Here is a 57671-nt window from a genome sequence, read left to right on the forward strand (position 1 = left end):
GGCTGGTCCGGAGGCAGGCCCGGGCCGGAGGTGGCCGAAGGCCAGGGCGAAGCCCCTTGCCTCCGGGGTGGGCCTGCCGCAGGGCCTGCAGGCCATACCGGGTCAAGCGCCGAGGGGACCCACACACCACGGGACCCACCCCCGAAGCGAGCAAGCCCCGACACCGGGCACCACGCTCAGAGCGGGCCCGACCCCCGGCCCCCCAGCCCGAGCACTCGGTCCCCAGCCCTCAACTCTCAACCCCCACCCCTACCGCAGCGTGCGCTTGTCCGTCCGGTGGGTCATGACCAGCCACAGGCACAGCCCCGCGATGGCGACGCGGCCGGAGGCCTGCAGGAGGGGGCCGCGGAGCAGGATGAAGGAGTAGCCCGCCACCAGGGGGACCACCACCGAGATCAGGCTGCCGGGCGGGGCGCGGCGGGTGGCGCGGCGGGCGTAGCGGCGGTCCACGCGGGCCGCCGCGTAGCCCATGCCGAGCAGGCCCGCACCCATGCCGACCGGGCCGAAGTCCAGCCAGAGCTCGGCCCAGATGGGGGAGGAGAGGTTGGTGTTGACCGCGCCCATCCACTGGCCGACCATCACGCCGGTGTCGCGCGGCTTGCCCGGCCACACCGAGCGCGGCACCGCGAAGAAGACCGATCCGGCGAGCTGGCGGCCGTAGAAGAAGCCGGGGCCGGACCGCGAGAAGGTGATGGTGTTGGCGAACATGCCGACCTGGTCGTAGTCCTTGAGCGCCATGGGCTCCAGGAACGAGGTCGTCTCGACGGGTTTGTAGTTCTTCTCGTCGTACCGGAAGCGGTCGGCGAACGGGAAGATCAGCAGCGCCGCGATGACGCCCATGCTGAGCGCCACCCGGTACATCGCCGCGCTCACCGGGAAGACGGTGAACAGCAGCGAGAACATGACCGTCATGAACCAGTAGCGCGGGTTCGAGATCGGGTTGTTGACGACCAGGTTGAGCGCGGCCAGCGCGGCCGTGGTGGCGATCACCGAGGGCATCCGGCGGGCCCGGGTCGAGGTGACCAGCCAGCGGACGTACATCAGCAGGGCGAGCAGCGCGGGCACGGTGCCGAAGCCGCGCAGGAACGCCTGGCCGGCCTGGCCGTCGTTGGCGGAGACGCCCGCCTCCTCGATGCCGGCGATGATCTCCTGGCGGCTGCTGAAGAAGACGGCCGGGCCGCCGAGTTTGAGGACGAAGACCCCGGAGAAGCCGAAGGCGAGGACGGTCAGGAGTTGCAGCCGCCGCCGGTGCACCATCACCGGCTCCGGCGGGTCCTCCTGCGCCCGCCGGTCGGGCCGGTGCCGGGCCAGCAGGGCGCCCACGTCGAAGGCGATGCAGCCCAGCAGGATGAGCGAGATGGCCGCGGACAGGTCCGAGCGGGGGCCCACCACGGGGGTCGGTACCTGGCCGAGGACCGCCTGGGCCAGCGGGGCCACGCCCAGGGCCATGTAGACGAACAGCCAGAAGGAGCCCTGCAGCAGCTTGCGCCGGCTGGTGAGGATCATGGCCGAGAGCCGGGCGCCCGCGTACATGCAGAGCGCGAGCTGGAGGTAGAAGGCCGCGTCGCGGACGCCGGCGCCGTGCTGGGAGGCGACGACGAGCGGCAGGAAGACGGTGAAGCCCAGCGCGAGCGGGACCGACAGGGCGCGCGAGAGCAGTGTCCGCGGGGTGGTGACCCGGCCCCACTGCGCGTCGTCCGGGACCTCGCGGCTGCGGGGCGGTACGGGCGGCCGCGGACCGGAGCCCCAAGGGGTGCCCGACGTGGGCCCCTGAATGTCCGTCGCCACCGTGCCCCCGCCCCGCCCGTCGTGCAATTGCGCAGAGTCTAGCCAGCCCGGTGCACAGCGGCGATGGGCGGGCCGATGAACCGATAATGTGAACGCCCGGTGCCTGGGGAGGTACCAGTGGGGGGACGAACTCGATGCGCAATCTTCCGGCCTTCACGCTGGCCGGCTACGACAAGGGCCGCGGCAAGCTCACGCAGGCCCTGTGGTTCGCCGTGATGAACACCGTCTTCATGGCCTGGTTCACCCCTGCCCGGCTGCGCGTGGCGCTGCTGCGCGCCTTCGGGGCGGACATCGGCACCGGTGTGCTGATCCGGCACCGCGTCCGCGTCCTGTGGCCGTGGAAGCTCACCGTCGGCGACCACACCTGGATCGGCGAGGGCGCCTGGCTGCTCAACCTGGAGCCCATCACCATCGGGGCGAACGTCTGCGTCTCCCAGGAGGCGCTGCTGTGCACCGGCAGCCACGACCACCGGGCCGCCGACTTCCGCTACGGCAACGCCCCCATCGCCGTCGAGGACGGCGCCTGGGTCGCGGCCCGCGCCACGGTCCTGGCCGGCGTCACGGTCGGCCGGCACGCGGTGGCCGCGGCCGGCTCCGTGGTCCACAAGGACCTGCCCGAACTGACCCTGCAGACCATGGACGGGCGGCGCCGCCCCGTCGACGAGCCCAAGTGAGGCCGCCCCAGTGAGAGTTCTGCACGCCGTCACGCTGCACTCGCCGACCCACGCCTTCGGCGGCCCCGTCCGGGTCGCGCTGAACCTGTCCAAGGGGCTGCGGGCCCGCGGCCACGAGGCCGCGCTCGTCGCCCTCGGCGAGGGTTTCGACGAGCCCTGGCCCACCGACGTCGAGGGGGTCCCGGCCCGCCTCTACCCGGCCCGCCGGCTGCTGCCGCTGGGCTTCTCCGGCATGACCTCGCCCGCGCTGCTGGCCCGCGCCGGCCGGCTGGTGCGCGACGCCGACGTGGTCCACGTGCACCTCGCGCGCGACCTGGTGACCCTGCCGGTCGCGCTGGCCGCGCTGCGGGCCGGCAAGCCGCTCGTGCTCCAGACCCACGGCATGGTCGACCCGAGCGGCAAGCTGCTGGCGAAGGTGCTCGACGCGGTGGCGGTACGCCGCGTCCTGCGCGGCGCCGGCGCGGTGCTCCACCTGACCCCGCACGAGCGCGAGGCCCTCGACGCGGTGGTGGGCGGCGCGGGGCTGACGAACACGGTCCGCCTCGTCAACGGCGTACCGGCGCAGGAGGAGCGGCCCGCCCTGCAGGGCCCGCCGCGCGTGCTCTACTCGGCGCGCCTCCAGGCCCGCAAGCGGCCGGTGGACTTCGTCCGGGCCGCCGCCCTGGTCCGCGAGCGGCACCCGGACGCCGAGTACGTGGTGGCCGGGCCCGACGAGGGCGAGGCGGGGGCGGTGCGGCACGAGGTCGACACGCTGCGGCTGGCCGACCGGACGACCGTGCCCGGGGCGCTGACCAGCGCGCAGGTGCTGGAGGAGCTGCGCCGGGCGCACGTGTACGTGCTGCCGTCGGTCGAGGAGCCGTTCCCGATGTCCGTGCTGGAGGCGATGGCGGTGGGCGTGCCGGTGGTGGTCACCCACTCCAACGGGCTGGCCCGGGACATCGCGGCCGCCGGCGCGGGCCGGGCCGTCGAGCCGGGCCCGGAGGGCGTGGCCGCGGCGGTGCTGGAACTGCTGGACGAGAAGGCGAACCAGGAGGCCTCCGCGGCCGCCCGCGAGCTGGCCGCCGGGTCGTACTCGATGGACGCGGTGCTGGACACCCTGCTCGACGTCTACGGACGCATCACGGGCGCCTGAGGGAGCACCACGAGCAGGAGGGGGCGGGGCCGTCACGGCCCCGCCCCCTCCTTTTCACGCGAGCGAACCGGTCGGTCAGGCCGGGATCCAGGCGTAGCAGCCGGTCGAGACGAACTCGACCGTGCCGGCCGGGATTTTGGCCGTGACCTTGTCCCCGGCCTTGAAGCCGAGGGCCGGGCCGGCGGCCAGGCTCTTGCCGCCGCGGCCCTTGGCCTGCCAGACGCAGGACGGCGTCGGGCTGGGCGCGCGGTACGTGCCGGGCGTCGGGTTCTTGAGCGTGCCGTCACCGAAGCCGTTCTCGGCCGCGGCCAGGACGGGCTTCTGCTCCGGGCACAGGTACGGGATGGCTTCCTTGGCGTTCGGGATCTCGCCCGCGACGAGGGCCGCGACCGCCGCGTCCTTGTCGTGCTTGGCGGTCCGGGCGACCCGCTGGCAGGCCTCCTGGCCGGTCTGCAGGACGGCCGCCGGGTCCGTCTTCTCCGGCACCCGGCCGCTCAGGTACTTCTTCTCCTGCTTGGTGAAGGACCCGGTGGCCGGCTTGAGCGCGTCGTCGGAGACCACCGGACCGGTCGGCTTGGCGGCCGGCGGGGCGGTGGTCGGGTCGAGGGTCGGCTCCGGGGCGGAGGAGGAGGCCGGCGGCTTGGGCTCGGCTTCGGTCGTGTCGCCGCCCGAGCTGCAGGCGGTGAGCGTGAGGGCGGCGGACAGCAGGACCGCGGCCGCGGCGCGTCGGTTCAGGGGACGCATGGTGTGGCTCCAGAGGGTGTCGATGCAGGCGCGGGGCCCGGCCGGTGCGGCCGGACCCCGCTGCCCTTGGTGCGTACGGCCGCACGGGGCGGCGTACCCGCTCGGCCGTTACGGCTGGCCGAAGGTGAGGACCAGCTGCGGCGTGCCCTCGCTCGCGGTGGACTCGGACGACCAGAGCCACAGCGGGTCGCTGCCGTTGCTGGTCAGCGCCAGGCTGTACGAGCCGCCGAGCACGGCCGTGACGGCCGACTTGTCCAGGTCGATGCTGTGCAGCGCCGACCCGTCCGGGACGCCCTCGAGGGTGCCGAGGACCGTGGCGCCCAGCGCCGGCTTGGTGGTGAACGAGGTGCTCGCCCCGCTCCAGGTGCCGGTGACCGGGACGACGGAGACCTTGTCGGCGGTGCCGGCGCCGGTCTGCGTGCTGGTCTTGATCTGCAGCGACGCGGCCTTCAGGACCTGGCCGGCCGGGGCGGCCGGCAGGTTGAAGCGCAGGTACGTCTCGTACAGCGAGCCGCTGCCGCGGACGGCGAGCGAGGTGGCGGAGCCGTACGAGGCGCTCGGCGCGCCCTGGTTGATGTAGGTGTCCTCGGTCGCGGAGACCTCGGTGACCGTGTCGGAAGCGGCCTTGGCCAGGTTGTAGTGGTTCGTGACCTGGGCCTGGGACAGGACCGTCGGGTAGACGGCGGTCTCGTCGATCTGGCCGGCGAAGAAGTTGCTCGTCGGGCGGTTCGGCCAGCTGGACAGGTTGTCGCCGCCGACGTGCCAGAAGCCCTCGTAGGCCTGGTTCGTGGTGACGTTCAGGGTGTCCTTGAGCTTGCCGTCCACGTACATCGCCATGCCCGACGGGCCCTGGGTGGCGACCACGTGGTGCCACTTGTTGTCGTTGAACGTGTCGAACAGACCGGTGGTGATCGTCCGGGTCGAGCCGGCGTAGACACCGAAGACCAGGCGACCGGTGTTGGTCATGTAGATCTGCTTGTCGTAGCTGCCGCTGCTGCGGGTCGTGTTGTTGCCGAACCCGATCAGCTTGCCGCCGCGCGTGGTGCCCGTCTTGAACCACGTCTCCAGCGAGTAGGAGCTGCCCACCGTCTGGCGGTGGTCGCTGTAGACCTGCTGGTCGGTGCCGTTGAACGCGATCGCGGTGCTCGGGCCGGTGAGGGCACCGGGCGCCTGGCGCAGGGTCGGGCCGTTGAGGTGCAGACCGCTGGTGTTGCCGCCGTCCGAGGAGTCGGCGGCGTACGGGGTGACGGTGTCGTCGTAGCGCCAGTACAGGTTGGCGCCGTCGGCGCGGACCTGGTTCGGGTACGCCTGGACCGAGGCCGGGACGGTCACGCTGGAGGTGGCGGACAGGGCGCTGGTGTTGCCCGCGGCGTCGGTCGCGGTCACGCGGTAGGTGTACGACTGACCGGCCTTGACCGTGCTGTCGGTCCAGGAGGCCTGCGGGCGCTCCCACTCCAGGGACTCCGCGTTCACCGTGGCGATCGGGGTGCCCGAGCCGTTGCGGTAGATGCGGTACGTCAGCTTGCTGTCGTCCTGGTCGTAGCTGGTGCGCCAGCGGACCTGGACCTCACCGGGCTTGACGGACGAGGCGCTGGCGACCGGGGTGGTGGGCGCGCCGACGTCACCGGTGGAGGCGAAGCGGGTCAGGCCCATCTGCGGCTTGCCGTTGATCTGGGTGAACTCACCGCCCACCCACATGTACTTGACGTCGTCCTTCTCGGCGATGGTCATCACGCGCGGGCCGATGCCCTCGCCGATGCCGTCGTTCGAGGTGGGGTGCCAGCCGAGCTTGCGCGGGCTGCGCACGTACCCGCCCACGGGCGCGGGGGCGGCGCCCTCGTGGTTGGTCAGCTGGGCGTTGAAGAAGTTGCGCTTGCCGTCGGGGAACTGGCCCTCGAGCGAGCAGTCGTGCGCGTGCGAGGAGCTGTAGAGCACGCCCTGGTACGGCAGCACGTACTGGGTCGCGCCCAGGCAGCGGTCGCGCCACTTCTCGGTGAAGTCGCTCAGCCGCAGGCCGATGCGGCCGTCGAAGACGCCACCGCCGGAGCCCTCGTTGCCGGTGTAGAAGCCGCCCTCGTCGTCGGTGGCGATGTCCTTCACGACCGAGGTCGTGGGGATGTACCCGCTGGGGTACGTCTTGGTGTTCGCACCGGAGGTGGCGTCGACCACGGCCAGCGCGTGGCTGTTGGCGCCGTTGACGTAGAAGAAGTCGCCGCCGAGGATCACGTTCTTGCCGTCGGGGGTGACCTCGACGGCGCGGCCCGGCTCGTCGGCGTTGGCCGTGAAGGGCTTCAGGGCGCCGGAGGAGGCGTCGACCGCGGCGAACCGCTCGCGGGTCTGGCCCTCGACGGTGCCGAAGTCGCCACCGGCGTACAGGGTGTCGTCGGTGACGGCGAGCGCGCGCACGGTCGCCGGGAACGACGGGTGGAACGACGCCTTGGGGGTGCAGCTCGCGATGTCGATCGCGGCGACGCTGGCGACCGGGACGCCGTTGACGGCGCCGAAGTAGCCGGCGGCGTAGAGGGTCTTCTCGTCCTTGGAGACGGTCAGCGCCCGGACGGTGGCCGAGCCCTCGCCGACGGTGAAGGACAGCTTGCAGTCGGTCGGCGCGCCCGTGGCGGCGTCGAACGCCGCGAAGTTCACGGCCTCCTGCTCGGTGCCGGCGGCGCCCTCGGGCGGTGCGACCGCGGAGAACGTGCCGCCCGCGAAGACGGTGCCGTTGGCCTGCGCCATCGCGAAGACGATGCCGTTGGTCTGCCAGGTCGGCAGGTCGTCGGCCGTGAAGGCGACCGGCGACGTGATGGCCGACGCCGACGGCATCATCACGAATCCGACGCCGGCACCGGCGCCGACGATGGACAGGACGAGGGCTGTGGTCAGCCCTCTTGATCTACGCATGAGCCCCCCAGGGCGATTGCCCGGTCTTGAATGGCTGGATTTATCCGAACAGCCATATGTACTGGCGCAGATTAGGGCTTAAGTGGAGGCCCGGTCACCCCACTTGACCCATTGGATACCAATCGATATCAACGGGCGCAGGCGAAACGGTGCACTGCGGACATACGGCATCAGGTCCCGGTCGGCGCCGGTGGGCGCCGACCGGGGCGTGCGAACGCTCAGTGACGGGCGGCGCTCAGCGGTCGATGCGGACCGTGGCCCCGGCGAGCTGGTCCTCGACCTGGCGGAGGTCGGCGTCCACCATGATCTGCGCGAGTTCCTCGACCAGGACCGTCGGCTTCCAGCCAAGCAGTTCCTCGGCCTTGCTCGCGTCGCCGATCAGGGCGTCGACCTCGCTGGGGCGCTCGTACTTGGGGTCGTAGCGCACGTGCTCGTTCCAGTCGAGGCCGGCGTGCGCGAAGGAGGACTCCACGAACTGACGGACCGTCGCCGCCACCCCGGTGGCCACCACGTAGTCGGTGGCCTCGTCCTGCTGGAGCATGCGCCACATGGCCTCGACGTACTCGGGCGCGTAGCCCCAGTCACGGACCGCGTCGAGGTTGCCGAGGTAGAGCTTGTCCTGCAGGCCGTGCTTGATGCGGGCCACCGCACGGGTGATCTTGCGGGTCACGAACGTCTCGCCGCGGCGCGGGGACTCGTGGTTGAACAGGATGCCGTTGACCGCGAACATGTCGTACGCCTCGCGGTAGTTCACCGTGGCCCAGTACGCGAAGACCTTGGCGGCACCGTACGGGCTGCGCGGGTGGAACGGGGTCTGCTCGTTCTGCGGCGGCGGGGTGGAGCCGAACATCTCCGAGGACGAGGCCTGGTAGATGCGGGTGTCCACGCCCGACGCCCGGATGGCCTCCAGCAGGCGCAGCGCGCCCAGGCCGGTCACGTCGCCGGTGTAGAGCGGGGCGTCGAAGGAGACGCGGACGTGCGACTGCGCACCGAGGTTGTAGACCTCGTCGGGCTGGATGTCGCGCAGCAGGTTCACCAGGGCGACGCCGTCCGAGAGGTCGGCGTGGTGCAGCACCAGGGACCGGTTGGCCGTCTGCGGGTCCTGGTAGATGTGGTCGATGCGCTCCGTGTTGAAGCTGGACGAGCGCCGCACGAGCCCGTGCACCGTGTAGCCCTTGGAGAGCAGGAGCTCGGCCAGGTAGGAGCCGTCCTGGCCGGTGACTCCGGTGATCAGTGCTGTCTTGCTCATGCGGGATCCCCCAGGGTGAGAGTGTCGTTCGTGGTTCGTACTGAAATGCGGGGTTGGTCCCCTGCGGGTGAACCGGGTTTGGCATTATCCGATGCATGACTGCATCGCCGTACCTGCCCGACCGTGCCCGTGTCTTCGTCGCGGGCCACCGCGGCCTCGTGGGATCCGCCGTGGCCCGGCGGCTGACCGCCGACGGCCACGAGGTGATCACCCGTGGCCGTGGAGACCTCGACCTCCGCGACGCGGCGGCGACCGAGGCCTTCCTCAAGGACGTCCGCCCCGACGCGGTCGTCCTGGCCGCCGCCAAGGTGGGCGGCATCATGGCCAACAGCACCTATCCGGTGCAGTTCCTGGAGGACAACCTCAGGATCCAGCTCAGCGTGATCGCCGGGGCGCACGCGGCCGGCACGGGCCGGCTGCTGTTCCTGGGCTCCTCCTGCATCTACCCGAAGCTGGCGCCGCAGCCGATCACCGAGGACGCCCTGCTGACCGGCCCGCTGGAGCCGACGAACGAGGCGTACGCGCTGGCCAAGATCGCCGGCATCGTGCAGGTTCAGTCGTACCGGAAGCAGTACGGGGCCTCGTTCGTCTCGGCGATGCCGACGAACCTCTACGGTCCGGGCGACAACTTCGACCTGGAGACCTCGCACGTGCTGCCGGCCCTGATCCGCCGCTTCCACGAGGCGGCCGAGCAGGGGCGCGACGAGGTCGTGCTGTGGGGCTCGGGCACGCCGCGCCGCGAGTTCCTGCACGTGGACGACCTCGCCGCGGCCTGCGCGGTGCTGCTGTCCTCGTACGACGGGGACGAGCCGGTCAACATCGGGTGCGGCGAGGACCTGACCATCAAGGAGCTGGCCGAGACCGTCGCCGACGTGACCGGCTTCACCGGGCGCCTGGTGTGGGACACGGCGAAGCCGGACGGCACGCCCCGCAAGCTGCTGGACGTGAGCCGGCTGACCTCCCTGGGCTGGAAGCCGCAGATCGCGCTGCGCGACGGCATCGCGAGCACCTACCGCTGGTGGCGCGAGCAGGGCTGACGCGGTGCGGGGGGCCGGTCCCGGGTGCGGGGCCGGCCCCTTCTGCGCGGCGGGCCGGGTCGCCGTCCGCGCGAACGGGGTGGAACGGGTCACGTACGGGCCTCTCAGTACGCCCCGCGGCCGTCGACGACGGCCCGGAAGGTCCGGGCGACCAGATCGACGTCGCTGGTGAAGGACCAGTTGTCCACGTACTGCAGGTCCAGGGCGATCGTCTCGTCCCAGGACAGGTCGGAACGGCCGCTGATCTGCCACAGTCCGGTCATGCCCGGGCGCACGGTCAGCCGGCGCAGCTCGACCTCGTCGTACTCGGCCACCTCCTCGGGCAGCGGCGGCCGCGGTCCGACCAGCGACATCTGCCCGGTGAGGACGTTGAACAGCTGCGGCAGTTCGTCGAGCGAGGTGCGGCGCAGCAGCCGGCCGACCCGGGTGACCCGGGGGTCGCGGCGCATCTTGAACATGTGGCCGTCGTTCTCGTTGGAGCCGCTGAGCTCCGCCTTGAGCCGGTCGGCGTCGACCACCATGGTGCGGAACTTCCACATCGTGAACGGCTCGCCGTCACGGCCGATCCGGCGCTGCGTGTAGAAGGCCGGACCGGCCGAACCCAGCCGGATCGCGGCGACCAGGCCGAGGAAGACGGGAGCCAGGACCAGCAGGCCCAGGCCCGCGCCGGCACGGTCGAGCGCCGACTTCAGGACGGGCTGGACGCCGCGGCGCACCGGGGGCGCGACGCGGAGCACGGCCAGACCGCCCGCGGAGAGGGTCTCCAGGCGCTTGGGGGAGATCTCGACCAGGCCCGGGAAGACCGCGAGTTCGAGGCCGGCGTCGTGCAGGGCCCAGGCGATGCGGCGCAGCCGCTCGCCGGCGAGCCGGGCTCCCGGGGCGACGAGCACGAGGTCGGCGTGCTGGTCGCGCACCGCGGCGAGCACCGCGTCGGCCTCGGACAGGCCCTCCGCCGGCTCCGGACCGAGCCGGGCCGGCTCGGGTACGCCGCTGGTCAGGCGGCCGGTGCCGACGGGGACGACGCCCACGACGACGTACGGGTGGTCGGTGCGGCCGGCGAGGTGGCCGATGACGGACTCGGCGGCCTCGGGCTCGCCGATGACGAGGACCCGGCTGACCGCCTGCGCCTCGCGGCGGGCGGCGGCGAGGTGGCGGTACGTCAGCTTGTGGCAGGCGATGGTGAACAGCAAGGCCGGCACGAGGGCGCACAGGGAGGTCAGCGGGTCGCTGGACTCGCCGGTCGCGGCCCGGGCCACGGCCAGGACGCCGATCAGAATCAGCCAGTCGTGCAGTACGGGCAGGACGCCCCGCGATTCGCCGAGGGCGCGCCCGGTGTAACGGCGGCGAAGGGCCTGGACCCCGGTCCAGACGACGGCGGCACCGATCGCGCAGCCCACCGGGTACGGTTGGTCGGCCTGGGTGAAGACGAGGCCGACCGGAACGCCCGCTCCGAGCAGGTCCGTGGCCAGCGCGGCCGGCAGGTACCAGCGTGCTTTGACGCCGAAACTGCGGGACGAATGCCCGTACGCGGGCGCTGATCTGGCCACACCCGCAGCGGGAACGTGAACATGCCTCATGGGCCCCCCTGGCACGTCGGTCATGGTTTTCGCACGCCCGCTCGTCGCTTCCCCTTGCGACGAACGACTGACGCACCGGGAAACAGTACGACAAACGCCCGTACGGAAGGCGCCGTTTACGTGAACGAGGCGGCTCGTTGCACGTTCGTTAACAGGCGGTATCCGTCATTCCACATGACTCTCGCGCACGTGGACGCTCTGTTGTCACACAAAGATGAATAGTTCGTATACCGGACGCGCCTCTTCGGACAACGAACGATTTCCGGCCAACCTTTTGACGCGACCCTGACATTCATACGCGTGCGGTGGCACTCTTCACTCCGTTCTGCGCACAAGCCTGCTCTGCCCGGTGGCCCACCCAGCCCTCCGGAACCCCCCTGCAGAAGGAGTCTGCGTTGAGTCCGACCCCCCACAGGCGTGCCACCGCCGCCGGCGCACTCGTCGCCGCCGCGGCCATGCTCGCCGTCGGCATCCAGACCGGTACCGCCTCCGCCGACGCCACCGCGTCCAAGGCCCCGGCCGCCGCGCCCCGCTCCAACCCCGGCGCCGCACCCGTCAAGTTGAGCCCCTCCGAGCGTGCGACGCTCATCGCGGAGGCCAACTCCACCACCGCCCGGGCCGCCAAGGCCCTCGGGCTCGGTGCGAAGGAGCGGCTCGTCGTCCGTGACGTGGTCAAGGACGTCGACGGCACGACGCACACCACCTACGAGCGGACCTACAACGGCCTGCCCGTCCTCGGCGGCGACCTGACGGTGCACGCCCGCGCCGGCGTGACCAAGTCCGTCACCCGTGCCACCAACCACGTCATCAGCGTCCCGACGACCACGGCCACCGTGGCCGCCGCGGCCGCCGAGAAGCAGGCCGTCGGCGCCGCCAAGGCGCAGGGCGGCAGGGACGCCAAGGCCGCCAACTCCGCCCGCAAGGTGATCTGGGCCGCCACCGGCGCCCCGCGCCTCGCCTACGAGACCGTGGTCGGCGGCGTCCAGCACGACGGTACGCCGAGCCGCCTGCACGTGGTCACCGACGCCAGGACCGGCGCCAAGATCACCGAGTGGCAGACGATCGAGACCGGCATCGGCAACACGCAGTACAGCGGCCAGGTCACCATCGGTTCCTCGCAGTCGGGCAGCACGTACAACCTGACCGACGCGACGCGCGGCAACCACAAGACCTACAACCTGAACCACGGCAGCTCCGGAACCGGCACGCTGTTCTCCGGCCCGGACGACACGTGGGGCAACGGCCAGGCCTCCAACGCGGAGACCGCCGGCGCGGACGCCGCCTACGGCGCCCAGCTGACGTGGGACTACTACAAGACCGTGCACGGCCGCAACGGCCTGCGCAACGACGGCGTCGCCCCGTACAGCCGCGTCCACTACGGCAACTCGTACGTGAACGCGTTCTGGGACGACAGCTGCTTCTGCATGACCTACGGCGACGGCTCCGGCAACTCCAAGCCGCTGACCTCCATCGACGTGGCCGCCCACGAGATGACCCACGGTCTGACCTCGGTCACCGGCAACATGACCTACTCGGGCGAGCCCGGCGGCCTGAACGAGGCCACCTCCGACATCATGGCGGCCGCGGTCGAGTTCTGGGGGAACAACGCCTCCGACGTGGGCGACTACCTCGTCGGCGAGAAGATCGACATCAACGGCAACGGCACCCCGCTGCGCTACATGGACAAGCCGAGCAAGGACGGCTCGTCCAAGGACAACTGGTACTCCGGCATCGGCGGCGTCGACGTCCACTACTCCTCCGGCCCGGCGAACCACTGGTTCTACCTGGCCTCCGAGGGCTCGGGCGCGAAGGTCATCAACGGCGTCAGCTACAACTCGCCGACCGCGGACAACCTGCCCGTCACCGCGATCGGCCGGGCCGCCGCCGAGAAGATCTGGTTCCGCGCGCTGACGGTGGGCTACTTCAAGTCCAACACGAACTACGCCGCCGCCCGCACCGCCACCCTGCAGGCCGCCGCCGACCTGTACGGCCAGGGCTCGACCACGTACAACAACGCCGCCAACGCCTGGGCGGGCATCGCCGTCGGCAGCCGCATCCAGAACGGCGTCACGGTCACCAACCCGGGCAACCAGACCACCGTCACCGGCAGTGCGGTCAGCCTGCAGGTCCAGGCCAGCAGCACCAACGCGGGGGCGCTGTCCTACGCGGCCACCGGCCTGCCGACCGGCCTGTCGATCAACTCCTCGACCGGTCTGATCTCGGGCACCGCGTCGACCGCCGGCACGTACAACACGACCGTCACGGTCACCGACTCGGCCAACCAGACCGGTACCGCGTCCTTCACGTGGACCGTCGGCACGAGCCAGCAGAACGTGTTCGAGAACACGACGGACTACCCGATCAACGACAACTCGACCACCGAGTCGCCGATCTCCGTCACCCGCACCGGCAACGCGCCGAGCACCCTGAAGGTCGACGTCAACATCGTCCACACGTGGCGCGGTGACCTGGCCCTCTCGCTCGTCGCCCCCGACGGCAGCGTCTACGCCCTGGAGAGCTTCTCCGCCGGCGACAGCACCGACAACGTCGTGAAGCAGTACACGGTGAACGCCTCGTCCGAGGCCGCGGCCGGCACCTGGAAGCTCCGCGTCCAGGACCGCGCGACCTACGACACGGGCTACATCAACAGCTGGAAGCTCACCTTCTGAGAAGGCCGCCTTCCACCGGGCACCACTGAACCCACGCAGTGAGCCGCACTGACCGCGGCCCACAGGACCGGCCCGGGGGCCCCGCCCCCGGGCCGGTTCCGCGTTCCCGCCCGGTGGGACGCCCCCGTCGATCAGGCCGGCGGGCGGTCCGGCACGGAGCCCGAGGCACCGGCGCAGGCTGCCCGCCAGGCGTGGGGGGAGTGGCGGTGGTTGCGGTGGCCGGCGGTCAGGACGGTGCGCAGGGCGGTGAGGTGCTCGGTGTCCGGGGGGAGGGACAGGGAGGTCAGGAGGGCGAGGGCGGCGGCCGGGTCCAGGTCGCCGTACACGGCGGTGTAGCCGTCGAGCAGGCCCTTGAAGAGCGCCGGGTGCAGCTCCGGGAGGCGGGCGGCGGCGCGGTACGAGCGCTCCTTCACCTCCCACGGCACCGGGCCGGAGCACTCCAGGACCCGGGCGGCGCGGCGGAGCAGCGCCTCGGGCGCCCCGGCCCGCAGCCGGGCCACGTCCCGGCCGAGCACCTGGTCGAAGGCCTCGGCCGAGGTCCGCCGGTCCTCGAACCAGTCGACCCACAGCGAGTACGTCACCGCCGCGCCGATCCCGGGTGCCTCCAGGCGCTGCCGGTAGCCGTTCCAGAGCCCCTCGGCGGGCAGCCCGAAGTCCGGGTCCGCGAACGCGGTGCCCATCTCGCAGGTGACCCAGTACGCGTCGAGCAGGTCCAGGAGTCCGAACGCCAGCCGGAGCTGTCCCTCCGGCGCGAGGCGTTCGTCCGTGAACACCAGGTCGGCGAAGCGGACCGCGACGTCGGAGCCGGTGATCCGTTCCCCGGGGGTCCGGCCGTCGGTCCACTCGTCGTCCCCGACCCGGGTGACGCCCTCCTCGGCCAGCCACCGCAGCGCGTCGGCCATCGCCTCTTCGTCCATCAGCGCCCCGCGTCGATCAACATGTCCACGGTGGTCACCGTACGGACCGGACGCGGACCGCGGCGACCCTATTCCGGGGCGGCGTCGGCGGCGTCCGCGCCGCCGGAGGAGCCCCCGGGGGCGCCGGCGGACGGCGGGTTCGGGTCCGGGTCGCGGCGGGACAGCGCGAGCACGCCGGCCACGATCAGTGCCAGCCCGGCCGCCTCCGCCCACACCCAGCCGCCGCCGCGCACCCGCTCCGAGTACAGCAGTACCCCCAGCAGCAGGCTCACCGTCGCGTCGCCCAGCGTCAGCGCCGGCTGCGAGGCGATCAGCGGGCCGCCCTGCAGGGCGTGCTCGAGCAGGGTCAGGGCGGCCATGCCGGTCAGGGCGAAGCCGTACGTCTGCCAGGAGGTGAGGAACGCGACGAAGCCGTAGTCCTCCAGCCGGTAGACCGCGGCCTTCATCAGGGCCGCGGTCAGGGCGTAGCAGATGGCCGTGGCCGCCCCCAGGCAGGCCGCCCGCATCCGCCCCGGCGGCCGCCACAGTCCGGCCGCGGCGAGCGCGCCGACCGCCACCGCGCAGGCCACGAGTGCGGGGGCCCAGCGGTCCAGCGGGACGTGGACGCGGTTGCCCTCGGGAGCGGCGGCCCCCAGCGCCAGACCCAGCCCCACCACCACCGCGGCCACCGCCGCCCACACCGCCCCGGGCATCCGTCGCCGGACGAACAGCGAGGCGATCAGCAGCGCCAGTGGCAGCTCCAGCACGAACAGCGGCTGTACGAGCGCCAGCGGGCCCGAGGCCAGCGCCAGGGCCTGTCCCGCCCCGGCCGCGATCACCGCCGCGATCCCGCCGATCCAGACGGGGCGCCGCAGCAGGTCCACGATCAGGCCGGGCCGGAAGCCCCGGCTCTGCGGCACGGTCAGGGCGGCCCGCCGCTGGAGTACGGTGCCGAGCGCGTTGCTGCCCGCGGCGAAGACCGCGAACAGCACCGCCAGGGTGAGGGACAGGGACACACGTCCTCCGATGCGCTGGGTGGCGTCCTCCCTCCAGGCTCCGGCGGGCGGGGGCCCGCCGCGCGCCGGCACCGGGCGTCGGTCGTCCGTACGGCCCCCGGTCGGGGGAACCTGGGGGCGCGCGCGTGGCGGGTCGGGCGCCGGGTGGTACCAGAACCGGCATGCAGCCCCAGGTGTCCCCGCTCCTGCGCAAGGCCGCGGCGTACGCCTGGCGCCTGCTGGTCGTCGCCGTCGTCGTGTACGGGGTCTTCGGGATCCTCGGCCGTTTCCACGAGATCGGCGTGGCCCTCTTCCTGGGCCTGGTCATCACGGCGCTGCTGCGCCCGGTGGCCGACCTGCTGGCCCGGGGTCTGCCGCGCGGGCTTGCGGTGGCGGTGTCCCTGCTGGGCAGCATCGCGCTCGTACTCGGCGTACTGGCCCTGGTGGGGGAGGCGGTGGCGGGGGAGAGCGACACGCTCGTCCGCGAGTTCCGGGACGGCCTGGACAGCATCGAGCGCTGGCTGGAGAAGCCGCCCTTCCGACTCGACCCGCACGCCCTGTCCGACCTCCAGGCCAAGATCGGGGAGTTCCTCTCCAGCCACCGCTCCCGGTTGCTGTCCACCGCGGTCAGCGGGGCCGGCCAGGTGGTGAAGGTGCTCACCGCGCTGGCCCTCGCGTTGTTCTCGTCGGTGTTCTTCATCTACTCCGGGGACCGGATGTGGGTCTGGTTCCACGACCAGCTGCCGCCGGGGGTCAGGGAGCGGACGGACCGCGCCGCCCGGGCCGCGTGGAGCACGTTCACCGGCTACACGCACGGGATCGTGCTGGTGGCCGCCACGAACGCGGTGCTGGTGGGCGTCGCGCTGTACTTCCTGGGCGTGCCGCTCGCGGTGCCGCTGGCGCTGCTGGAGTTCTTCGCCGCCTTCGTCCCGCTGATCGGCTCGCCCGTGGCGCTGGCGGTGGCGGCGGTGGTGGCGCTGGCGGCGAAGGGTCCGCTGACCGCCGGCATCGTGATCGCGCTGATCGTGATCATCGGGCAGATCGAGGGGCACCTGCTGCACCCGCTGGTCATGAGCTGGGCCGTCCGGCTGCACCCGCTGGTGGTGGCCGTCTCCGTGATCGCGGGGTCGATCGCGGCGGGGGTGGTGGGCGCCGTGGTGGCGGTGCCGCTGGTCTCGGTGGTCTGGTCGGTGGTCGTGGCCCTGCGGACCCAGCCCGTCCCGCCGCTCGGGGCGGATGCCGCCCCGGCGCCCGGCGGCCGGCCGCCCGGCCCGCCCCCGGCCGACCCCGCGCCGCCCGGAGGTCCGGCCCCCGGTCCACCCGCATGATCCTGCACCCGGACCGCCCGGACCGCCCGGACCGCCCGGACCGGACCGCCCGGATGGTCCGGCGCCCCGAATGCCCGGCTTGTCCATCCCGTGCGGCCGTGGTTTGTTGGCGCCATGACCGCACCGGCACAGCACCCCCTCGGTTCCGGCTTCGGCGCCCGCAGCACGGCGGCCGAGGTCCTGGCCGGTCTCGACCTCACCGGCCGGTTGGCCGTGGTCACCGGCGGAAACTCAGGCCTCGGCCTGGAGACCACCCGGGCCCTGCTCGGGGCGGGTGCCACGGTCGTGGCGGCCGTCCGCCGGCCCGAGGCGGCCCACGAGGCCTTCGCGGGGGCGGGTGCGGTGGAGGTGCGGCGGCTCGACCTGGCCGACCAGGACGGCGTGCGGGCCTTCGCGCAGGAGTTCCTGGCGACCGGCCGGTCCCTCGACCTGCTCGTGAACAACGCCGGCGTGATGGCCCTGCCCGAGACCCGGGTCGGCCCCGGGTGGGAGGCGCACTTCGCCACCAACCACCTCGGCCACCACACCCTGACGAACCTGCTGTGGCCGGCCCTCGCCGAGGGCGGGGGCGCGCGGGTGGTGGCGCTGAGCTCCGGAGCCCACCGCTACTCGCCGATCCGCTGGGACGACGTCATGTTCACCACCGGCTACGACCGGGCGGCCGCGTACGGGCAGTCGAAGACGGCCGACGCCCTGTTCGCCGTCCATCTGGACGCCCTCGGCCGCGGACACGGGGTACGGGCCTTCGCCGTGGACCCCGGCGCGATCCTGACCCCGCTCCAGCGGCACATGACCCGCGAGGAGATGGTCGGGCTCGGCTGGATCGACGAGGCCGGGAACGCGAACCCGAACTTCAAGACGCCCGAGCAGGGCGCGGCCACCCAGGTGTGGGCGGCGAGCTCCCCGCGGCTGGACGGGCTGGGCGGGCTGTTCCTGCAGGACTGCGAGGTCGCCGCGGTCTCGGAGGGCGACGCGCCCGGGGTGCGTCCGTACGCGGTGGACACCGGTGAGGCGGAGCGCCTGTGGCGGCTGTCGGCGGAGCTCACGGGCGTGGACGCGTTCGCCGCGGAGTGACGGCCGCCCCGGCTCAGGCCGCGACCGTCGCCGCCGACGTCCCGTCCTGCGCCGGTCGCGGCTGCGGCTCCACCCGCGAGACCCGGTACCAGGCCGCCAGGGCCTTGAGGGCCGAGCCCGCCGCCAGGCCCCACGCGGCGCCGGGCGCGCCCCACAGGGCGTAGCCGCCCAGCAGGAAGCCCACCGACAGCAGCGAGAACACCACCTGCACCGAGAGCGTGGCCTTCGGGCTCAGCACGCGCAGCGTCAGCAGCGCGCAGGTGCCCAGGCCCATCACGGCGTACTGCGCGCCGGTGGCCGGCAGCAGGGCCGAGGCCGCCCCCCAGGTGGCGCCGAGCAGTTCGCGGCCGAGCCGGTCGGGCAGCGCGTACAGCACCGCGCCCCAGCCCGCGCCCACGACGGCGAGCACGCCGCCCAGTCCCAGCGTGGCCCGGACCACCCGCCGCTTGCCCCGGAACCGGCCGAGCAGCGGCGGCCCGAAGGCGTTCGCCGAGTTGAACAGCACGTTCAACGGCCCGAACAGGGTGGTCGCACCGCGCAGCGCGCCGACCGCGAGCGGGGTGGCGATCACGCCGAGCCCGAGCACCGCCAGCTGGCTGGAGCCGTTGCCGACCGCGAACTCGACCAGGAACCGCTGCCCGAGGTGACCCCGGCGCAGGTACGGCCGTACGTCCGCCCGCGCGCCCGCGGTGAACGGGCGCAGCAGCCACAGCCCGAGCGCCAGCGCGGGCAGCGCCGACAGGCCCCACACCAGCACCAGCCGGGCCGGCGAGACCCCGTGCGGCTGGGTGGTGAGGGCCGCGACCACACAGGCCAGCCGCAGCACGTCGGCCGCCAGGGCCCGCTGCGGCTGCCGCAGGGCGGAGAAGCAGTAGCGCAGCCCGTCCTGGCCGAGGGCCACGGGCAGGACGGCGCCCAGCGCGAGGAACGCCCCGCCCGAGGACCCGCCCAGCACCAGGCCGGCCACCGCCAGCAGGGCGCCGGCGGTCAGCGAGCCGAGACCGGTGAAGGCCACGGCGGACCGGCACACCGCACCGACCCCGGCGCCGCTCTCGAGCACCACCGTCTGGCCGACGTACGCCATGTTCACGCCCAGCAGCACGCTGAAGGCCACGTACACCATGGAGAAGGCCGCGAAGCCGTCCGCGGAGGACAGCCGCGCGGCCAGCACCAGGACGAGGATGTTGGTGAGGCTGGAGGCGGCCTGGTCGAGGACCGAGGCCGCGACGGCCACCAGCCGCCGCGGCTCGCGGGGTGTCACCGTTCGCCCGGGCGGACCATGCGCAGGGCGACGGTGTCACTGCCGTCACCGGGTATGTGCTGGGTCGGGTCCGGGATGCGGTCGGCCGGGTTCGGCGGGCCCGCCGGATCGGGGGTCCGCTGCGCCCGCTCGGACGCGGCCGGCGGCGGCACGTGCTGGCGGCGCGGCGCCGGGGCCGGCGCCTCGGCGCGCCCGCCGCCGCGACGGCCGCCCTTGCCACCGCCACCGCCACCGTCGCCGCGGCCGCCCTTCTTCTGGTTGAGCTGCTCGCGGTGCACCACCGCGCCCAGCACCGTGCCGCCCGCGCCGCTGATCAGCTCGCGGATCCGGACCAGGTCGGTGCGGTGCACCTCGCGCGGGTTGCAGACCACGAGCACGCCGTCGACGCGGTCGACGAGCGCGAGCGCGTCGGCGTACGAGAGCACGGGCGGGGCCAGCACGACCACGGTCGAGTTGGGGGAGTCCGCCTCGGAGATGAGCCGGGAGGTCCGCTGCGAGGTCAGCGCCCGCGCCACGTTGCGCACCTCGTCGCCGGGGATGAGGTCGAACGAGCCGGACTCGCCCGCGTCCACGACGAGCTGCTGGCCGTCGGGCCACTCGGCCTCGGCGGTGCCGCCCAGCTGGCTGCTCCAGCGCGGCCGCGCCCCGGTGTCGGTGCGCAGCTGGCTGGCCAGCACCGGCGTGCGCAGGTCGGCCTCGATCATCAGGACGTCCTTGCCGGTCTCGGCGAAGGACGCGGCCAGGTTGACGGCCACCGCGGCGGCCTGCTCGCTGCTGCCGCGCGGCGCGACCACGAGCAGCCGGCGCCGGTCGGCGAACCGGGAGTCGTAGGCGAGCCGGAAGGCCACCGAGCGGTACTCCTCCGCGAGCCGCGGATCGACGTCGCCGGCGGCCAGCAGCGGGCCGCCGCCGGTCTTGTCCCGGGGCAGGGTGCCGAGCACGGGGGCGCGCAGCGCGCGGGCCACGTCGCCGTCGGAGCGCGGCGCCGGGTCGAAGACCAGCCGCACCCAGGCCGCGAGCAGGCCGAGGGCCAGGCCCACGGCGCCGCCGAGCAGCAGCGACATGATCACGCCGGGGCCGTCCGGGGACTTGGGGGGCGTGGCGGTGTTGGTGATCCGGCCCGGGGCCATGTCGAGCGACTGGAGCTTCTGGATGTCGCTCTCGATCCCGCCCTTGGTGTCGGCGGCGACGGCCTTCTGGGTGTAGAGCGTGTCCCGGCCCGGGCCGTCGGCCGTCCGGCTGATCTCCTTGTTGAGGTCCTCGATGCGCTCGGCGAGCGGTGCGGCCTGCTTCCGCTTCGCCTTGACCATGTTGTCCCGCTGGGACTCGTACGCGGCCCGGCGGTTCTTCAGGTACGCCTCGGTCATCGCGTTGGCCCGCTTCGCGGCCTGGGCGGGCGAGGTCGAGGTGTAGGTGAAGCGCAGCACGAGGGTCTGCGGCGGGTTGGTGACCTGGAGGCCCCGGCGCAGGGCGCCGAGCTCGTCTTCGGACAGGTCGAGGTCCTTGGCGGCGTTCTTGGCGACCTCGTTGCCGAGGGCGGCCTGCCGCTCCGAGCCGATGTTGATCAGCTTGTCGGGGGAGGAACCGTTCGCGTCGAACGGGTTGAGGGCGGGGGCCCGCAGCACCACGTCCGAGCTGGCCACGTAGGTGTCCGCGGAGGAGATGCCCAGGTACGCGCCACCCACCAGGCCGACGCCGACGCCGCCGAGCAGGATCCGCCGGTAGCGGGTCAGCTGCCGGAACTGGTCCCGCAGGAGGTCCGGTTCGTCCTCTCCCGCGGTCACGGCCGCGGCGGGTCGGTTCGTCTCCGTCACGGCAGGGGTCCCCCAAGTGCTTCGTCTATCAGTGCGTCGATCCGGGCCAGGCCCGCCTCGCGGCTGAGGTGCGCGGTCACGTGGCGCGGTCCCGCGGCGCCCAGCTCGTCGGCCGCCGCCGGGTCCTGTGCCAGCGACCGTACGGCCTCCAGCAGGGCGTGCGGATCCTCCGGCGGGACGAGCACCCCGGCGCCGGAGCGCCTGACCTCCTGCGCGGTGCCGCCCTCGGCCGCCACCGACGCGACGACCGGTCGCCCGGCCGCGAAGTAGGAGGTCAGCTTGGACGGCACGCTCATGTCGAGGACCGCCGCGTGCTGCGTCACGGCGAGCACGTCCGCCGCGGCGAGGATATCCGGGAACTTTCCGTCCTCGGCAGGGGGGATGATGTCCAGGTTGGGGACGTCGGCGGACAGATCGGCCAAAGCGGAACGCTGGCTTCCGTCGCCCATCAGCACGAACCGCACCTTCGGGTCCAGCCGGGCCGCGCCCACCAGCACCTCCAGGCCCTGCTTGAGGCCCATGTTGCCGGAGTGCAGCACCACCGTCTGGTCCGGCGACCAGCCCATGTGCCGGCGGGTCTCGCCGCGCGGCTGCGTGGGGGTGGCCACGTGCGACCAGTTGGGGACGAGCCGGATCTTCTTCTCGTCCACGCCCATGGCGACGACCTTGTCCACGAACGTCTCGTGGATGACGCCCACCAGGGTGGCACGCGTCAGCGCGTACGCCTCCGCCTTGCCCGCCAGGGCGGCCGCCTTGTCGCCGCCGCTGATCCCGCTCTGTGCGGCCGCCGCGCCCATCAGGTCCTGGACGACCGGGACGTACGGGACCTTCCACTTGGCGGCGAGCCGGGCGGCGAGCACCCCGCCGGCCAGGCTCGGCATCTGCGCGAGGATCGCGTCCGGCTTCGGCATCCGCGGCGGTGCCACGGCGCCGTGCAGGAGGATCGATCCTTCGAACGCGGCCCGCTTGACGGCGGTCTGGCGGGCCGGGACGGTGTGCGCGCGCCGGTGCACGGTGACCCCCGCGCGCTGTTCCGTACGCCGGAGCGCCCCCTTGTACTCCGGTTCCAGCGCCCACGAGGGGTAGTGCGGCATGCCCGCGAACACGTGCGTGTCGTGGCCGAGTTCCGCCCAGTGCTCCGCGATCTGCGTCGCGTACGGGCCGATCCCCGCGTGTTCAGGTGCGTAATTCGTGGACACCAGCAGCAGTCTTCTGTGACTGGATGTGGACACTGAGCGTCCCCTTCCCCCCTGGGTGGTGCGTCGGCCACCCTAGTCGTTCATCCGCACGCCGCGGAACGTGCACGCTATCGTCTGATAATCCGCCGCACTGGGGAGTGCGGCTTTTGGGGGGTTGTCAATGACGGAGCGAAAGATGTCCGAGACCGCGGGGCGCACGAGCAGGCCGTACCGGGTCGGCTATGCGCCGGGTGCCTACGACCTGTTCCACATCGGGCATCTCAACATCCTCCGGCACGCCCGCAGTCAGTGCGACTACCTCGTCGCCGGTGTGGTCTCGGACGAGATGGCCGAGCTGGCCAAGGGCCGCCGCCCCATGATCCCGCTGGTGGAGCGACTGGAGATCGTCCGCAGCGTCAAGTACGTGGACGCGGCCTTCGTCGAGACGGTTCCGGACAAGCTGGAGACCTGGAAGCAGGTCCGGTTCGACGTGCTCTTCAAGGGCGACGACTGGCGGGGCACGCCCAAGGGCGACAAGCTGGAGACCGACTTCGCCACCGTGGGCGTGGACGTCGTGTACTTCCCGTACACGGTGCACACGTCCAGCACCCAGCTGCGCCGGGCCCTGGACGCGCTCTCCCAGCCGCTGCCCGCCGAGCCGCCGGTTGTCGCCGAACTGCGCTGAGGTGCTCCCTCCCGCGCCCGGGCGCGGGCAGGCCGCGCCCCGGTCCGGAGGTCCGGGGCCCCGCCCCGCTCCGGCCGGGGTCCGGCGTTCGACCGCGCCCGGCGTCAGGCCGTGTTCACCGCTTGACCGCGCTCAGCTCCCGGAACCACTTGGCCAGGAAGGCCACCAGGAACAGCACGGCCACCGCGCCCAGCACGGCGTACGCCCACCGGAACAGCCCGCCGCCGCCGAGCAGCAGGAACACCAGGCAGAACACGCCGTAGTCCACCGGCAGCAGCGCCACCGCGCGCAGCGTCGACGGCGCGGCCGCCGGGCTGCCCGGGGCGGGCTTGGGCTTGAGCTTCTCGGTCAGCAGGCCGCCGAAGAACGTGACGATCGCGGCGAACTGGAAGCCCAGCGGCACCAGGAGCCACACCTCGCCCCCGTCGCCGGATATCCCGTAGTCCTCGGGGAAGCGGTAGAAGGCGACCAGCACGCAGCTGTGCAGGGCGGTGAGCTTCGCGCAGTCCACCACGTGGTCCAGCCACTCGCCGGCCGCGCTGCCGCTGCCGCGCAGCCGGGCCAACTGGCCGTCCGCCGAGTCGAAGGCGAAGCCGACGGCCAGCGCCGCCCACACGGCGACGCCCAGCCCCCACGACGGCGCGGCGAGCGCCACCGCGGCCACGGCGGCGAAGCTGAAGGCCGCGCTGACCAGCGTGACCTGGTTCGGGGTGAGCCCGAGCGCGTAACTGCCCGCGGCCAGGTAGCGCCCGGCCGGCCGGTTCACGAACCGGGAGTAGAGCGACACCCCCTTCGCGGACTTCTGCGCGCCGCGCAGCTGCTCCAGGGCGGTCCCGACTCTGCCCATGCCCCACCTGATCCCCTCATAGCGCCTATAGAACGCGGGTACGACACGTCCCGCTGAGGCGGACATCATGCCAGGGCGGGGTCCGGCTCCCGCGGGGTATCCGCACGTACGTCCGGAAGCAGCAGTACGGCGAGGTTCGCGCCGGCCACCAGCACCGCGGCCACCAGCAGCGGCGCGGCCGTCCCGGTGACCCCGGCCAGCGGGGCCGCCACCGCCAGGCCGAGCGGCCGGGCCGCGAACGAGAGCAGGGCGTCGAACGAGCCCACCCGGCCCAGCGCCCCGGCCGGGATCCGGCGCTGCATCTCGGTCTCCCACAAGGGGCTGAGCACTCCGAGCCCGAACATCCCCGCGCAGTACGCCGCCGCCACCGCCGCGGTGGGCAGCCGCAGCGCGAGCGCCGTCAGCGGCAGGGCGTACGCCGCCGCGCCGACCGCCACCCAGCACAGCGGGCGGCGCACCGGGAGCCGGCCGGCCGCCCACATCCCGACCAGCAGGCCGGCCGTGCCGACCTGGGCGATGATCACCCAGGACGCCTCGCCGCCCAGGGACTCCACGGCGATCAGCGGACCGAGGGTGAGCAGCGCCCCGGCTGCGAGGTGCCAGACGCCGTGGCCGAGGACATTGGCGAGAAACCACGGGTGCCGGCGCGTCTCGACCCAGCCGGCGCGCAGTTCGGCCGTGAACCCCGCGGTTCCGCCGCCGGTGCGCTCCGCCGCCCGTCCGCGGGACGGTCGCGCGGCGGACGGGCGGGCGGTGGACGGGCGGGTGGCGGGCAGTCCGCCCAGGGTCAGTGCCGACAGCGTGAACAGGGCCCCGGTCAGCAGCGAGGACCAGCCCGGCCCGACCGCCAGCATCAGCGTGCCCGCCGAGGCCGGACCGGCGACCTGGGCGAGTCCGGTCGCCACGCCGAGCCGGCTGTTGACCCGCAGTCGCCGGTCCGGGTCCCTCACCACGGCCGTCACCAGGGTGTGGGCGGAGGGCGAGCCGAGGGCCACGCCCGCGCCGGTCACCGCGGCCAGTGCGGCGAGGGCGGGGATGCGTACCGTGCCGGCCAGCAGCAGGGCGCCGGTGCCGAACTGGGCCGCGGCGCGCACCAGGTCGGCGGTGAGCACCACCCGCTGGGCGCGGAACCGGTCGGCGACCACGCCCGCGACGGGCAGCAGGAGCAGCATCGGCACCAGCTCGCTCGCCAGCACCAGGCCGAGGTCGCCGGCCGAGCCGGTGCCCACCACGGCGAGGGTGAGCGTGGTGGGGATGAGCGCGCTGGCGAGGGCGGCGAAGGAACGGCCGGCCAGCAGGCGCGCGATGCCCTTCCCGGCGGGGCGTCGGGCCCCGGGGGCGGCGGGGGGTGCGGCGGGCGCCCCGGGAGCGGTGGGTCGGGTGGATGGCGGAGTCATGACGGCAAAGTATTTCGCTGGCGAATCATTCGTCAACGAAATAAAGGGGAGCGGGGCGGCCCGGATAATGGGCGGCATGGAGGACTCCGTCGACCGCCACATCGCCCGCTGGCGCGGCAAGGCCCCCTTCGACGAGCGCGTCGAGGGGATCGTCACCCGCATCCAGCTGCTGACCAAGCACGTGCACCAGGCCAAGGAGCGGGCGCTGGCGGAAGTCGGGCTCCAGCACTTCGAGTTCGAGACCCTGCACCGGCTCGCCTCCCGCGGCGAGCCCTACCGGGCCACGCCCTCCGAGCTCGCCGGCGAACTCCTGCTGTCACCGGCCGGGATGAGCGGGCGGCTCGACACCCTGGAGAAGTCCGGGCTGGTCCGGCGGTTGCGCGCCGCCGAGGACCGCCGGCGGGTGGACGTCGAGCTGACCGGGGAGGGCAAGGACCGCTGGGAGGCGGCGATGCGGCTGCGCGGGGTCGCCGAGGACGCGATGGCCGAACCGCTGTCCGCCGACGAGCAGGACGCGCTCTCCGCCCTCCTCAAGAGGATGCTGCTGCACGTCGAGAACGCCTGACCGACGCCGACGCCGACGCCGACGCCGACGCCTGACCGACGCCGACGCGGCCGGCCGGAAGCGCGAGCCGCCTCAGGAGGGCAGGCCCTGCACCAGGCCGTCCCGCCACGCCCGGTGCAGCTCCGCGAACCGGCCCGAGCCCGCGACCAGTTCGGCCGGGCTGCCGTCCTCCACGACCCGGCCGTCGGCCATCACCAGGACCCGGTCCGCGATCTCCACCGTCGACAGCCGGTGCGCGATCACCACCGCCGTACGGCCCTGCAGCACGGTCGCCATGGCCCGCTGCACGGCCCGCTCGCCCGGCACGTCCAGCGAGCTGGTGGCCTCGTCGAGGATCAGCACGCCCGGATCGGCCAGCAGCGCCCGCGCGAAGGCCACCAACTGCCGCTGCCCGGCCGAGATCCGGCCGCCGCGCTTGCGCACGTCCGTGTCGTAGCCGTCCGGCAGGGAGCTGATGAAGTCGTGCGCCCCGATGGCCTTGGCGGCCTGCTCGATCTCCGCGCGGGTGGCGTCCGGACGCCCCAGGGCGATGTTGTCCGCCACGCTCCCGGAGAACAGGAACGCCTCCTGCGTCACCATCACCACCCCGCGCCGCAGGTCGGGTCCCGACAGCTCGCGCAGGTCCACCCCGTCGAGCAGCACCCGGCCCTGCGAGGGGTCGTAGAACCGCGCCAGCAGCTTGGCCAGCGTGGACTTGCCCGCGCCGGTCGACCCCACCACCGCCACCGTCTGCCCGGCCGGCAGCCGCAGGTCGAACGGCGGCAGCACGTCCACCCCGCTCCGGTAGCCGAAGCCCACCCGCTCGAACACCACCTCGCGGCCCGGGTGCGCCCCGTCGCGGACCGGCAGCTCCCGGGGCGCGACCGGCTCGGGCACCGAGGGCACCTGGGCCAGCAGGCCGGCGATCTTCGCCAGCGAGGCGGCGGCCGACTCGTACGCGTTGAGGAACATCGACAGCTGGTCGATCGGCTCGTACAGGCGGCGCAGGTACAGCACGGCGGCCGCGAGGACGCCGAGGTCGAGCGACCCCTCGGCCACCCGCCAGCCGCCCCACAGCACGATCGCCGCCACCGTGAGGTTCGCGGTGCTCCGGGAACCGGTGACGTAGCGGGCCATCTCCAGCAGCGCGTCGCCGTTCTGCCGCTCCAGGCGCCGGTTCAGGACGGCGAACTCGGCGTCGTTCGCCCGCTCGCGGCGGAAGACGCGGACCGGCCGGATGCCGTTCAGGGTCTCGGTGAACTTCACGATCACCGCCGCCATGGCGGTGGACTTCGCCGAGAACACCGGCTCGGCGCGCCGGCGGTAGCTGCGCACGAGCAGGTACAGCGGCCCGAAGCTGGCCACCGCCAGCCCGCCCAGGCCCAGGTCCAGCCACAGCAGGGTGCCGCCGATGAACACGAAGGACAGCAGGACCGCCAGCAGCTCCTGCAGGCCCTCGCCCAACAGCTCGCGCAGGGACTCCACGTCCGTGGTCGAGCGGGAGATCAGCCGGCCCGAGGTGTAGCGCTCGTGGAAGTCCAGGCTGAGCGCCTGGGCGTGCCGGAAGATCCGACCGCGCAGGTCCAGCAGCACGTCCTGGTTGACCCGGGCCATCGCCCGCACGTACCCGTACTGCAGCAGGCCCGCGCCCGCCGCGCACAGCAGGTAGCCGACGGCGACCGCGACCAGCGGGCCGTGGTCCCCGGCCCGGACCGCGGGCACGCCCCGGTCGATGGCGTACGCGACCAGCAGCGGCCCGGCCTGCCGGGCGGCGGTCTCCAGGACGAGCAGCAGCGCGGCCACCGCCACCCGGGCCCGCAACGGCGCCAGGAGGCTGCGCAGCAGCACGCCGGTGGCCCCGGGCGGCGCCTCCAGCTCGTCGCGGTCGAAGGCGTCCGCCCCGGCCGTGGCGTCCGCGCTCATCGCAGCTCTCCCTCCGCCCCGAAGGGCCCCCTGCCCGACATGAGCCAGGCGTACTCGACGCTGTCGCGCAGCAGTTCGTGGTGCGTGCCCACGGCCGTGATCCGGCCGCCGGACAGCAGCGCCACCCGGTCGGCCAGCTGGACCGTCGATGGCCGGTGCGCCACCACCAGCGCGGTGGTGTCCGCCAGGACCCGGCGCAGGGCGGCCTCCACGAGCGCCTCGGTGTGCACGTCGAGGGCCGACAGCGGGTCGTCCAGCACGAGGAAGCGCGGGTCGCCCGCGACGGCCCGGGCCAGCGCGAGCCGCTGGCGCTGGCCGCCGGACAGGCTCAGGCCCTGCTCGCCGACGCGGGTCCCGAGGCCCTCGGGCAGGTCGTGGACGAACTCCGCCTGGGCCGTGGCCAGGGCGCGGGCGACCTCGGGGCCGCCCATCGTCACGTTCTCCTCGACGGTCGTCGAGAACAGCGTCGGTTCCTCGAAGGCCACCGACACCAGCGAGCGCAGCCGCTCCCGCGGCATGGCCGTGACGTCCTCGCCGTCGAGGGTGATGCGACCGCCGACGAGCTCGTGCAGTCGAGGCACGAGGGCGGTCAGGGTGGTCTTGCCGCTGCCGGTGGCGCCGACCAGGGCCATCGTCTCGCCGGGGCGCACGTGCAGGTCGACGCCGTCGAGCACCGGGGGCGAGTCCGGGTCGGCGTCGGGGTAGCGGAACCGGACGCCCTCCAGGCGCAGGCCGCCGCCGGCCGCGGGCCCCTGCGCCCCGGACGCGGTCCCCACCCCGGTGGGGCCGGACGCTGGCACCGGCGCGACCGGGACCGCGGCCGCGGCGGGGTCGGGGCCCCGGCCCGGGACCGTGGTGTCCCAGGGGTCCTCGCGCGGCTCGTCCAGCGCCTCGAAGTAGCGCTCGGTCGCGGTGGCCGCCTCCTGGGACAGGGCCAGCAGCCAGCCGATCGACTCCACCGGCCAGCGCAGCGCCAGCGCCGTGGACAGGAAGGCCACCAGGGTGCCGGCCGACAGGTCCCCGTCCGCGACCTGCACGGTGCCCAGCACGAGCGCCACCCCGATGGCCGCCTCCGGCAGCACGGTCATGTACGCCGAGATGCCCGCCAGCAGCCGGGCCTTGGCCAGCTCCGTGCCGCGCAGCTCGCCCGACAGCTCGCGGAACGCGCGGGCCTGGCTGCGGTTGCGGCCGAAGCCCTTGATGATGCGGATGCCGAGCACGCTCTCCTCGACCACCGTGGTCAGGTCGCCGACCTGGTCCTGGGACCGCCGCGAGACGATCGCGTACCGGGCCTCGAACGCCCCGCACAGCATCACCAGCGGGACCACCGGGACCAGCAGCACCAGCCCCAGCGTCCACTCCTGCACCAGCAGGATCACCGCACCGGCTCCCACCGTGACGGCGTTGACCACCAGGAACGTCAGCGGGAACGCCAGGAACTGGCGCACCATCATCAGGTCGGTCGTCCCGCGCGAGAGCAGCTGGCCCGAGGCCCACCGGTCGTGGAAGGCCACCGGCACCCGCTGCAGGTGCGCGTACAGCTCGCCCCGCAGGTCCGCCTCCACGCGCGACAGCGGTCGCGCCACCAGCCAGCGCCGGTAGCCGAACAGCGCCGCCTCCGCCAGCCCGAGCAGCACCAGCCACACGGCGCCCCACACGACCCCGGCGGTGTCGCCGGCGGCCACCGGGCCGTCGACGATCCACTTGAGGACGAGCGGGATCACCAGGCCCACGCAGGAGGCGGCGATCGCGACGAACACGGCCGTCAGCCAGCGCACGCGTACCGGGCGCACGTACGGCCACAGGCGCAGCAGGGTACGGACCGCGGAGCGTTCGCGGCCGGCTGCCGGGGCGGGGGAGTCAGGGAGGGAGGCCATCAGGCGCGAGCATACGATTCGCTCCTGACATCGCCCAGCGATTATCCGGATGCGCTACCGGGGGGAAGAATGAGCAGGCCGCAACGCATGAGACGAGCCGTCAGGGGAGTGGCCGCGGTGCTGCCGCTGCTGCTCACCGCCACCGCGTGCGCCGTCGCGTTCGGGGACGGCGACGACGGCCGGGGGGCCGACGTCTACGGCAAGCCGTTCTCGCAGCACTTCGCCGCCGCGATCGCCGCCACCCGGGCCGCCGGCTCGCTGCGCTTCACCTCCACCGTCGAGTACGCCGGTGTGACCGCGACCGCCCGCCACGTCACCGAGGGCCGGGTCGACTTCCGCAGCGGCACCGCCGAGGCCCTGCTGACCCGCGAGGTCCCGGTCGGCTTCGAGGACGCGGCCGACCTCGACGCACCCGGCGTCTCCTACCCCCAGCGGCTGACCGTCACCGGCTCCGAGGTGCGGGCCCGGGGCGTCGACGGCGGCTGGCTCGGCTACCCGCCGGCCACCCGCAAGGCGCTCGACCCGCAGGGCGGGGCACCGGCCTCCGCGCACGCGCCGGGCCCGTTCCTCCCGTACGGCGGCACGCTCGCCGACCTCGTCGCGCGGGTCAGGCCGCACGCGACGCCCGTGGTCCAGCCCGACGGCAGCCGCGAGTACCGCACCACGCTCACGGTCGGCCAGGCGCAGACCCTGCTCCCGCACCGGATCGCGTACACCAGCACGGGCCCCGGCGTCATGGACCTGCCGGTGCCGCTGTACGTGCGGCTGGACGAGCGGGGTCGGCTGATCGGCGCCGACGCCGACCTCGCGGTGCTGCTCGACCGGGTGCAGCACGGTCCCGGCACCCGCTTCCTCAAGGGCGTGACCCGGCTCCGGGCCAGCTTCCTGGCCAGCGGCTTCGGCGAGGCCGGCGACGTCCGGCCGGCCCCCGCCACGGACGCCCGCAAGGCCACCGCCTCCGCCTTCGCCCTGCCGAAGGGCAGCTGTGCGGTGCCCGCCGCCGGTCTGGCCGACCCCGCCCGGGTGCGCGTCGTGGGCTGCTCGGCCCGCCACACCATGCGCTTCTTCGCCGCGGCCGGCACCGCGGACGCCGGTGGGGCCACGGCGTCGGGGTACGTGTCCCGGACCTGCGAGGGCCCGTACCGGGACCTGCCGCACGCCTGGCTCGCGGGCGCCGAACCGCGCTACCGGAACGTCATGAGCGTGCGGGCGGGCTCGTTCCGCTTCTCCTTCGACTCCGCCGGCAGGACCACCGGCGCCCCGCCGAAGCTCGCCCTGAACGTGGCCTGCTACCTGAGCACCCCACTCCGGTCATAGCGGTGGGATCCGCCGACGGGCTCGGCAACGGCCTTAAACCGCCGCAAAGTTATGCCCCAAAGGTGACTGTCTGCAGCCTGATCCGGTCGGATAGCAAGGACCCGGCGCCCGGACGGCCCGCCGAAGGTCGGCGGCGATGCCGGCGTGCCGCGAAGGGAACCCCTCATGATCCGCACCCGCACCGCCGCCGTGCTGGCCACCCTGGCCGCCACCGCCCTCGCGATCACCGCGAGCCCCGCCTCGGCCGCCCCCGGCGACACGCAGAACATGTGCTCCAGCACGCTCACCCCCGACGGCTGGGTGGACGTCCAGTGGTGGAACAGCGGCGGCTGCGGCTCCGGTTTCAACCCCAACACCAAGCAGATCAAGGACCTCCGCGGCTACCCGGTCGGCACCCAGGTCAACGCCTGCGCCTCCACCTGGCCGCCGGCCGGCTGGACCATCACCTCGAGCTACTACTCGAGCGGCTGCCGCTACTCCGCGGTCCCCAGCTTCAACCCCAACACCTGGACGTTGAAGCGCACTTCCTGACCCTGCCGCCGCCCCCGGCGGCCGCCACCGCCCGCACCCGCCCCCGACCGGGACCGGCCCGCGGGGCGGGTGGTGGCACGGGCCGTACGGGCCGTGCGGTCCGCGACGCCGGACCGTACGGCCCCCGCCCCGCCGCCGTGCGGGCGCCGGTGCGGTGCTCTAGCGTCGGAAGGGCGGGGGTGACCGACGCGCGAGCCGGTCGCCCTCCGGAACGCCTGCTCCGCGCCGCCCCCGCCCGCGGTCCGGCGCACTCGCGGATCGCGTGACCGACCGAGAGAGCAGGTGCATCCGCATGCGTCCGTCGGCCCGCCTCCCCGGAGTCCTCGCCGCCCTGGTCCTCGCGGCCGGCGGCGTCGCCGTCGCCGCCCCGGCAGCGTCCGCCAGCGTCCAGGACTGTACGAAGTACGTGGTGGCACACGGCGTGAAGTCCACGTCCGACGTCGCCCAGGCGTGCTACCAGGGTTCCATCGGCAACCAGACCAGTTGCGTCGCCACCCTCCAGCAGGCCGGCCTCTCCTCGAGCGACGCCGGCGGGGCCTGCCGCGCGGCCCGCTAGGGCCCGTCCTTCGGATCAGGTCCTAGGCCTGCGCCGCCTCCTGCGCGATGCGGTCGAACTGGGCGCCCATCGCCTCGGCGAGGGCGTTGGCCGCGGACAGGGGGCGGACCATGACCGTGAAGGCGTCGATCCGGCCGTCCTCGTCGAAGTGCAGGAAGTCGCAGCCCTGGATGCGCTTGCCGCCCACCGTCGCGTTGAAGACGAAGGCGTGGTCGCGGCCGGCCGGGTCGGCGATCTCCCGCTCGTAGGCGAAGTCCTCGAAGACGCGGTCCGCCGCGCGCAGGATCGCGGCGGTGAGCGCCCTGCCCCGGTACGGCTTGAAGACGACCGGGCTGGTGAACACGACGTCGTCGGCCAGCAGGGCCTCCAGCGCCGCGTGGTCATGGGTCTCGACGGCCTTGCGGAACGGGTGCACGACATCCCCCTCGCTACTAAACAAATTGAATAGGTGTGGATGAGGGTAGGGAGAATGGTCCCGCCCTGTCCAGACCCGCGCTACCGTGGCGGGATGGCACTGCGCAACGCCCTGATGGCCGCCCTGCTGGAGGGCGAGGCGTCCGGATACGACCTGGCCAAGGAGTTCGACGCCTCCGTCGCCAACTTCTGGATGGCCACCCCCCAGCAGCTCTACCGCGAGCTGGAGCGCATGACGGCCGACGGCCTCGTCACCGCCCGCGTCGTCGAGCAGGAGCGCCGCCCCAACAAGCGGCTGTTCGCGCTCACCGACGCGGGCCGGGCCGCCGTCCGCGCGTACGTCGCCGAGCCGCCGGCCCGGCCCACCGCGATCCGCGACGAGCTGATGGTCAAGGTCTCCTGCGCGGACGTCGGCGACCTCGACGCCGTCCGCGCCGCGATCGGCGAGCGGATGGACTGGGCCACCGCCAAGCTCGCCCGCTACGAGCGGCTGCGCGAGCGGCTGCTCGCCGGGCGCACCGAGGACGAGTTCTTCGACTCGGCCGAGCGCGTCGGCCCGTACCTCACCCTCCTGCGGGGAATGGCCTTCGAACGCGAGAACCTGACGTGGGGGCGCACCGCGCTGCGCCGGCTCGACCGCCGCGCCGCGGCGCGCGCGGCGGCCCCGCCGGCCGGTCCGCCGGTCAGCCCGTCACCCTCAGCAGCAGCACCGCCCGCGCCGGCACCGTGAGCGGCTGCCCGCCCCGGTAGCGCACCCCCGGCGCGGCCGCCTGGTCCTCCCGCGCGGTGTCCACCACCAGCTCGTACGTCCGGGCCCACGGCTCCCCGGGCAGCGTCCACGCCAGCGGCCGGTCCCCGGCGTGCAGCAGCGCCAGGAAGCTGTCGTCGGTCACCTTCCGGCCCCGCGCGTCCCGCCCCGGGATGTCCCGCCCGGACAGGAACAGCCCCAGCGCCGCCCTCGGTTCGTACCAGTCCGACTCCGTCATCTCCGTCCCCGCGGGCGTGAACCACGCCAGGTCCCGCAGCCCGTCCGGCTGCTGCGGCCGGCCCGCGAAGAAGGCCCGCCGGCGCAGCACCGGATGGGCCCGGCGCAGCCCGATCAGCCGTGCCGTCAGCGCGAACAGCTCCCGCCAGCCCGGCGCCTCGCGCAGCGACCAGTCCACCCACCCCGTCTCGTTGTCCTGGCAGTACGCGTTGTTGTTGCCGCCCTGGGTCCGGCCGAACTCGTCCCCCGCCACCAGCATCGGCACGCCCGTGGACATCAGCAGCGTGGTCACCAGGTTGCGCAGCTGGCGGCGGCGCAGCGCGCCGATCCGCGGGTCGTCCGTCTCGCCCTCGACCCCGCAGTTCCAGGACCGGTTGTCGTTCGTGCCGTCCCGGTTGTCCTCGCCGTTGGCCTGGTTGTGCTTGCGCTCGTACGAGACGAGGTCGCGCAGGGTGAACCCGTCGTGCGCGGTCACGAAGTTCACCGACGCGTACGGGCGGCGGCCGCCCCACGCGTACAGGTCGCTGGAGCCCGACAGCCGGTAGCCCAGGTCCCGTACGTCCGGCAGCGCGCCCCGCCAGAAGTCCCGCACGGCGTCCCGGTAGCGGTCGTTCCACTCCGTCCACAGGGGCGGGAAGGCGCCGACCTGGTAGCCGCCCGAGCCCACGTCCCACGGCTCGGCGATCAGCTTCACCCGGCGCAGCACCGGGTCCTGCGCGATCACCGCGAGGAAGGGGGAGAGCATGTCGACGTCGTGCATGGAGCGGGCCAGGGCCGCCGCCAGGTCGAAGCGGAAGCCGTCCACCCCCATCTCCGTCACCCAGTACCGCAGCGAGTCCGTGATCAGCCGCAGCACGTGCGGGCGGCCCGCGTGCAGGGTGTTGCCGCAGCCCGTGTAGTCGGCGTATCGGCGCTGGTCGGACTGGAGCCGGTAGTAGCCCCGGTTGTCGATGCCGCGCAGGGACAGCGTCGGGCCCAGCTCGCCCGCCTCGGCGGTGTGGTTGTACACCACGTCGAGGATCACCTCGATCCCGGCCGCGTGCAGCGCCCGCACCATCTGCTTGAACTCGCCGACCTGCTGGCCCGCCGTGCCGGAGGCCGCGTAGCCGGCGTGCGGGGCGAAGTAGCCGATCGAGTTGTAGCCCCAGTGGTTGCGCAGGCCCCGGCGCAGCAGGTGGTCCTCGTGCGCGAACTGGTGCACCGGCAGCAGCTCCACCGCCGTGACCCCGAGCCGGGTCAGGTGTTCGATCGCCGCCGGGTGCGCCAGACCCGCGTAGGTGCCGCGCAGCTGCGGGGGGACGTCCGGGTGGCGCATCGTGAACCCGCGGACGTGCAGCTCGTAGATGACCGAGTCGGCCCACGGCGTCTTCGGGCGCACGTCGTCGGCCCAGTCGTCGTCATCGTGGACGACCACGCCCTTGGGCACGAACGGCGCCGAGTCCCGGTCGTCGCGCACGGTGTCCGCGATGTACTGCTGGGGCCAGTCGCGGACGTGCCCGTACACCTCCGGCGGCAGGGCGAAGTCCCCGTCGACGGCCCGGGCGTACGGGTCCAGCAGCAGCTTGGCCGGGTTGAACCGGACCCCCGTCCACGGGTCCCAGCGGCCGTGCACCCGGTACCCGTACCGCTGCCCCGGCCGTACGCCCGGCACGAAGCCGTGCCAGATCTCGTGCGTGAGCTCCGGCAGGGCGCACCGGGTCTCCGCGCCGCGTTCGTCGAACAGGCACAGTTCGACCGCCTCCGCGCCACCGCCCGCCCACAGCGCGAAGTTGGTGCCCGCCACGCCGTCCGGGCCCACCCGGTAGCGGGCCCCCAGCGGGGTCGGTGCCCCGGGCCACACCGGTGGGCCCGGCAGGGCCCGGGCGGTGCGCCTGCCGTTCGTGCGCGGGGCGGGCGCGTGGCCGACCCGCTCCGCCCGGGGGGTCCCGGGCCCGCCCGGGACCGTCTGCTGCCCGCCCGGGACCGCCTCCTGCTCCGCTGCGCTCGACACTCTCCCGCCTCCCGCGGCTCGGGGTACCGGCGGGACGCGGGCCCGCGGCGTCCCGGCCGCGTCCCGCCCCCGTCTGGTCCTTCCCCCTGTCATGCCCGGAACCGACCCCGGACTCACGTTTCCCGGGGAGGGGCGTGGTCGTTGGGCTTTTTGTGAGATACGTGAAGAGGCGGGCATGGGCGGGCTTGGCCGCCGCGGTGGCGTGGGCGGGGCTGCTGGCGGGCTGCTCCGGCTCCGGGGAGGCCCCGGGCATCTCGGTGGAGCTGCCCGGCAAACCCCGTTCCCCCCAGGAGGCCATTCGGGTCACGCCCGACGACGGCGCCCGGGGCGTGCCGGCCGGCGGCCCCCTGACCGTCAGCGTGCCGGAGGGGCGCCTGGAGCGGGTCACGGTCACCAAGGTCGAGGACGCCCAGGAGGAGAAGGTCCCCGGCACGATCGCCCCCGACGGGCTCAGCTGGAGCCCCGACCCGGCCGCCGGGAAGCTGGCGCTGGCCGCCAAGTACACCGTCGACGCCGTCGCCGTCGACGGCCACGACCGGCGCCAGGCCCGGCACACCAGCTTCACCACCTACGTGCCGGAAGAGCGCTTCATCGGCTACTTCAAGCCGGAGAACCGGTCCACCGTCGGCACCGGGATGATCGTCTCCTTCGGCTTCAACCGCTCCATCGAGAACCGGGCCGAGGTCGAGCGGGCCATCACCGTCACCTCCGTCCCGCCGGTGGAGGTGGTCGGCCACTGGTTCGGCGACGAGCGGCTCGACTTCCGGCCCCGCCAGTACTGGAAGCCCGGCACCGAGGTCACGGTCGCGATGCGGCTGCGCGACGTGCAGGGGGCCAAGGGCTCGTACGGCATCCAGAGCAAGACGGTGCGGTTCACCGTCGGCCGCTCCCAGGTCACCACGGTCGACGCCGAGGAGAAGACCATGGTGGTCCGGCGCGAGGGCAGGGTGCTGGCCACCCTGCCCGTCAGCGCGGGGGCGCCGGGCCGCACCACGTACAACGGCAAGATGGTCGCGATGGAGATGTTCGACGTGACCCGGATGAACGGCCGCACCGTCGGCTTCGGCGGCGAGTACGACATCCCCGACGTGCCGCACGCGATCCGGCTGACCACCTCGGGCACCTTCCTGCACGGCAACTACTGGGCCTCGCCCGACACCTTCGGCTCCGTCAACACCAGCCACGGCTGCGTGGGCCTGCGCGACGACAAGGGCGGCGGCTCGGACACCCCGGCCGGCTGGTTCTTCGACCGGACCCTCGTCGGGGACGTCGTCGAGGTGGTCAACTCCGAGGACAAGACCGTGGCCCCGGACAACGGGCTCGGCGGCTGGAACCTGTCCTGGGCCGACTGGGTGGCGGGCTCGGCCCTCACCTGACGGCCGCAACAGAGTGATTGTCAGATCGGAAATGTCCCGGCGGGGAGTGTCGGCCACGGCCCCCGCCGGGGCTCCGTCCACCCTGGCACGGGCGCCCCGCGCCCAGCCGATGGACGGAGAGACATGACACGAAGGAACTGGACCCTCGGCCTCGCGGTGGCCGCGGCCCTGGCCGCCCCGGTCGTCCCGGCCCGGGCGGCCGCCCCGACGGTCCCCGCGGGTCCGGCGGGGCCCGCAGGACCCGTGGTGGCGGCCCGCCCGGCGGCCCCGGTCACCGCCGCCCGGAACCCCGCGCATCCGGACTACCGGGGCACGATCCGCGTGGTGAAGACCGACGCGCGGACCGGACGGCGGCTGGCCGGCGCGGTCTTCGAGCTGTGGGTGGAGTACAACGCCACGCGCGGCCTCCAGACCCGCGGCATCCACCCGGACATCGAAGCCCTGGGCCCCTGCACCACCGACGCGTACGGGGTCTGCGCCTGGCACGGCCTCACGGAGAACGCCTACTACGTGAAGGAGGTCGCCACCCCCGCGGGCTACGTCCTGCCGAAGCGGCCCGTCACCGGCCCGATCGAGCTCGGCGCGGGCCGGTACCCGCCCGACCGGGTCACGGTCCCGCGGACGAACGAGCGCGCCGAGCCCGCCCAGGGCGGCAAGGGCGGCAGGGGCGGTGGCCGCGGCGAGGGCGACCGGGACGACGACGTCCTGCGCTGACGCCCTTCCGGCGACCGGCCCGACCCCCTTTCGGAGTACCCGCCCCGGCGCCGGGGCGGGTTCCCCACGGACACTGGCCGAAGGGAGCCCGACGCCGACGGGGGGACCAGGAGGTCGTCTTGATACCCAGCTCCGTGCCCCGCACGCCCCGTGCCCGGCGCACCACCACCGCCGGGGCCGCCGTGCTGGCCGCCCTCGCCGTCCTGGCCGCCGCGCCCGCGGTCCCCGCCGCGGCCACCGGCCCGGCGCCCACCCCCGCCGCGGGTCGTCCCGCGGCGGCCGCCGCCCCGGCCCCCGCGGCCGCGTGCAACGCGCGCACCGGCCCGTACCAGCGGCCCATGGAGGAGTACCTCGGCCGCCCCGTCGACGGCCGGGAGTCCGTCGCCGACTGCGAGGCCATCCGCGCCTTCCAGGAGAAGCAGGGCCTCGAGCTCGCCGACGGCTACGCAGACCTCGTCACGTTCCGCACCATGACCGTCCTCAAGGCCCGCAAGGACCCCAACGCCGCCGGCCACTGCCCGGTCCGGGACTTCCGCGTCACCTGCGTCGACCTGGACCGCCAGGTCCTGTGGGTGCAGGACGGCGAGGACGTCGTGTTCGACGTGGTCCCCATCCGCAGCGGCCGCGACACCGAGGAGACCCGCCTCGGCTGGCACGAGGTCTACTGGCGCGACAAGGACCACGTGTCCACGATCTACAACAACTCGCCCATGCCGTACTCCCAGTTCTTCGACGAGGGCCAGGCCATCCACGGCCGCCTCGACGACCTGTACGACGGCGGCGGCTCGGCCGGCTGCGTCAACCTCGCGCTCGACGACGCCAAGGCGCTGTGGGACCTGCTCGACCTGGAGGACCAGGTCTACGTCTGGGGCGCCAAGCCCGGCACCGACGACTGAATCCCCGCCTCCGCCGGCCCCCGCAGGGGGCTGACGTGGGGCGTTGGGACGGAACGGTGACACGGCCGTGTCCGACCGTCGCCCTCCCGTGTGATTTCCTGTCCGCAAGCGCGCGACCACCGCGCGCGGGGGACAGGGGATCCGGGAGAAGACGAAGTTGAACGTGCAGCCGATACCGGGGGAGTCGCGCACGCGACGCGGCCGCGCCCGTACCGCACTGTCCGCCCTGGCGCTGGGGGCGGCCCTGCTGCTCACCTCCGCGTGCAGCGGCGGAGCCACGGCCGGCAAGGGCGGTGACGACGCGAAGGGCAACGGCGGCAAGCCCGCCGGGACCGAGGCCTCGCAGGCCACACTCAGCATCACGCCCGCCAACGGGGCCAAGGAGGTCGCCACCAGCGGCGCCCTCAAGATCACCGCGGCCAACGGCAAGCTGACCACCGTCACCGTCGCCGACACCAAGGGCAACACCGTGGAGGGCAAGCTGGCGCCCGGCGGCGCCAGCTGGGAGCCCGTGCGCCACCTCGGCGCGGCCACCCAGTACAAGGTGCACGCGGTCGCCACGGACGGCGCCGGCCACGAGACCGCCAAGGACGTCGCCTTCACGACGCTGACGCCCAAGAACACCTTCATCGGGCAGTACACGCCCGAGGACGGCTCGACCGTCGGCGTGGGCATGCCGGTCTCGATCAACTTCACCCGCGGCATCACCAACACCGAGGGCGTCGAGAAGGCCATCACCGTCACCTCCGAGCCGTCGGTGCCGATCGAGGGCCACTGGTTCGGCAACGACCGCCTCGACTTCCGCCCCGAGAAGTACTGGGCGGCGGGGACGAAGGTGACCGTCAAGCTCAACCTCGACGGCGTCGAGGGCCGCCCGGGCGTGTACGGCAAGCAGACCCGCACGGTGAAGTTCACCATCGGGCGCTCCCAGGTCTCCACGGTGGACGCGAGCTCCCACCGCATGGTCGTCGTCCGTGACGGCAAGGTCCTCAAGGACGTCCCGATCACCGCGGGCGGCCCGGCCACGACGACGTACAACGGCCAGATGGTCATCAGCGAGAAGTACGAGGTGACCCGCATGAACGGGGCCACGGTCGGCTTCGGAGGCGAGTACGACATCGACGACGTCCCGCACGCCATGCGGCTGTCGAACTCCGGCACGTTCGTGCACGGCAACTACTGGGCCCCCTCCAGCACCTTCGGCTCGGAGAACGTCAGCCACGGCTGCGTCGGCCTGGAGGACGTGCGCGGCGGCTACGACAAGGGCATCCCGGCGGCCTGGTTCTTCAACAGCTCGATCATCGGCGACGTCGTGGTCGTGAAGAACTCCAAGGACAAGCAGATCGCTCCGGAGAACGGGCTCAACGGCTGGAACATGCCGTGGTCGGAGTGGACCTCGTAACACCCGCCGGGGGTTGCCCACCCCCGGTTAACGGGCACTAACCTGCCCGCATGACCATCTCTCTCGAAGTCTCCGAGGGCGTCGGCACCATCCTGCTGAACCGCCCGCCGATGAACGCCCTGGACATCGCCACGCAGGACGCCCTGCGCACCCTGGCGGAGGAGGCCACGGCCCGCGACGACGTCCGGGCCGTGGTCCTCTACGGCGGTGAGAAGGTGTTCGCGGCGGGCGCGGACATCAAGGAGATGCAGGCCATGGACCACGCGGCGATGGTCGCCCGGTCCCGTGCGCTGCAGGACTCCTTCACCGCGGTGGCCCGGATCCCCAAGCCGGTGGTCGCGGCCATCACCGGATACGCGCTGGGCGGCGGCTGCGAGCTGACCCTGTGCGCCGACTACCGGATCGCCGCGGACAACGCCAAGCTCGGCCAGCCCGAGATCCTGCTCGGCCTGATCCCCGGCGCCGGCGGCACCCAGCGCCTCTCCCGCCTCATCGGCCCGTCCAAGGCCAAGGACCTCATCTTCACCGGCCGGATGGTCAAGGCCGACGAGGCACTCGCCCTCGGCCTGGTCGACCGGGTCGTCCCGGCCGCCGAGGTGTACGAGCAGGCGCACGCCTGGGCCGCGAAGCTGGCCCAGGGTCCGGCCATCGCCCTGCGCGCCGCGAAGGAGTCGGTGGACGGCGGCCTGGAGGCCGACATCGACACCGGCCTGACCATCGAGCGCAACTGGTTCTCCGCGCTGTTCGCCACCGAGGACCGCGAGATCGGCATGCGCAGCTTCGTCGAGGAGGGCCCCGGCAAGGCGAAGTTCGTCTGACTCCCTCCTGTGGGTGGTTTAGCCGCGGCTTAAAGGAACCTTAAGGAGTTGTGGAGATCCACTCTGCGTGATGTTCCGCGAGCGGTGGGTCATCGCAGGTCATGGTGGGTTTCTCGCGGTGAAGGTTGCCTCTGGAATATGCCAAACACCCCCTCGGAACGCTCCGTTCCGAGGGGGTGTTTTCGCGGGGAACGGCCTTGCGGACGGCTCCGACCGTTCATGATGAGTGCATGGCGGGCCTGGAGGGTGTGGAGCAGCCGCGGCAGCGCGAGAGCGCTCCCGCCGTACGGTTGACGGCGGCTCTCGAGGACGAACAGGGCCTGCGGGCCCTGGAGTTGCACGGCAATCCCACCGAGGCCGAAGTGGCGCTCCCGTCCCGCCCGGAGTCCGCCGGTACGGCCCGCCGGCTCACCCAGTGCGTGGTGGTCCGCCAGTGGGGTCTCTCCCCCCAGGTGGCCGAGCACGCGGTGCTGCTCGTCTCCGAACTCGTCGGCAACGCGGTCCGGCACACCGGGGCCCGTTCGTTCGGGCTGCGGATGCTGCGGCGGCGCGGCTGGATCCGGGTGGAGGTGCGGGACCCCTCGCGCGGACTGCCCTGTCTGATGCCGGTGGGCGACCTGGACGAGAGCGGTCGCGGACTGTTCCTGGTCGACAAGCTGTCCGACCGCTGGGGGGCGGACCTGTTACCCCGGGGGAAGGTCACCTGGTTCGAGATGCGGGTGGCCGACCGGCAGCCGGGCTGACGGGTCTCCGCCGGATGGTTCTGGATACGCAGAAGCCCCCTGTTGCCGTGGGTGGGGGCACCGTGGGGGCTTCATGAGTGCGCCGAGGACCGTGTATGGGGTGTGGTCCCCGGCGGCGGGGCGACCTCGCTCGGGTCAACGGGAAGTCGTGCTTCCGACTATGGCAGACGAGGCCTCGGCCATCAAAAGTCCCAAAACAGACAAAAGTGGTCAAATAGTAAGAGTTTCCACCTAAATCCTAGGTGAGATGGGCCACTCACCTCGTAATCAATGAATAAATATGGCATCGGTCGAGTGAATCCTTGATCAAAGGCTGGATGCTCCGCTGAATCCGTCATCTCCGGCGAAGGTGCCTGGTTGGGTCAATCGTTATCTTTCGGGCGTGGCGGCCCTTAAATGGGCGGGTGCCTAGTCATCCGGACCGCCGGGCCCTCCTCCGCACGACCGCCGCCGCGGTCGCCGGGACCCTCGCCGCCGGCTGCGGCGCGGACCCGGCCGGGCCGCCGGGCCCGCCCGTCGACCGCTCGCCGGCCGCCGCGCCCCGCCCCAGCGCCGGCGGGCGACCGGCCGCCACCGCGCCCGCCCCGCGCGCCCTGCCCGGCCTGCCCGCCCAGATCGCCCACGGCCCGCACGGCCGCCCGCAGGTCGCCCTCACCTTCCACGGCAACGGCGACCCGGCCACCGCCCGGGCCCTGCTCGGCGAGGCCGAGAAGGCCGGCGCCCGGCTCACGGTGCTGGCCGTCGGCAGCTGGCTCGACGAACAGCCCGCCATGGCCCGCCGGATCCTCGACGGCGGCCACGAGCTCGGCAACCACACCCAGCGCCACCTCGACGTCAACGCCATGACGGAGGCCGACGCGTACGCCGAGATCGACGGCTGCGCGCAGCGGCTGCACCGGCTCACCGGCTCCATCGGCACCTGGTTCCGGCCCTCCCGGGCCCGGTACGCCAGCCCCCTCGTCCAGCGGCTGGCCCGCCGGGCCGGCTACCCGCACGTCCTGTCGTACGACGTGGACTCCCTCGACTTCACCTCGCCCGGTGCCGCGGCCGTCCTCCGCAACGTCACCGGAACGGTCCGCCCGGGATCGGTGGTGAGCCTGCACTTCGGCTATGCGGACACGGTCGACGCACTGCCGGCCCTCCTCGAAGAACTCACGCGCAGGGGACTGCGCGCGGTGACCACCACGGAGCTGCTGACCCCATGACCACCTGCCACCGCCGCCACTTCCGCCGCTCCCGCACCGCCCGGACCTCCGCCCTGCTCCTCGCCGGGCTGGCCGCCGCCGCCCTGGCCGGCTGCGGCGCGGGCGGGAAGGGCGAACCGGAGGCGCTCGGCACCCAGGGTGCGGCCCGGGCCCCCCGGGCGGTGCCCGAGGCCCCGCCCGGACTGCCGGGCATGCCGCCGCTGCTCGATCCGCGGGACGTGTACGCGGCCGACCGCCCGAACCGGCTCTCCCCGGTGGTCCGGAACTTCCCCTCCCGGGTCTACGTACCGAACACCACCTCCAACACGGTGTCCGTGATCGACCCGGCCACCTACGAGGTGATCGACACGATCCCGGTCGGCGTCCAGCCCCAGCACGTCGTGCCGTCCTGGGACATGAAGACCCTGTGGGTGAACAACAACCGCGGCCACACCCTGACCCCCATCGACCCCGCCACCGGCAAGGCCGGCACGCCGGTCGACGTGCACGACCCGTACAACCTGTACTTCACGCCCGACGGGAAGTACGCCGTCGTCATGGCCTCCATGGACCGCGAACTCGTCTTCCGCGACCCGCACACCATGGCCGTGGCCAAGACCGTCCCCGTCGACTGCTACGGCGTCAACCACGCGGACTTCTCCGCCGACGGCCGCTACTTCGTCGTGTCCTGCGAGTTCTCCGGGGAACTCCTCAAGGTCGACACCGCGAAGATGGAGGTGCTCGCCAAGCAGCGGCTCCCCTTCGAGGGCGCGATGCCGCAGGACGTGAAGATCTCCCCGGACGGCCGGACCTTCTACATCGCGGACATGATGGCGCACGGCATGTGGGTGCTGGACGGCGAGAAGTTCACCGAGCCGAAGCTCCTGCCCACCGGGAAGGGCTGCCACGGCCTGTACGTGAGCCGCGACTCGAAGGAGATGTACGTCTCCAACCGCGGCGAGGGCACCATCTCGATCTTCGACTTCACGCAGAACAGGCTGACGAAGAAGTGGCACCTGCCCGACGGCGGCAGCCCCGACATGGGCGGCGTCTCCGCCGACGGCACGGTGCTGTGGCTGTCCGGCCGCTACAACGGAGAGGTGTACGCCGTCGACACCCGGACCGGCAAGCAGCTGGCCCGCATCCCGGTCGGCGGCGGACCGCACGGCCTGGCCGTCTACCCGCAGCCGGGCCGATACTCCCTCGGCCACACCGGCATCTTCCGGTAGGAGCGTCCCCTGGGTGCCGCGCCCCGGCGGGGGGTCGCTAACCTTGCCCGGTCAGCAAGCACCAACAAAGGGGTGGATCCCAGTGGCGGACATCGACAGCGCACGCGAGACCTTCGGCCGGTTCGACGTGGACGGCGACGGCTACGTGACTCCGGAGGAGTTCAAGCACGCCATGGCCGAGATGGGCGACCCCTTCGTGACCGGCCCGGTCGCCGAGGCCGTCATCGCCTCCAAGGACGCCAACCACGACGGCAAGATGAGCTTCGACGAGTTCTGGGCCGCCCTGAACAAGTAGTCGGGAGCCACCCCGGCCACCGGGTGAGGAGCCGCTACGGCCGCTCCTCACCCGGCGCGCTCATGTCCGAGACCTCCGGCAGCGCCTCCGCGAGCCACCGCAGCCAGAACGTCTCCAGCTCGATCCCGCTGCGCAGCACCAGCCGCCGCAGCCGGTCCTCGTCCGCCGCGCGCCGCCCGGGCGGGAAGTCCCGCGCCTCGATGGCCTCGTACACCGCCAGCTGCCGGCGGTGCAGCTCCTCGTGCCGGCGCAGCTCGGCCGCCAGGCCGGCCACCCCCACCACGCCCGCCGCCCGCAGCCGCAGCAGCAGCGGGTCCCGGATCGGCTTGGGGTCCTGGCTCTCGCCGACCCACCGGACCAGCTCCTCGCGCCCGGCCGGCAGCACCTCGAACTCCTTCTTCTGCCCGCGCGCCGGGACCTCGGTCGGCAGCGCCCGGATCAGCCCCGCCTCCTCCAGCTTCCCCAGTTCGCGGTAGATCTGCTGGTGCGTGGCCGACCAGAAGTAGCCGATCGACCTGTCGAACCGCCGGGTCAGCGCCAGCCCGGAGGACGGCTTCTCCAGCAGTGCGGTGAGGATCGCGTGCGGCAGTGACATGCGGCCATCCTAGGAGCGCGGTGCCCGCCGGCCGTCAGCGGTTCGCCGCCGACCAGGCCGCCAGGGCCTCCGGGGTGCGCGGGCCCGGGACGTCGGGGGCCAGCAGGCCCCGCTCGCGCAGCACCGCCGTGACCGCCGTCGGCCAGGGCAGCCGCAGGCCCGCCCGGGCCAGCAGGTCGGGGTCGGCCAGCAGCTCGGGCGCCGGTCCGGTGCGCACTCCCTCCGGCACCAGCACCGCCGCGTCGTCCGCCCAGCGCAGGGCCAGATCCACGTCGTGCGTGGCCATCACCACCGTCGTGCCCAGTTCCCGCAGCCCGGCCAGCGCCGCCAGCAGCCGCTCCTGGCCCTGCGGGTCGAGGCCCGCCGTCGGCTCGTCCAGGATGAGCAGCCGGGGCCGCATGGCCACCGCCCCCGCGATCGCCGCCCGCTTGCGCTGCCCGTACGAGAGCAGGTGCGTGGGGCGGTCCCGCAGGGCCGTGATGTCGAGGGCGGCCAGGGCCTCGGCCACCCGGGCCCGCACCTCGGGCTCCGGAAGCCCGAGGTTCAGCGGCCCGAACGACACGTCCTGGCCCACCGACGCCGCGAACAGCTGGTCGTCGGGGTCCTGGGTGACCAACTGCACGGAGGTGCGCAGCCGGGTCAGGCCGGCCCGGTCGTACCGCACCCGCTCGCCGTCCAGCCGCAGCTCGCCCGAGCCGACCCGCAGCCCGCCGCTCAGCAGCCGCATCAGCGTGGTCTTGCCGGCCCCGTTGCGGCCGAGCAGCGCCATCGTGCGCCCCCGCGGCACCGCGAAGTCGAGCCCCGCCAGGACCGCCGGCCCGTCCTCGTACGCGTACCCCGCGCCCACCAGCTGCACGAGCGGCGCCCCCGCAGGCTCCGTCGACCCTGTCGACTCCGTCGACCCGTTCGGCCTCACAGGCCCAGTCCTCTCAGTCCGTACGTCGCCGCGGCGACCGCGGCCAGCAGGGCGCCGGCGGCGCCCAGGAAGCGCCACGACACCGACGCCTCGGGGACCAGGACGCGCAGCGTCCCGTCGTACCCGCGTCCGGCCAGCCCCGACTGGAGCCGGGCGGCCCGGTCGAAGGCGCGGACGAACGCCGTGGCGGCCAGCCCGGCCAGCGAACGCCAGGCCGCCGCCCGGCTGGTGTGCCCCAGCCGGGCGGCCTGCGCCTGCCGGATCCGGGCCACCGCGTCCAGCAGCAGGAAGCCGATCCGGTACATGGCGAGCGCCACGTCCACCACCGGTGCCGGCACCCCCGCCCGCACCAGGCGGGGCAGCAGGTCCGAGACCGGGGTGGTGAACGCGAACAGCAGCACCCCGAGGGACGCGGCGGAGGTGCGCAGCAGCAGGTCCGCGGCCTGGCCCGGGCCGCCCGGGGCCGGCGAGACCCAGCCGTCCGGGCCGCCGAGCCGGACCAGCAGCGGCAGCGCGCCGGTCACGCAGAAGCCGAGCGGCACCCGGAAGGCCCGCCACAGCTGCCGGGGCGCCACCCCGGCCGGCCCGAGCAGCACCCCGAGCGCGGCGGCCGCCACCAGCGGCCCGCCCGGCCAGGGCGGCAGGCAGACCGCGGCGACCGTCAGCCCGAGCCCGAGCACGGCCTTCTCGGCCGGGTGGCGGTGGCGCCAGCGGCTGCCGTGGGCCGCCGCGTCGATGGGCAGCACCGGCTACGACTCCCCGCGGGGCGCGTCGTCACCGGCAACGGCGGGCCCGGCCGCCCCCGGTACCTCCGGCGCGGCGGTCGTGCCCGGCCCCTCCGGGGCGGCGGCCGCAGCCGGCGCCGCCCCGCGGTGCGCCGCGGTCTTCGCCTCGGCCTCGTCCAGCGCGGTGGCCGCGGCCACCACCGCCGCCCGGGACCACGCCCGGCCTTCCCGGAGGCCCTCCTCCCGGCCCTGCCGGCGGCCCCGGCGCACCCCGAAGTAGTACGCCAGGACGCCCGCGCCCAGGGCCGCCTGGAGGGCGAACAGCGCGGACTCGATCTCGCCGGACGGCGGTTCGTACAGCGGCGCGAACCACGGCTCGTAGTCCGGCTTCAGCTCGGTGATCGCCGCCTCGGCCTGCGCGTCCGCGCCCGCGAACGGCTCCTCCTTGCCCTCGCCCAGCCCCAGCGCGAGCGGCAGTACCGCCAGCGCGGCGACCAGGACGAGGAGCAGCGTGTTGATCTTCGCGTTACGGCTCATCGCGCGGCCGCCCCTTCGCCCTCGGCCCGCACGGCCGTGCCGGGGAGCACCCCGAGCCGCGTCAGGTCGCCCTTGCTGGACTGCGCCAGCAGCCTCATGACCAGCACGGTCAGCAGGCCCTCGCTCACCGCGAGCGGCACCTGGGTGACGGCGAAGATGCCGCCGAACTTCGCGAGCGCGCCCGCGAACCCGGACGACGGGTCCGGGAAGGCCAGCGCCAGCTGCACGCTGGTGACGCAGTACGTGCTGAGGTCGGCGACGAAGGCGCCGACGAACACCGCGACCATCAGCGGCACGTCGAACCGGCGCAGCAGCCGGTACGCCGCGTAGCCCGCCCACGGCCCCGCGATCGCCATCGAGAAGACGTTCGCGCCCAGCGTCGTCAGGCCGCCGTGGGCCAGCAGCAGGGCCTGGAAGAGCAGGGTGATGGTGCCCAGGACCGCCATGATGGGCGGCCGGAACAGGATCGCGCCCAGGCCCGTACCCGTGGGGTGCGAGCAACTGCCCGTCACCGAGGGGATCTTCAGGGCGGACAGGACGAAGGTGAACGCTCCGGACGCACCGAGCAGCAGGGTGCTCTCGGGGTTCTCCTTCACCTCGCGGGTCAGGGCGCGGACGCCGTGCGCGACGAAGGGGGCGGACGCCACGCCCCAGGCGGCGGCGTGCAACGGGGGCAGGAAGCCCTCGGCTATGTGCATGTGTGGGGAGACCTCTCCAGCACCTCGTGGATGGACAACGCACCCCGGTCGGTCTCCTGGCTCACGGGTGCTGATGCCCGGACCCCGCCTTCCCGGGCCGGCGCGGTGGTCAACCGCGGCAGCCCAGTGGCTTCCGCGAGGAGTGGAGCCGGACTTCCCGATCACAGTGGCGAGGGCCGCACCGGTTTCGCACCGGTTTCCCGTACACCAAGGCCCATTGACCCTAATCGCCCGCGCGCGGGACCGACAACCCGCCCTCGGGCTCGGCGGGTCCGGCCGGCAGGCGGGGGAACGCGAGGGGGCCGGGACGCGGATCGCGTCCCGGCCCCCGTGTCGCGGGCGACGGCGTCAGCAGACGTTCGCGTGCTGCACGTCGAGCACGAAGCGCTCGGGGTGGTGCAGCTTCTTGGTCGTGTACTTCGGGTAGGTGTTGAAGGCGGTTCCGAAGGTGACCACACCCTCGAAGTCGCCGGTCAGGGCGATGCCCTTGAGCTTGGGCAGGGTGAGCCGCTTCAGCTTCGGGCCCTTGTAGACGTTGCGGCCGGCCGAGTCGTGGGCGGCGGCGGGCGTCAGCTTGATCTCCAGGAAGTACCGGCCGGGCAGCGGCACCTTCCGGCCCGAGCCGTCGTAGCGCAGTACGGGGACCCGCTTGACGGAGGTGGTGGGCATCGTGCCCTGGACGTCGATGACGAGCCGGTCGTACGTGCAGTGCGCGCCGGTACGGGCGTTGACCACCAGCGGGGTGGCGAAGCCCGGCGTGACGGCGGCCGGCTGCCCGGCGGCCCGGACCGGCGCCGCGGAGGCGGTGACGGGCACGGCGAGGCCGGCCCCGATGGCGAGGGCGGCGCCCGTGGCCGTGGCCACGAGACGGCGGTGGCGGATGTTCGGCATTGCGTCCCCCGGTTCTCCAGGTAGTGGGGACAGTGGTGTCACCCGGAAGGACGCTCCCCATCGCATCCACGGTTGCACGGCCCCGCGGCCTTGCGCGACCCGTGCCCGGACCGGCCGGTACGCCGAGCGGCCCGGCTCCCCGAAGGGGGCCGGGCCGCTCGGGGACTGCCGATCGACGGATCAGTCGAGCTGCGTGATGCCGGGCAGCTCGCCCATGGTCGCGGCGGTCACCGCGGACAGCGCCGTCGGGTAGATCCGGACGTCGCTCACCGAGCCGTTCGCGTACTCGCCGTACACGCCCTTCCACACCTTGCGGCCGATCTGCACACCGCCGGTCGCGTTCCAGGAGGCACCCGTGTACGCCCGGCTCGCCTCCAGCTTGCCGTCGACGTACAGCAGCATCTGGCTGGTGGCCGTGTCGTACACGCCGACGAGGTGGGTCCACCGGCCCGCCACCGCCGGGGCGTACGCCGCGGACCAGGTCGAGCTCGCGGTGTCGCCGTGGCGCGTGCCGAAGGCCCAGCCCTTGGCGCCCGAGGAGTAGTACAACTGGAACGCGCTCGCGTTCCCCTCGGTGTCCTGCTGGGAGACGAAGGTGGAGTTGGCGGCCGTCGAGCCGAGCTTGACCCAGGCCGAGACGGAGAAGCTGCCGGTGGTGTCCACCGCCGGGCCCGTGGTGGCCGCGTACCCGGTGGTGGCGCCGAGCTGGAGCACCTTGCCGCGGGTGGCGTCCGCGGCCCAGGTGTACGCGCCGTTCAGGGTCGCGGTCAGGGTGCCGGGGGAGTCCGCGGCGGAGGTGCCGGCGCCCTCGTTGAGCCGCCAGCCGTGGGTGGCCGTGCTGCCGACCACGCCCAGCGACACCGGTGCGTCGAAGGTGGCGGAGGTGCCCTGCGCCGCGGTGCCCGGGAACTCCAGGAGCTGGCTGGCGGTGTCGACGGCGTACATCTCGGGGTTGCCGTCGGGGCCGCCGGTCGTGCTGTTCAGGTCACCCGGGGACATGACCGCCGGGTAGTCGGCCGCGGGCAGGACCGGGGTCAGCGGGGCGGGCGGGTTGGTGTTCCAGCCCGCCGTGGCGCCGACCGTCCAGCTCTGGTTCGGGCCGCCGTTGCAGGTGTAGAGGAACGGCGCGGTGCCGGGCTCCTGCTTGCCGTTCGGGTCGTCCAGGCACAGGCCGGAGTTCGGGTTCATCAGGCTGCCCGAGGCGCCGAGGACCCACTTCTGGGCCGGGGAGCCGTTGCAGGACCACAGCTGCACGATGGTCCCGATGCCCGTGCCGCCGCCGTTGACGTCCAGGCAGCCGCCCACCGCGCGGATCGAGCCGTCCGACATCATCGTCCAGCTCTGGGCGGCGGTCTGGTTGCACCACCAGATCTGGACCTTCGTGCCGTTGGCGTACAGCCCGTGGTCCACGTCGAGGCAGAGCTTCTGGCCGTCGGTCGTGGTCACCTTGGAGGGCAGCGCCGTGCGCACCGGGGCGTGCAGCAGCGAGGGCACGAGGGTGTTCGGGTCCACGGTGATCGGGAAGGACATCGTCGAGCCGGTCGTGTCGTCCCGGGCCCAGATGGCGGCGGAGCCGCCGGTCACGCTGCCCTTGCCGTTGGCGTCCTTGGTGAGGGTGCCGCCGACGGTGCCCGGGCCGAGCAGGGTGTAGCCGGACCAGTCGCCGTCGCCGAGCAGCAGCGGGTGCTTGAAGTGGCCGCCGCCGTCGGTCTGGTAGATCCACAGCTTCTTGCCCTCGACGGTGATCACCGCGGGGTAGTTCGTGGTGTTGCCGTAGAGGTTGCCCGGCGTGATCAGCTGCTCGACGTCCCAGGACGTCGCGTTGTAGCCGGCGGCGCGGCAGCGGCTGGCGTCGGCGACGCGGGTGGCGTCCTCGCAGGCGTCCTTCGGGACCACGTCGAAGCGCTTGCCGGTGAAGCCGCCGTACGTGGAGTAGGGCGCGGGCGGCGCGGGCCAGACGCTGCCCGAGTCGAGGTCGTTCTTGACGATGTAGAGCTGCTTGCTCGTCTTGTTGTAGGCGAACAGGTCGTCCACGTCGGCGCCGTGCGTGTTGCCGCGGTGCGCGATCAGGTAGTTGTTCCAGCCCGAGCCGTCCGGGGACTGCGCGGCCGTGGACACGGTCACCGGGCCGGTGGCCGGGGTGGTGGTCTGGCTGGTCGGGGGCTGCACCGGGGCCACCGGCTGGGCGGCGTCGGTGTTGCCGGGCAGCAGGACCAGGTCGCCGGTGCGGGTGGTGGCCAGCAGGTCGGGGATGCCGTCGCCGCCGATGTCACCCGGGGTGATCTTGGTGTCCGGGTTCCACGGCACGGTGTACGTGTAGCTCGCCGGGTTCTGCGAGAGGTTGCCGGCCTTGTCGACGGCGGCCACGTACAGGGTGTGCACGCCCCACTGCGTCACCGGGACGGTGAGCTTCGCGGTGGCCACGCCGTTGGCGTCGGTGCCGGTGAGGGCGGCCGAGGTGCCGACCTGGGCGGTGGGCTGGGCGTCGAGCCGCCAGACGAAGTGGTCCATGCCGCTGGACAGGCAGGGGCCCGGCGTGCAGGTGGCGGCGGGGTCGGTGTCGGCCGCGCTGACCGTGAAGTCGGTGGTGCGGCCGGGGGCCGCGTACACGACCGGGTTGCCTGCTCCGCCGCCGACCGGCGGGAAGGAGGCGTTGTTCGTGACGTCCGGGATGCCCGGCGCGCTGAAGTCCGTGCGGAACCAGCAGTGGTCGCCGACGGGCGAGCTCAGGTGGGCGGACGAGTTGGTCTTGGCGTAGGCGTCCCAGCCGTACTCGTGGCCGTCCTTGAGGGCGACGCCGACCGGGACGGCGGCGTCGGTGCCGGAGCCGACGTAGGAGCTGGCCGGGGTGGCGATGGTGGTCGGGTTGCCGTTGGTGAGCTGGGTGCGGTCCCAGAACTCGTAGACGGCCTGGGCCAGTTCACCGGAGATGTTGGTGGTGACCGTGGAGTGCAGCTGGAGGCTGCTGCCCGCGGCGCCGTACGAGGTCGCGCCGACCCAGCCGAGGCCGTTGACCACGCAGTTGCCCGCGGCGCCGACGGCGGACGGGGTGGTGTACAGGTTGCCCGGCGTGTTCGGCGGGATGTCGAAGGTCGTGGTCATGTAGATGACGGTCGACACGCGCAGGTAGTTGTCGTTGCTGCTGGAGTTGGTCTCGTCGCCGAACAGCCCGACGGTCCACACCTGGATGCCCGCGTCGGCGATCTTCTGCGCCTGGTTGGTCACCGTGAAGCTGGCGGTGTGGTTGCTGCAGCTGCTGTTGGAGTTGGCGCCGCTGGGGATCGTGGTCCGCACGGCGGGGTGGGTGCCGTCGTTGGTGCCCGGCTGGTTGTTCCAGGTGGTGCCGGAGTTGATCGCCCCGGTGGTGTGCAGCGTGATGGGCTGGTCCTTGGAGCAGTCCCAGCTGGCCGCGTAGGTGGAGTTCACCGTGATCAGGGCGTTGGAGATCACCATCTGGGAGGAGAGCCCGCTGGTGTCGAGCCCGTAGAACGAGCGCTCCATGCCGGAGCCGCAGGCTCCGCCCCAGCGCTGGTAGCCCACGCCCTCGCCGCCGGACTGCGGCTTGTCGTACTGCGGGCTGTTGGCGCAGGAGGAGTTGGAGTAGACCTCGGTGTAGTGGCCGGACTTGGACGAGACCGGGTTGGTGTACGGGTCGATGTAGACCGGGTACACGGTGTCCGGGTCGGTGAGCACGGAGGTGTCCGGGCGCAGGGTCACCGCGGTCGAGGTGGTGGTCATCGGGACCTGGTCGACCTGGGCGCCGGGGCCCGGGCCCTCGACCGAGGAGGCCGGGGCCTCGTCGGCGGTGTCGGCCAGGGGGGTCACGCGGACGGCGGAGGCGGCCGCGGCCACCGGGGTGCTGCCGGCCGGGGCGCCCGGCGCGCGCGGGGCGGAGGTCTGCGGGGTGGCGGAGTCCCACATCACGGGCCGCGGGGAGACGAAGTCCAGCGTGCCGTCGGCGGTCTTGGCCTCCAGGCCGCCGGAGGGCGTCGCGGTCAGCTTCAGGCCGTCGGTGGTGGCGGCGAGCTTGAGCTCCTTGATCCGCGGGTCGGCAGCCGCGGCCGCGTCCCGCACGATCAGGACGTCGCTGAAACCGCCCTGGTCGGTGACCGAGAGGGAGAGGTCGACACCCGGCAGCACCGAGCGGTACAGCGCCGTGTCGCCCGAGACCTCCGGGGTGGGCAGCGCGAACGGCATGGTCAGCGCGAGCTTGCTGCCGTCCTCGTGGGTGAGTCGGACCGCCGGGCCGGTGCCGCCGCCGGAGAGGGCGACCGCGTGCGGGGTGGCCCTGGGCGACCACGTGCCGTCCGCGTTGCGGGCCAGGGTGGCGTCCACCGGGACCCAGTCGCCGCCCTTGTGTACGCGGACGGGCATGAGGGCGGTGGTGGACGTGAACGAGCCGTCGGGGTTGGCCTTGACCGTCATGGTCTGGGTGGTCAGGTCGTCCACCGGCACGGCGTGGTGCTCGGCGACGGCCTCCTGCTGTGCGAGGAACAGCGGGCTTCCGGCCGCCGGTTCCCGGTCCTGGGCGAGGGCCGGCACGGCAGGTGTGACGAGGGTCACTGCGGTGAGCGTGGTCAGGAGCGCTCGGGACAGCGCCAGAGATCTGGAACGTCTCGTACCTCGGTCGGTATGGCAAAGCATGCGTCAAGTTCCTCGCAAGATCGTGTGAGGTGGAATCAACGATTCCCCCATGCACCGGCAGCGACGGCGCGGCGGTGCGGTGGAGCGGTCCCCGCGGTTTGTCGGAATGGCTGGTTGTTTGTCCCGCGTAAAGGCGGACAACTTCCCCTGCGGAATGGCTTATTCCGTTCGAACTGGATGTCGAGCAACCGTAATTGATCGAACCCCGAGCGGATCAATAGCCTCCGGCGGTCACACGCGTCGTGTGGCGTGAACTGCGGTGGCACGGCGCATGCCGCCACCGATGGCAGGGGGATGGCACGTGGCAACACGGCATCGCTGGTTTGCGAGCAAGAGATTTCGAATATGGGGTGGCGGAAGCCTGCTGGGGGTGGCCTTTTTGGCCACCCTCGCGCTGCTTCTGCCGCTGGCCTTCACCCAGGGCCTCGACCTGAGCCTGCTGGGCGCGGGCAAGGGCGACGACTGGGAGGGCCGCAACGGCAAGGCCGGGCACTACACCTTCGACGGTGAGGTCTGGAAGCCGAAGAAGGTCACCGACGTCGCGGGCGTCCGCGGCCACGACCTGGCGGGTCGCCAGGCCGGCCCGAAGCAGGGCCGCCCGGCCGGCTACAAGCCGGTCGAGCGCTACCGGCCCGGCCGCCAGGCCTGGCCGAAGGCCGGCTCGGCGACGGTGGACCTGGCGGACGGCACGCGTACCGCCAGTGGTACCGCCGAGGGAGCCGAGGGCGCCGCGAAGAAGCCGGTCAAGGCGGGAACGCTGCCCGTGTGGGTGGCCCCGGCGAAGCCGGCGGCCGACGCCAAGGGCGGCAAGGGCGCCAAGACCGCGGCCAAGGGTGACACCACCCCGGACGCGGTCCGCGTCAAGGTCGGCTCGCACGCCCAGGCCCTGCGCGCCGGTGCCAACGGCATGCTGGTCTCACTCGTGCCCACCGCTCCGACCACGGGTACGGGCAAGGTCAAGGTCGTCATCGACTACGGCTCCCTCGCCAAGGCGTACGGCGGCGGCTACGGTTCCCGCCTGAAGCTGGTGCAGCTGCCGGACTGCGCGCTCACCACGCCCCAGCTCGCGAAGTGCCGCACCCAGACCGAGATCCCCTTCACCAACCGCGCCACCGCCGACCAGCTGACCGCCACGGTCACCCTGGGCACCCGGGCCCCGGCGACGCCCAAGACCCCCAAGGGCGCGAAGGGCGACCGGCCGGCCGCCTCCGCGATGGCGGCGTCCTCGGCCCAGGCCGCGGCCCCGTCCGGCACCACCCTCGGCGTGACCTCCGGCAGCGGTGGCTCCCAGGGCGACTACGCGGCCACCTCCCTGAACCCCTCCGGTTCCTGGCAGGCCAGCGGCACGGGCTCCTTCACGTACTCGTACCCCGTCAACGTCCCGGCGGGCCTCGGCGGCAACGCGCCGAGCGTCGGCCTCTCGTACGACTCCCAGGCGGTGGACGGCGAGACCTCCGCCCGCAACTCCCAGTCCACCTGGATCGGCGACGGCTGGAGCTACGACCCGGGCTTCGTCGAGCGCACGTACCGCGGCTGCGGCAGCCTCCGTGACGGCAGCGGCAACAAGATCCTCAAGGGTTCCGCCGACAACTGCTGGAGCGGCGCGAACGCCCAGATCTCCTTCGGCCCGCACTCGGGCGTCCTGATCCCGGACACCAAGGACTCCTCCGTCCCCGGCCTGCTGCGCCAGTGGAAGCTCGGCGGCGACGACGGCACCATCGTCCAGGAGCTCTCCGGCGCGGCCAACGGCCTCCAGGACGGCACCTACTTCCGCGTCCTCATGACGGACGGCTCGGCCGCCTACTTCGGCTCCGACCACGCCCCCGCCGGCGTCGGCACGGCCGCGGTCCCACAGACCGGCACCCCCACCGACGACAGCACCGACGCGGCCTGGGGGCAGCCGGTCTTCCACCCGCAGTCGGGCGACCCCTGCTACGACTCCGCCAAGGGCAAGGCCTCCCGCTGCGCCAAGCCCGAGGGCTGGCGCTGGAACCTCGACTTCGTCGTCTCGCCCAACGGCCTGGTCCAGAGGTACGACTACTCGGCGGCGACCAACTGGTACAGCCTCGGCGGCGGCCAGGCGGCCGACGGCGACTTCGGCACGCTGACCTCGTACACCCGGGGCGGCAACCTCGACTCCATCTCGTACGGCTACACGCTGACCGACGCGCTGGCCAAGCGCACGCCGTCCGCCCAGGTGGTCTTCAACACCGCGCAGCGCTGCCAGACCGACGCCACGTTCACGGACTGCTCGGCCGGCAACCTGAAGGACGAGACCTCCCCGCACTGGCCGGACACCCCGTGGGACCTGCACTGCGACTCCACGGACAAGACCGAGATCCCCGTGGGTTCCACCACGGTCCCCAAGGACGTCTGCATCATCTCGGGCCCGACCTTCTGGTCCACCACGCGCCTCGACTCCATCACCACCAAGGTGCACGTCAAGGACGCGAACAACGACAAGCTGGTGGACGTCGACGCGTACCAGCTCGGCCACGTCTTCTCGGACGCGGGCGGCGCGGTCGACCCGGTCACCGGCACCTCGGTCGACCCGGCGCACTCCGGCTTCCTCCAGGCCGTGATGTGGCTGCAGACCATCCAGCACACCGGCAAGGACACGTACGGCAACGGCAACAGTGACATCACCCTCAACAAGGTGGCGTTCACCGGCACGGAGATCGACAACCGCGTCAACGACGTGATGCCGTCCGCGCCGCCGCTGTACCACCCGCGCATGTCGACGATCCAGACGGAGACCGGCGAGTCCATCGCCGTCGACTACAACCTGGCCCCCTGCGCGGGCAAGACCCTGACCTTCGCCACCGCCGACTCCAACACCGAGTCCTGCTACCCGGTGTACTGGACCGTGCCGGGCGCCTCGAAGCCCATCGCGGACTGGTTCAACAAGATCACGGTCCGCCAGGTCACCACCTCCGACCTGACGGTCGCCGGCACCTACACGCCGGACGGCAAGGCGGCCCCGGCCGGCTCCGCCGCCCGCGTGGCCACGTACTCCTACGCGGGCGCCGCCTGGCACCGCGACGACTCGCAGAACACGGACGACCAGTACCGCACCTGGAACCAGTTCCGCGGCTTCCGCACGGTCACGGTCCAGACCGGCCGGGCCCCCGAGCCCGTCACCCAGACGGTCTCCACCTACCTCCAGGGCATGGACGGCGACTACAAGGCCGACGGCAGCCGCCGCTCGGTCACGGTGGACGCCAAGGTCGGCGGCGCGGTCGTGCAGACGATCACCGACGCCGGCCAGCTGGCCGGTACGGAGTTCCAGAAGGACATCTACTCGGCGGCCGGCGGGTCGATCACGTCCACGAGCGTCAACGGACCCTTCACCTCCACCGACACCACCACCGTCCCGCAGACCGCGTGGAGCGGCTGGGAGCAGACGGACCACCCGGGCGAGACCAAGCCGGCCCTGTCCACCCTGCCCCCGCTGGTCGCCCGGCGGATGCAGACCACGCAGAGCCACGGCTACGCGAAGCTCGCCAACGGATCCTGGCGCCACACGCAGACGGACACGACGTACGACGCCCAGGGCCGGGTCTCCAGCACGGAAGCGCACGGTGACGTGAGCGACCCGAGCCAGGAGAAGTGCTCGACGACCACGTACGCGAGCGCCCCGGCCGGCAACCCGCAGATGCTCTCGTACCCGGCTCAGGCCACCGTGGTCAGCGGGCCCTGCGGCACTTCGGTGAGTTCGGCGAACCTGCTGTCCGACCGGAAGATCTACTACAACGGCGACGGCACCCTCACCGGGCTCGGCACCTTCGGCCAGGTCTCGACGAGCGGCGGCATGACCGGCTCGCAGATGGCCACCGGCTTCACCGGCAGCACCGAGAACTGGCAGACCACGACCGGCGTGAAGTACGACGGCATCGGCCGGATCACCGATGCGGTGGACGCGACCGGACAGAACACCCACACCGACTACACCCCGGCGTGGAGCGCTTCCGGCAACCTCACCAACCCGACCACGGTCAAGACCACCAACAGCAGGAACTGGGTGGTCACTTCCACCCACTCCCCGCTGCGCGGGCTGGAGACCCAGCACGTCGACGTGAACGGCCGCAAGACCGACATCACGTACGACGCCCTCGGCCGCCGCACCGCGGTGTGGCTGCCCGGCCGTGACAAGGGAGCCGGCCAGTCCGCCGACCGGACCTTCACGTACTCCGTGAACCCGGGTGCGGTCGCGGCCCCCGGCGACACCGTCACCCAGCCCGGTGCACCGACCTCGGTCACCTCGAAGACGCTGCGCGAGGACGGCTCGTACTCCGTCTCCGTCGCCATCTACGACGGCATGCTCCAGCCGCGCCAGTCGCAGAGCTCCCCGCAGGGCGACACCGACACCGGCCGCGTCGTGGCCGACACCTTCTACGACTCGCACGGCTGGCCCGTGACCTCGTACGCCCCGTACTACGAGCCGACCGCCGGGCCCTCCGGCACGCTCTTCGCGGCCAACGAGAACGAGATCCAGTCGGCGAACACCACCACGTACGACGGCCAGGGCCGGGCCGTGAGGTCGACCCTGTGGCACCAGGCGGTCGAGCAATGGCACAGCTCGACGAGCTACCCCGGCGCCGACGAGACGGACACCACCCCCCTCGCGG

45 protein-coding genes and 1 riboswitch (1 of these 46 running past the window's edge) are annotated in these 57671 nt (G+C 73.1%); of the genes, 22 read left to right on the plus strand and 23 right to left on the minus strand.

Annotated elements, in window-relative coordinates:
* Window positions 1-249: 249 nt before the first annotated feature.
* A complete protein-coding gene (locus ACIQCH_RS22950; protein ID WP_402583605.1) occupies window positions 250-1788 on the minus strand; it encodes a hypothetical protein in 1539 nt (512 codons plus the stop codon).
* Between the two features lie 134 nt (window positions 1789-1922).
* Here ACIQCH_RS22950 and ACIQCH_RS22955 point away from each other — a divergent pair, with 134 nt between their 5' ends.
* Entirely contained in the window at window positions 1923-2462 is a 540-nt protein-coding gene (locus ACIQCH_RS22955; protein WP_402583607.1) for a WcaF family extracellular polysaccharide biosynthesis acetyltransferase, read from the plus strand.
* Window positions 2463-2472: 10 nt separating this feature from the next.
* Complete coding sequence (locus ACIQCH_RS22960; RefSeq protein WP_402583609.1) at window positions 2473-3594, plus strand: glycosyltransferase; 1122 nt, start codon at window positions 2473-2475, stop codon at window positions 3592-3594.
* A 75-nt stretch (window positions 3595-3669) separates the two neighbouring features.
* On the opposite strand, the gene ACIQCH_RS22965 is transcribed toward ACIQCH_RS22960, so the two are convergent.
* From ACIQCH_RS22965 to gmd, 3 genes are all read right to left on the minus strand, one after another.
* Complete coding sequence (locus ACIQCH_RS22965) at window positions 3670-4338, minus strand: hypothetical protein (protein WP_402583611.1); 669 nt, start codon at window positions 4336-4338, stop codon at window positions 3670-3672.
* A gap of 108 nt (window positions 4339-4446) precedes the next feature.
* Window positions 4447-7236 (minus strand): DNRLRE domain-containing protein, encoded by a 2790-nt coding sequence (locus ACIQCH_RS22970; RefSeq protein ID WP_402583613.1) that lies wholly within the window; start codon window positions 7234-7236, stop codon window positions 4447-4449.
* Between the two features lie 235 nt (window positions 7237-7471).
* Window positions 7472-8485: a GDP-mannose 4,6-dehydratase gene (gene gmd / locus ACIQCH_RS22975; RefSeq protein WP_402583615.1), complete on the minus strand. Its 1014-nt coding sequence runs from the start codon at window positions 8483-8485 to the stop codon at window positions 7472-7474.
* Between the two features lie 95 nt (window positions 8486-8580).
* Between gmd and ACIQCH_RS22980 the strand changes: the two genes are divergently transcribed.
* Entirely contained in the window at window positions 8581-9522 is a 942-nt protein-coding gene (locus ACIQCH_RS22980) for a GDP-L-fucose synthase family protein (protein ID WP_402583617.1), read from the plus strand.
* A gap of 104 nt (window positions 9523-9626) precedes the next feature.
* Here ACIQCH_RS22980 and ACIQCH_RS22985 read toward each other — a convergent pair whose 3' ends face one another.
* Window positions 9627-11099, minus strand: coding sequence for a sugar transferase (locus ACIQCH_RS22985; RefSeq protein WP_402583619.1), 1473 nt, complete (start codon window positions 11097-11099; stop codon window positions 9627-9629).
* A 455-nt stretch (window positions 11100-11554) separates the two neighbouring features.
* Here ACIQCH_RS22985 and ACIQCH_RS22990 point away from each other — a divergent pair, with 455 nt between their 5' ends.
* Window positions 11555-13768 (plus strand): M4 family metallopeptidase, encoded by a 2214-nt coding sequence (locus tag ACIQCH_RS22990; RefSeq protein ID WP_402583745.1) that lies wholly within the window; start codon window positions 11555-11557, stop codon window positions 13766-13768.
* A gap of 131 nt (window positions 13769-13899) precedes the next feature.
* Here ACIQCH_RS22990 and ACIQCH_RS22995 read toward each other — a convergent pair whose 3' ends face one another.
* Together ACIQCH_RS22995 and ACIQCH_RS23000 are read right to left on the minus strand one after the other, a co-directional pair.
* Window positions 13900-14685, minus strand: coding sequence for a hypothetical protein (locus tag ACIQCH_RS22995; protein WP_402583621.1), 786 nt, complete (start codon window positions 14683-14685; stop codon window positions 13900-13902).
* Between the two features lie 68 nt (window positions 14686-14753).
* A complete protein-coding gene (locus ACIQCH_RS23000) occupies window positions 14754-15674 on the minus strand; it encodes a DMT family transporter (protein WP_402583747.1) in 921 nt (306 codons plus the stop codon).
* Window positions 15675-15841: 167 nt separating this feature from the next.
* Between ACIQCH_RS23000 and ACIQCH_RS23005 the strand changes: the two genes are divergently transcribed.
* Complete coding sequence (locus tag ACIQCH_RS23005) at window positions 15842-16987, plus strand: AI-2E family transporter (RefSeq protein WP_402583623.1); 1146 nt, start codon at window positions 15842-15844, stop codon at window positions 16985-16987.
* A 114-nt stretch (window positions 16988-17101) separates the two neighbouring features.
* Window positions 17102-18061 carry an SDR family NAD(P)-dependent oxidoreductase gene (locus ACIQCH_RS23010; protein WP_402583625.1) on the plus strand — a complete coding sequence of 320 codons (960 nt, stop codon included), beginning with the start codon at window positions 17102-17104 and terminating at the stop codon, window positions 18059-18061.
* A 13-nt stretch (window positions 18062-18074) separates the two neighbouring features.
* Here ACIQCH_RS23010 and ACIQCH_RS23015 read toward each other — a convergent pair whose 3' ends face one another.
* Genes ACIQCH_RS23015 through ACIQCH_RS23025 form a run of 3 tightly spaced genes read right to left on the minus strand, consistent with a single transcriptional unit; the run spans window position 18075 to window position 22338 of the window.
* Window positions 18075-19322: a hypothetical protein gene (locus tag ACIQCH_RS23015; protein WP_402583627.1), complete on the minus strand. Its 1248-nt coding sequence runs from the start codon at window positions 19320-19322 to the stop codon at window positions 18075-18077.
* Complete coding sequence (locus ACIQCH_RS23020) at window positions 19319-21136, minus strand: lipopolysaccharide biosynthesis protein (protein WP_402583629.1); 1818 nt, start codon at window positions 21134-21136, stop codon at window positions 19319-19321. Before ACIQCH_RS23020 ends, ACIQCH_RS23015 begins: the two co-directional genes overlap by 4 nt.
* Window positions 21133-22338, minus strand: a complete 1206-nt coding sequence (locus ACIQCH_RS23025) for a glycosyltransferase family 4 protein (RefSeq protein ID WP_402583749.1) — start codon at window positions 22336-22338, stop codon at window positions 21133-21135. The genes ACIQCH_RS23020 and ACIQCH_RS23025 overlap by 4 nt, the downstream gene beginning before the upstream one ends.
* Window positions 22339-22510: 172 nt before the next feature.
* Between ACIQCH_RS23025 and ACIQCH_RS23030 the strand changes: the two genes are divergently transcribed.
* The gene (locus tag ACIQCH_RS23030; protein WP_402583630.1) at window positions 22511-22999 is read left to right on the plus strand and encodes an adenylyltransferase/cytidyltransferase family protein; all 489 of its coding nucleotides are present in this window, start codon (window positions 22511-22513) and stop codon (window positions 22997-22999) included.
* Between the two features lie 115 nt (window positions 23000-23114).
* On the opposite strand, the gene ACIQCH_RS23035 is transcribed toward ACIQCH_RS23030, so the two are convergent.
* Both ACIQCH_RS23035 and ACIQCH_RS23040 read right to left on the minus strand, forming a co-directional pair.
* Window positions 23115-23846 carry a CDP-alcohol phosphatidyltransferase family protein gene (locus tag ACIQCH_RS23035; protein WP_402583632.1) on the minus strand — a complete coding sequence of 244 codons (732 nt, stop codon included), beginning with the start codon at window positions 23844-23846 and terminating at the stop codon, window positions 23115-23117.
* A 65-nt stretch (window positions 23847-23911) separates the two neighbouring features.
* Window positions 23912-25243 carry an MFS transporter gene (locus tag ACIQCH_RS23040; protein ID WP_402583634.1) on the minus strand — a complete coding sequence of 444 codons (1332 nt, stop codon included), beginning with the start codon at window positions 25241-25243 and terminating at the stop codon, window positions 23912-23914.
* Between the two features lie 76 nt (window positions 25244-25319).
* Between ACIQCH_RS23040 and ACIQCH_RS23045 the strand changes: the two genes are divergently transcribed.
* Window positions 25320-25808, plus strand: coding sequence for a MarR family winged helix-turn-helix transcriptional regulator (locus tag ACIQCH_RS23045; RefSeq protein WP_402583636.1), 489 nt, complete (start codon window positions 25320-25322; stop codon window positions 25806-25808).
* 72 nt (window positions 25809-25880) lie between these two features.
* Here the strand turns inward: ACIQCH_RS23045 and ACIQCH_RS23050 are convergent, their stop codons facing one another.
* Window positions 25881-27710 (minus strand): ABC transporter ATP-binding protein, encoded by a 1830-nt coding sequence (locus ACIQCH_RS23050; protein ID WP_402583638.1) that lies wholly within the window; start codon window positions 27708-27710, stop codon window positions 25881-25883.
* A complete protein-coding gene (locus ACIQCH_RS23055) occupies window positions 27707-29587 on the minus strand; it encodes an ABC transporter ATP-binding protein (protein ID WP_402583640.1) in 1881 nt (626 codons plus the stop codon). The genes ACIQCH_RS23050 and ACIQCH_RS23055 overlap by 4 nt, the downstream gene beginning before the upstream one ends.
* An 87-nt stretch (window positions 29588-29674) precedes the next feature.
* Between ACIQCH_RS23055 and ACIQCH_RS23060 the strand changes: the two genes are divergently transcribed.
* The 3 genes from ACIQCH_RS23060 (at window position 29675) to ACIQCH_RS23070 (ending at window position 31991) form a co-directional block, all read left to right on the plus strand.
* Window positions 29675-30904, plus strand: a complete 1230-nt coding sequence (locus ACIQCH_RS23060) for a hypothetical protein (protein ID WP_402583642.1) — start codon at window positions 29675-29677, stop codon at window positions 30902-30904.
* Between the two features lie 165 nt (window positions 30905-31069).
* A complete protein-coding gene (locus ACIQCH_RS23065) occupies window positions 31070-31435 on the plus strand; it encodes a hypothetical protein (protein ID WP_402583644.1) in 366 nt (121 codons plus the stop codon).
* A 292-nt stretch (window positions 31436-31727) separates the two neighbouring features.
* Window positions 31728-31991, plus strand: a complete 264-nt coding sequence (locus tag ACIQCH_RS23070; protein ID WP_402583646.1) for a hypothetical protein — start codon at window positions 31728-31730, stop codon at window positions 31989-31991.
* A 22-nt stretch (window positions 31992-32013) separates the two neighbouring features.
* Here ACIQCH_RS23070 and ACIQCH_RS23075 read toward each other — a convergent pair whose 3' ends face one another.
* A complete protein-coding gene (locus ACIQCH_RS23075; protein WP_402583647.1) occupies window positions 32014-32406 on the minus strand; it encodes a nuclear transport factor 2 family protein in 393 nt (130 codons plus the stop codon).
* A gap of 93 nt (window positions 32407-32499) precedes the next feature.
* Between ACIQCH_RS23075 and ACIQCH_RS23080 the strand changes: the two genes are divergently transcribed.
* Window positions 32500-33135: a PadR family transcriptional regulator gene (locus ACIQCH_RS23080; protein WP_402583649.1), complete on the plus strand. Its 636-nt coding sequence runs from the start codon at window positions 32500-32502 to the stop codon at window positions 33133-33135.
* Here the strand turns inward: ACIQCH_RS23080 and glgX are convergent.
* A complete protein-coding gene (glgX, locus tag ACIQCH_RS23085; protein ID WP_402583651.1) occupies window positions 33089-35380 on the minus strand; it encodes a glycogen debranching protein GlgX in 2292 nt (763 codons plus the stop codon). The genes ACIQCH_RS23080 and glgX overlap by 47 nt on opposite strands.
* Before the next feature lie 161 nt (window positions 35381-35541).
* On the opposite strand from glgX, the gene ACIQCH_RS23090 reads away from it, so the two are divergent.
* The 9 genes from ACIQCH_RS23090 to ACIQCH_RS23130 all read left to right on the plus strand — a co-directional run bounded on the left by ACIQCH_RS23090 (window position 35542) and on the right by ACIQCH_RS23130 (window position 44037).
* Window positions 35542-36756 carry an Ig-like domain-containing protein gene (locus tag ACIQCH_RS23090; protein WP_402583653.1) on the plus strand — a complete coding sequence of 405 codons (1215 nt, stop codon included), beginning with the start codon at window positions 35542-35544 and terminating at the stop codon, window positions 36754-36756.
* 123 nt (window positions 36757-36879) lie between these two features.
* Window positions 36880-37470, plus strand: a complete 591-nt coding sequence (locus ACIQCH_RS23095) for a prealbumin-like fold domain-containing protein (protein WP_402583655.1) — start codon at window positions 36880-36882, stop codon at window positions 37468-37470.
* A 203-nt stretch (window positions 37471-37673) separates the two neighbouring features.
* The gene (locus tag ACIQCH_RS23100; RefSeq protein ID WP_402583751.1) at window positions 37674-38366 is read left to right on the plus strand and encodes a L,D-transpeptidase family protein; all 693 of its coding nucleotides are present in this window, start codon (window positions 37674-37676) and stop codon (window positions 38364-38366) included.
* A gap of 157 nt (window positions 38367-38523) precedes the next feature.
* On the plus strand, window positions 38524-39768 hold the full coding sequence (locus ACIQCH_RS23105; protein WP_402583657.1) for an Ig-like domain-containing protein: 1245 nt from the start codon (window positions 38524-38526) through the stop codon (window positions 39766-39768).
* 50 nt (window positions 39769-39818) lie between these two features.
* Window positions 39819-40586 carry an enoyl-CoA hydratase/isomerase family protein gene (locus tag ACIQCH_RS23110; protein ID WP_402583659.1) on the plus strand — a complete coding sequence of 256 codons (768 nt, stop codon included), beginning with the start codon at window positions 39819-39821 and terminating at the stop codon, window positions 40584-40586.
* A gap of 230 nt (window positions 40587-40816) precedes the next feature.
* Window positions 40817-41329: an ATP-binding protein gene (locus tag ACIQCH_RS23115; protein ID WP_402583661.1), complete on the plus strand. Its 513-nt coding sequence runs from the start codon at window positions 40817-40819 to the stop codon at window positions 41327-41329.
* A 404-nt stretch (window positions 41330-41733) separates the two neighbouring features.
* Entirely contained in the window at window positions 41734-42534 is an 801-nt protein-coding gene (locus ACIQCH_RS23120) for a polysaccharide deacetylase family protein (protein WP_402583663.1), read from the plus strand.
* Complete coding sequence (locus tag ACIQCH_RS23125) at window positions 42531-43742, plus strand: hypothetical protein (protein ID WP_402583665.1); 1212 nt, start codon at window positions 42531-42533, stop codon at window positions 43740-43742. The genes ACIQCH_RS23120 and ACIQCH_RS23125 overlap by 4 nt, the downstream gene beginning before the upstream one ends.
* An 82-nt stretch (window positions 43743-43824) precedes the next feature.
* A complete protein-coding gene (locus tag ACIQCH_RS23130; protein WP_402583666.1) occupies window positions 43825-44037 on the plus strand; it encodes an EF-hand domain-containing protein in 213 nt (70 codons plus the stop codon).
* A gap of 34 nt (window positions 44038-44071) precedes the next feature.
* Here the strand turns inward: ACIQCH_RS23130 and ACIQCH_RS23135 are convergent, their stop codons facing one another.
* The 7 genes from ACIQCH_RS23135 to ACIQCH_RS23165 all read right to left on the minus strand — a co-directional run bounded on the left by ACIQCH_RS23135 (window position 44072) and on the right by ACIQCH_RS23165 (window position 52962).
* The gene (locus tag ACIQCH_RS23135; RefSeq protein WP_402583668.1) at window positions 44072-44632 is read right to left on the minus strand and encodes a PadR family transcriptional regulator; all 561 of its coding nucleotides are present in this window, start codon (window positions 44630-44632) and stop codon (window positions 44072-44074) included.
* A gap of 34 nt (window positions 44633-44666) precedes the next feature.
* On the minus strand, window positions 44667-45488 hold the full coding sequence (locus ACIQCH_RS23140; RefSeq protein WP_402583670.1) for an energy-coupling factor ABC transporter ATP-binding protein: 822 nt from the start codon (window positions 45486-45488) through the stop codon (window positions 44667-44669).
* Between the two features lie 56 nt (window positions 45489-45544).
* Window positions 45545-46294 (minus strand): cobalt ECF transporter T component CbiQ, encoded by a 750-nt coding sequence (gene cbiQ, locus ACIQCH_RS23145; protein WP_402583672.1) that lies wholly within the window; start codon window positions 46292-46294, stop codon window positions 45545-45547.
* A 3-nt stretch (window positions 46295-46297) separates the two neighbouring features.
* A complete protein-coding gene (locus ACIQCH_RS23150) occupies window positions 46298-46810 on the minus strand; it encodes an energy-coupling factor ABC transporter substrate-binding protein (protein ID WP_402583674.1) in 513 nt (170 codons plus the stop codon).
* The gene (locus ACIQCH_RS23155) at window positions 46807-47508 is read right to left on the minus strand and encodes an energy-coupling factor ABC transporter permease (RefSeq protein ID WP_402583676.1); all 702 of its coding nucleotides are present in this window, start codon (window positions 47506-47508) and stop codon (window positions 46807-46809) included. Before ACIQCH_RS23155 ends, ACIQCH_RS23150 begins: the two co-directional genes overlap by 4 nt.
* Window positions 47509-47536: 28 nt before the next feature.
* Window positions 47537-47735: riboswitch (cobalamin riboswitch) on the minus strand.
* Between the two features lie 121 nt (window positions 47736-47856).
* Window positions 47857-48399 carry a hypothetical protein gene (locus ACIQCH_RS23160; RefSeq protein WP_402583678.1) on the minus strand — a complete coding sequence of 181 codons (543 nt, stop codon included), beginning with the start codon at window positions 48397-48399 and terminating at the stop codon, window positions 47857-47859.
* A gap of 180 nt (window positions 48400-48579) precedes the next feature.
* Window positions 48580-52962 (minus strand): LamG-like jellyroll fold domain-containing protein, encoded by a 4383-nt coding sequence (locus tag ACIQCH_RS23165; protein ID WP_402583680.1) that lies wholly within the window; start codon window positions 52960-52962, stop codon window positions 48580-48582.
* A gap of 451 nt (window positions 52963-53413) precedes the next feature.
* Between ACIQCH_RS23165 and ACIQCH_RS23170 the strand changes: the two genes are divergently transcribed.
* Window positions 53414-57671, plus strand: the 5' portion of a protein-coding gene (locus ACIQCH_RS23170) for a ricin-type beta-trefoil lectin domain protein (protein WP_402583682.1). The gene runs 3842 nt beyond the window's last position; the window shows 4258 of its 8100 coding nt (coding positions 1-4258); its start codon is at window positions 53414-53416; the stop codon falls past the right edge of the window.

This window comes from Streptomyces sp. NPDC093225 (assembly GCF_044753805.1).
Taxonomy (GTDB): domain Bacteria; phylum Actinomycetota; class Actinomycetes; order Streptomycetales; family Streptomycetaceae; genus Streptomyces.

Coding starts and splice junctions, on each gene's coding strand:
- ACIQCH_RS22955 (WP_402583607.1), top strand. CDS start 1,923: ATGCGCAATCTTCCGGCCTTCACGCTGGCCGGCTACGACAAGGGCCGC.
- ACIQCH_RS22965 (WP_402583611.1), bottom strand. CDS start 4,338: ATGCGTCCCCTGAACCGACGCGCCGCGGCCGCGGTCCTGCTGTCCGCC.
- ACIQCH_RS22970 (WP_402583613.1), bottom strand. CDS start 7,236: ATGCGTAGATCAAGAGGGCTGACCACAGCCCTCGTCCTGTCCATCGTC.
- gmd (WP_402583615.1), bottom strand. CDS start 8,485: ATGAGCAAGACAGCACTGATCACCGGAGTCACCGGCCAGGACGGCTCC.
- ACIQCH_RS22980 (WP_402583617.1), top strand. CDS start 8,581: ATGACTGCATCGCCGTACCTGCCCGACCGTGCCCGTGTCTTCGTCGCG.
- ACIQCH_RS22985 (WP_402583619.1), bottom strand. CDS start 11,099: ATGAGGCATGTTCACGTTCCCGCTGCGGGTGTGGCCAGATCAGCGCCC.
- ACIQCH_RS22990 (WP_402583745.1), top strand. CDS start 11,555: ATGCTCGCCGTCGGCATCCAGACCGGTACCGCCTCCGCCGACGCCACC.
- ACIQCH_RS22995 (WP_402583621.1), bottom strand. CDS start 14,685: ATGGACGAAGAGGCGATGGCCGACGCGCTGCGGTGGCTGGCCGAGGAG.
- ACIQCH_RS23005 (WP_402583623.1), top strand. CDS start 15,842: ATGCAGCCCCAGGTGTCCCCGCTCCTGCGCAAGGCCGCGGCGTACGCC.
- ACIQCH_RS23010 (WP_402583625.1), top strand. CDS start 17,102: ATGACCGCACCGGCACAGCACCCCCTCGGTTCCGGCTTCGGCGCCCGC.
- ACIQCH_RS23030 (WP_402583630.1), top strand. CDS start 22,511: ATGTCCGAGACCGCGGGGCGCACGAGCAGGCCGTACCGGGTCGGCTAT.
- ACIQCH_RS23035 (WP_402583632.1), bottom strand. CDS start 23,846: ATGGGCAGAGTCGGGACCGCCCTGGAGCAGCTGCGCGGCGCGCAGAAG.
- ACIQCH_RS23040 (WP_402583634.1), bottom strand. CDS start 25,243: ATGACTCCGCCATCCACCCGACCCACCGCTCCCGGGGCGCCCGCCGCA.
- ACIQCH_RS23045 (WP_402583636.1), top strand. CDS start 25,320: ATGGAGGACTCCGTCGACCGCCACATCGCCCGCTGGCGCGGCAAGGCC.
- ACIQCH_RS23050 (WP_402583638.1), bottom strand. CDS start 27,710: ATGAGCGCGGACGCCACGGCCGGGGCGGACGCCTTCGACCGCGACGAG.
- ACIQCH_RS23055 (WP_402583640.1), bottom strand. CDS start 29,587: ATGGCCTCCCTCCCTGACTCCCCCGCCCCGGCAGCCGGCCGCGAACGC.
- ACIQCH_RS23060 (WP_402583642.1), top strand. CDS start 29,675: ATGAGACGAGCCGTCAGGGGAGTGGCCGCGGTGCTGCCGCTGCTGCTC.
- ACIQCH_RS23065 (WP_402583644.1), top strand. CDS start 31,070: ATGATCCGCACCCGCACCGCCGCCGTGCTGGCCACCCTGGCCGCCACC.
- ACIQCH_RS23070 (WP_402583646.1), top strand. CDS start 31,728: ATGCGTCCGTCGGCCCGCCTCCCCGGAGTCCTCGCCGCCCTGGTCCTC.
- ACIQCH_RS23080 (WP_402583649.1), top strand. CDS start 32,500: ATGGCACTGCGCAACGCCCTGATGGCCGCCCTGCTGGAGGGCGAGGCG.
- ACIQCH_RS23095 (WP_402583655.1), top strand. CDS start 36,880: ATGACACGAAGGAACTGGACCCTCGGCCTCGCGGTGGCCGCGGCCCTG.
- ACIQCH_RS23110 (WP_402583659.1), top strand. CDS start 39,819: ATGACCATCTCTCTCGAAGTCTCCGAGGGCGTCGGCACCATCCTGCTG.
- ACIQCH_RS23115 (WP_402583661.1), top strand. CDS start 40,817: ATGGCGGGCCTGGAGGGTGTGGAGCAGCCGCGGCAGCGCGAGAGCGCT.
- ACIQCH_RS23125 (WP_402583665.1), top strand. CDS start 42,531: ATGACCACCTGCCACCGCCGCCACTTCCGCCGCTCCCGCACCGCCCGG.
- ACIQCH_RS23135 (WP_402583668.1), bottom strand. CDS start 44,632: ATGTCACTGCCGCACGCGATCCTCACCGCACTGCTGGAGAAGCCGTCC.
- ACIQCH_RS23150 (WP_402583674.1), bottom strand. CDS start 46,810: ATGAGCCGTAACGCGAAGATCAACACGCTGCTCCTCGTCCTGGTCGCC.
- ACIQCH_RS23155 (WP_402583676.1), bottom strand. CDS start 47,508: ATGCACATAGCCGAGGGCTTCCTGCCCCCGTTGCACGCCGCCGCCTGG.
- ACIQCH_RS23160 (WP_402583678.1), bottom strand. CDS start 48,399: ATGCCGAACATCCGCCACCGCCGTCTCGTGGCCACGGCCACGGGCGCC.